The following is a 50,818-nucleotide window of genomic DNA, read 5'->3' on the forward strand; positions in this document are numbered from 1 at the left end:
ATGCACTGATTGATATAGTTTCATGAAAAATAAGATTTCATGCAAGAAAAATTAAAAGAGGAAAATTAAAAAAGAGCGCTTCTAAAAAATAAACTTTTATAATTTCTAATGGTTGCTTGCTGAAAAGACGGTATTCCGTCTGCAGGGTATTTTACGTGTTGGTTGGAAGCGTTTTTTTATGTTCTAGAACGTGTTTTAGCTATTGAGTGTCATCATCTTTACGCTTTATGGAGAAACAAGGTGTGGCACTATCATTCACTTTGCCAGCTCGTGGGTGTTGCGGACAGTTCTTGGCACTTGAGACGATTCATAGGAGGAATTTTTAGTCCTTTCTTTCACGGTTTTTTCCATATGGGACTTTCTCCGTTTAGAATGTGCAAGCAAATAGCCTTTGATTGATTCAATATAAACAGGTTGGGAATGAGAGAATCCTGCGGTATGAGGCGCACTCGTCCAACATGCAAAACAATGAACACGCAATATGATGCGTTTTTTAGGCGTGAAGAGAATTGTGCAACACCTAGAACATATGCACTGTTTAGGAGAACTTCACGATCGTTTTTATTGTTTTTATTCACGTTCAGTTTTGTTTTTTTGTTGCATTTGTGTGCGAAGGGGATTGAGTGTTATGTTCGTGGTGTTGCTTATTATAATCGTTGAGCAAGCTTTGCCTTTAGCAATGCCGAAAAGATGCATCATAAAGAGGTTTTTTGTGTAATTTGGAAGGAGACTGTATTGAGAAAGAGTGCAGGATAAAAAATGACAAAGAAAAATATCATATTTATGCATTTAGCATGAGAATACCTCAACAGAAGGGGGTGTTGAGCTTATTCTTCTGCGCTATGAAGCATCTTTTTATATGAGTTAATGAATAAAAATTATTGTTTTAAGATAAAAGCATTTCCTCCTTAAGGTTGCCCATCAAACAGACTTCTTTCCATTCATCTTCTGTTACGGGTTGCACTGATAAGCGGCTGGCTTTGACCAGCGCCATATTTGCTAGTTTGGGATTGGCTTTAATTTGTTTTAATGAAACAGGTGTTGGCATGTCACAAAGTGCACGGATATCCACACATTCCCAGCGTGGATCAGAGCTTGTAGAATCAGGGTGCGCTTCAGTACATATTTCTACAATTCCTACAATTTCTAAACCTTTATTTGAATGATAAAAAAAACCTTTATCGCCATATTTCATAGCGCGCATATTATTACGGGCTTGATAATTGCGTACACCATCCCATTGTTCGCCATTAACTCCTTTTTTCTTTTGCATCTCCCATGACCATTTATGGGGTTCAGATTTAAAAAGCCAATAAGCCATGAGTTCTCCTTTTTCATAGACTGTTATGCATTTTTATAAGTATCTTTGTAATACCATCAACGATGATTTTTAAAATGGGGTAAAGAACGGCTATTATCTGTTTTTTCTTGTTTCAAAATAACGTGTAGTAGAGAGACGCGCTCTATTGATATTTCATGTTGTATAAAGGTATTTTGCTCTTTGCTTATCCTTTTAGCTATGGTTTGAAATGCGGTCATTATAAGAGTTTGTTGGAAAAAATGAAGAAAATTGGTTCTAAAAAGCTTTAAGATTACAATGGCAATGAAACGAATGAATGGTCAAAGATGAAGAGGTCAACGAATGGCATTCATATTTATGCTTCGTGGGAGAGAGTAGATCTTATTATGCTGTAAAATACTGTCATTTGAAATGTAATGATATAAGGCAGTTTTTTGAAACATGAAGGTTTTCAGAATATGTGGTGAATATTTAGGTTTACGTGTCGAGCTTTGGGTTAAGTGAATTGTGTGAGTGGGAAGCAGGTGGAAGCTGCTCGATAGAGAATTCGGGCTATCTATAGACCGGATTGAGTAGAAATCTTCGTTCTTTAAGGTGTGTGTGGGACGTCAATTTTATTATGCTTTTGTTCCACGGCGTCCCATCCCGATCAAGGGCGCGGCTTTTTCATCTAATGGCCAGCGTGAGCGGGGTGCAATGTCAAGAGAGCTTGTTTCTCCTCGTGCGAGTTTTTGTGCACCGGCAAAAGCAATCATTGCAGCATTATCGGTACACAAGGAAAGAGGAGGGGCTATAAATTCAAAACCATGTTGATGGGCAAGTTCTTGCAACGTAGAGCGAATGGCTTGGTTTGCGGCAACACCGCCTGCGACAACCAAAGCAGGAGAACGCTTTTCTTGATCATCAGAGAGAGGGTATTGGTGGGCAAAGTGTTGTAGGGCTAGGTGAATACGATCATGTACTGTATCGGTCACAGCGGCTTGAAAACTTGCGGCAATGTCAGCAATATCATTTTCTGTAAGAGGAGCTATGGCTGTTGCGGCTTGTCGAACAGCAGTTTTTAGTCCGGAAAAAGAAAAGTCTAACCGTTTTTCACCTTTTAAAGGTCGTGGAAGGGGAATGCGATTTTTATCACCAAATAAAGCTGCTTTTTCAAGTGCTGGTCCACCAGGATAGGGAAGACCTAAAAGTTTTGCAGTTTTATCAAAGGCTTCTCCTAATGCATCATCAATGGTGGTTCCTAAACGTTGGTAGTTGCCTACTCCATGAACAATGATTGTTTGTGTATGACCCCCTGAAACTAAAAGTAATAAATAAGGAAAGCTGACGTTGTGCGTTAACACAGCTGTTAAAGCATGTCCCTCTAAGTGATTTACCGCAATAAATGGTTTGCCAGTGGCAAGAGAGAGTGCTTTTGCGCTCATAACGCCTACCAACAATCCTCCTATCAAACCAGGCCCACTGGTGGCTGCAATGCCATCAATATCTTTTAATTTTGTGTTTGCTTCTGTTAGTGCTTGCAGAATTAAATGATCAAGAACTTCAACATGGGCACGAGCAGCAATTTCAGGAACAACACCGCCGTAAGGTGCATGGTGATCAATCTGACTCCAAACAACATTGGAAAGAATTCGGCTGTTTGATTCATTGTTATATTCAATGACAGCTGCTGCCGTTTCATCACAACTTGTTTCTATTCCCAGCAGACGCATTTTAAACAAAACCTTATATGGAAGCTTCTTTCCTGCGTGCGTACCATGAACAGAAAAAGATGCAAAGTATTTCTCTTAGAATTGATTTTTCTATGAAAAATATGTGTTTTGGCATTTTCTTTGAATTTTATGATATCATGGATTAAAAAATAAAGCTGTATTTTCGAGTATAAAATGCAAATGTTTTTTTTAAAACTTGTCTATTAAAGGCGATAATTGTAAATATTATTGAGAAAAGCTGCGTTTTTAAAACTTTTTTCATTTTATTATTTTATCATTAAAAAAAGTGTGCACGAAAAGTGACAGAGATGGTCGATTCTTCAAAACCAAAAGTTAAACCACATTATGCTGGTACGCGCCGTAAGAAACCAGTTATTGAACATGAAGCTGTTCCCCATGATTCAGAGGAAAAAATCCATAATTCTGTAGAATCTCATGCGCGAGAAAAACAGAATATGCAAGGTCAGGATAAAAGTATCTCTAGTACAACTTGGCTTTTCTTGTCCCTTTCTGGGATTTTGGGAGGATTCATTGCTTTGGGAGTTTTTATGGGGCTTCAATGGGCTGGTTTTTTTCCTTCTCCTTTTGTGGAAAATTCTGCTGGAGGAGAAAAAGCTTTGCAGATTGCTGAAGCCGCAAAAAGTCAAGGTGAAGACACAAAGGAACAATTGAGGCGGGTCTTTCAAGAAATTGATACGTTAAAAACAGAGTTTTCTTCTTTTTCATCACAACAGTTTAAAACAACGAAAAATGATGAACTATCGAAAGAAGAAAGCAAAAAAGCTTTTGCGATTTTAGAGGAAAAAGTAAAAGCTCTTGAAGAAACTGTACAAACTTTTGTTAGAAAGTCGAAAGAGATAGAGACGGCTTTGTCTGTTGGGCAGAGCAATGCAAATGATCTTGCTGCGTTAAAACAACAGTTAGAAGCACTACAGGAAGAAACTGCTGTTAAAAATAGTGAGAAAAAAGAAATAGATACCGCGCTCTTTACTGCAATTAGTTCATTAAAAAATGCTATAGAGCGTGGTGGATCTTATAATAATGAATTAAAGCTGTTACAACAATTATCGCCTTCGATTAATGGACTTGATGTGTTGCAAAAAACAGCTACTGTGGGTCTTCCAAGTTCAGCACAACTTTCAGTTGATTTTTCTCATGTTGCCGATGCAATTGTTGGTACGCAAAATCTTGTTGCGTCAGATGCTGGTTTTTTTGACCGAATTTTAGCATGGATAAAAGGGCTTATTGTTTCGCGACCGATTGGAAATGTTGAAGGGCCAACACTGGGGGCTATTGCGGCACGCATGGAAGTTGCCATTCAAGCTGGTGATTACGAAAAGGCTTTGAGCGAATGGCAATCATTGCCTCAAAGTGCAAAAGATGTTTCAATGGATTTTGTTAAGCAGCTTGAAAGACATATTGCTATTCAACAGTTGTTGCAGCAATTGTTATTGTCTGTGCAACAAGGATCTTTTAAAGCAACAAAGATGTAAATAGGCCCAAGATGATACGTGTTTTTATTTATATTTTTGTTGTTTGTATCCTCGGTTTAGCTTTCACGTGGGTAGCTAATCACAATGGTATTTTTGTTCTCACATTTTTGCATTTCAGATTTTCTGCTTCATTTCTTACAGTGTTAAGTGTGCTTATTTTATTTTTTGTAACGCTGGTGCTTTTATGGTGGTTATTGTCTTTCTTTTTTTCCATACCGAATGCTCTTTCCAATTATTTTTATAAACGCCATCAAAAGCGTGGTTACGAAGCTCTTTCAAAGGGGATTCTTGCAACTTTTGCTGGTGATAGTATGGTTGCGCAAAAAATGGAAGCACGTGTTGCTAAATATCTTGCAGGGAAACAAGAGCCATTGGTAAAACTCTTACAAGCGCAAACCTTGTCTTTACAAAATGACTCTGTTCGCGCCATCGGTCTTTATGAAGAGATGAGAAAGGAAGATCCGACAAAACTGGTTGGACTTTATGGTTTGTTTCGTGAAGCAATGAAGAGTAAAGCTTATGAGGCAGCGCAACAATATGCTGAAGAGGCACTGACTTTATCGCCAGCACTTTTATGGGCGCATCAGGCGGTGCTTGATCGGTTAAGTACTGAGGGTAAATGGGATAAGGCACTTACTATTTTTGAAAGAACGCAAAAAGCTCTCCCGCGTTCTATTCGCGCGATTCCAGAGCGGCAGCATATACAGGTTTTACTACTAAGTGGGCAGGCACTTTCTTTGTTTGATACACATCCTGTACAAGCACGTGAAGCTATTTTGAAAGCCCATAAATTGGCGCCTGATTTTGTTCCAATAATAGTTATTGCTGCTGATATTCTTTATAAATTAAACGAAACGCGTAAAGCGGATAAAATGATTATAGCGGCTTGGCAAAAGGAGCCTCATCCTGACTTGGGAGCGCTTTATCTTGAAAGAGAAGAAGGAGCCATTGGGCGATTGAAAAGGGCTAAGACACTTGCTTCTTATAATAAAGATGCATTTGAGTCGGCTTTCCTTATTGCTAAAGCAGCTTTGGATGCTGGTGAAACAGCATTAGCAAGAGAGAAGGCACAAAAAGCATTACAATGTCATCCACGGGAAAGTGTTTATTTATTGTTGGCAGATATTGAAGAGGCACAGGGAAACAATCAAGGTGCTGTGCGTCAATGGCTTTCTTTAGCACTTCGTGCTGAACGTGATCCAGTGTGGATGTGTGATGGGGCCATTTTTTCTTCTTGGTCAGTGGTTTCTCCAATCAGTGGACGTTTGGGCTGTTTTGAATGGAAGGCGCCTCCTTGTATGCCTTCTCTCACATTAGAGGCGGACAATATTGTGTCGAAAAGGCAAGACAAAGAGTATGTTATGGGAAAAAGTGATGATGTTGGAGATAAGAAGCTTGAAAAATTAACACCTATAGATGATTCTCTTTTGCATAATGTGCAGGTGGAGAAACAAGATATAAAAGAAAAAGATGTAAAAATGTTCAGTCAAACTCACTTAAATGTTGATGATCCAGGGGTTAAAACAGAAGAAGAAACATCTTTATCGAGGAAAAAATTTCGTTTATTTTAAATTGCACCAATGTGATAATACGAATGTTTTCTCAGAAGAAACAATTGACCTAGAAGAAAAAATATCGTTAGTCTTGTCCAATAAAATTATTCTCTTATGCTTTAAAAATAAAGTTTTGCTTGGTAGCAGAGGTGATTGGTTAAAAAATGTTTTTAAATCAGAGATGTCTTGATAAAAAACAAAAAAATAACAAACCAAGGATTGCTGTCGTTATTCATCGGCGCTCTACCTATACTGGTCGGTTGGGAAAATTTTTACAACAAAATGGTTTTGTTCTTGATATTTATCGTCCTATTTTTGGACAAAAACTCCCTGATACATTAGAGCATTATGCCGGCGTTGTTATTTTAGGGGGACCGATGAGTGTGAATGACAGCGAAGCCTATATTGGTGAGGAAATTGATTGGATTTCGTTATCACTAAAGGAAAATAAGCCTTTTTTGGGTATTTGTCTTGGAGCACAAATGTTAGCGCGAAATCTAGGGGGGCGCGTTGGTACAAGAAGTGATGGGACTGTTGAAGTCGGCTGGTATCCACTAGAAGCAACCCCACAAGGGAAGGAATTGATGAATTGGCCAGAGATGGTCTACCATTTCCATGATGAAGGTATTTATGATTTACCGAAAGAGGCAATGCTTTTGGCAACAGGGAATACATATCCTACACAAGCTTTTCGTTATGGAAACAATGCATGGGGCTTGCAGTTTCATGCTGAATTTACACGCGCTATGATGCGGCGTTTGGTCGTGCGTTCGGCACATAAATTGACTGAAAAAGGTGCTCAACCTGCTTGTGCACATTTGAAAGGTCGTTTAATCTATGATCGAGCTTTGAGCCAATGGTTTGAAAGCGCATTACACCAGATTTTTTGTACACCGCCCGTACTTGTGTGATTGTTGACAACGAATTGATTTATATAGGTAATTCACGGTTTTGTATATTGAATGAGAACCCCGAATATAGTAAGGTTTTTTCATTCCAAACCTGTGTATGTTGACTCAATAAAAACCTCTTGTTTGCATGTCACAAGTAGGGCTGGCGTGTGGGCAAAAACTGTATAAGAAAAGACTAAAAATGCTTCTTATGAACTGTCTTAAGTGCCAAGGGCTGTCGCAACATTTGGGGGCTAGCCAAATATAATGATGGTGCTGGCTTTGGGGTCTCCATAAGCGTAAAGATGGGGGGCTCAATGGCTTTATCGTTAAGAAACACTATTCATTATTATTTTTGTTGTGCTGTAAAACAGTATGGTTTAAGCTAGAGGTAGAAAATCTATGTAAAACTTTACACATGAGGTGTTTTTTGTTAAAGGGTGTAATGGGTTTTTTTTAAGAAAATCTTGTTTATTGAGCTTATGAGATACTGTACTTTAGAACGATGTATAGGGACTTCTTGAAGTGATCAGTAGATAAAATCCGGTCGATTAAGAAGTTGGATTGTGTATAAACTGAACGTGGTTGGGAATCTTTATCCTTTTTAGGGTGGGGAGGAAGTTAAGAGATAAAGAAAGTTTGAATATTGTCTAAATCCTTTCAAATACCATCATCACAAAAAAGTTTTTCTTTGAGTTATTTAATTTGTGGGCTCTTTTGTCTTGCTCTGATATTTATTTATAGCGCACTCTGGTTTTTTTTTCGCGTAAAATAGAAGACTATGTTTCTAATATATTCACAAAAGTATCTTCCCATAATATGGCGGCGGTATGTGAGAATGTGCACAAGGATGGTTATCCTTTACGTGTCGGTGTTGTTTGTGACAAGTTTCAATTTTCTTGGCCTTTACATGGAGTTTCTTTATCGACGGGGCGTTTGACAGCTGGTGCACCAATTTACGCACCTCATTTGGTCGAGTTTAATGTTCATTCTCCTGCATTAATTGTTTTTTCCGGAAAAACTCCCATAGTATCGCATTGGCGCAATTTGGTGATTGAAACAGAGCCTTATTGGAAAACGGGTAAAACATTGAAGTTTATAGCTGAAGGGCTTGAGATTTCATCTTTTTCCTCTTCCCCTGAAGATCAAAAGCTTCAAGAAGCATTAAGAGCACCAACGACAGATAAAAAAACGACACAAGAAAATATTGAAGATCCGGCATCTTTGCAAAATACGCATGACGTGATTATTCAGCCGTTAGAGCCACAAGACATGCCTCAAAAAATAACGGCAGAATTTTTTCGACTTGATCTTAAACATGAAAAGAATGATTTATCGGGACATATAACTTTTGACGGTTTTGATGCTTCTCCCTTTTTAAAATCTTCTTTTGTTGATATTCCTAAAATTGATGGCAATTTGAAATGGATTTTAAATGATGCCTCTCTTCTGTTTGAACATGAAGAAAAAAATTGGCAACAGAGACTGTATGGAAAAAGTGGACTTTTAAAGCAAGGTGAATTGACTTTTCATACAGGTGGTGCAGTGCGTATTAGTGGACCTTTTTCTTTTGATGATGAAGGATATTTGACAGCAAAATTTGAACTTGTCCTTATTCAGTCCATGAAGCTTCTTGACACTCTGCAGCGCTTATTTCCCGCGCAAGCCAATAATCTTCAAGCGTTATTTTTTATTTTGGGTGCTTTGCCTAAAAATGCGGACGGCGCTCCCGTTCTTTCCTTGCTCATTAACAATGGGTGGGTAAAACTGGGATTTTTAAAACTTGGTCGTCTTGCTCCACTCTAGGTGTTGTACCAAAGCCTTTTTTCATTTTTACTACCAAATTTCAACTTTTTCTGATTTTCACACTTTTTTGCAATTTTAGAGTGTCAAAATCTATTTTAACAAAATGCGTATTTAATGGTAAAAAAAATAGCTATAAAAATAAAAAATTATCACCTACTCCTAACTCGTCCAACTTCTTTTCACTTAGTACAAAATCTTATGTCAAACTACATATAGCAACAGTGTTTCTATGGAAAAAGTGGCATTTTAAAGTATGCTGAATTGCCTTTTTATACAGGTGGTGTGGTACTTGTTAGGAACCTTTTTCTTTATATATGGAATGAGCATATTGCATATATCTGTTTGGGTGTAACCTCTTAAAACAAGTAAATAGCCTAGTTGGAGGAAGATATGAAGTTGTAAAGGGGAAAATCAACATCCATCTTTACTGTCATTTTTTATTCGATTTTACGCATTTCAAAAGCAGTTACAGTTATATCTTTTAAATAATGGATTAAGCTTATCCTTTTATTTCTGATATTTTTTAATGAAGCTATATGTCTTCCACGTAAAACAGAATATATTTGTATTGCATATTTACGCATTTATTAAAAAAAATATTTCTCAGTGCTTGCTATTTCACGATGTCGCCTATGAATGGTATAACGATAAAGCCATTAAGCACCACCATCTTTTCGGTTATGGACTAACAAGCTAGGGGGAATAACCATCATATTATATTTGCTAATTCTCAATCTTACTGTAGTTTTTAGCACTTGAGGCGGTTTATGAGGGGCATTTTTAGTCCTTTCTTTACTGTTTTTATCTATTCGGCTTTCGCATTTGCAATATGCAAGGGGAAATGGGGTTAATTGATTGAATATAAACAGATTTTAAATGAGACAAATTTAGAATATCGAATTATCAGTCATCATAAAAATGATAAAATTATAACTGTAAATCAATATATTATATTTTTATGATGAAGGATATTTGACAGTAAAATTTGAGTTTATTTTTAGTGCTCTGTCTAAAAATGCGGGATAGCGCCTCCGTTCTTTCCTTGCTGCTTCGTCATGGATGGATAGAACGGAGCAAAAGCTTAGCTGTTTTGTACTGCTTTTAAGTCTGAAAGTTTATGTTTTTAGGGTGAGAAATCAATCCTGTTGTTTTTTTGAAATTGTTGCAAACAATTCTATTGTGATAAATAGCGAGATTTTTATTTTTGGTGTTATGTCTAAAATGCAAACTTCTGCTCTGTCTTAGTTGGTTTGTTGTGGTGGTGGGATAGAACGGGAGATTGAGAGGGTCGTTTTGTATTTTCTTTAGGTTTGAAAGCCAATATTTTGAAGTTGAGAAATCAATCCTGCTGCAAAAGTAAAACGAGAAATATTGAGATCATTTTCAATAAGGGCGCTAATGCGGTTTGTAATGTTGTGAATATGATCTTCTTCTGTTTTTTTCCAAGTGTCAAAAGGATCTTTTTTCTTTCCATAATTTTTGAGGATTTTCATAACGATTTGCCGAAAGCTTTCAGAAACATTTTCTTTGGCTTGGCTTAAAGCCATACTATCATAATAATCTACTACAGGAATTATACGACTTGCTTCGTTAATGCGGTTTATACGAATGATTTGCGCAAGTGAAAAGTAGATCTCTGCAGTTTTAATAAGATCACTGTTGCTTTTTTTTGCAATTAAAGAAATATCACAGATTGTTGAAGCAGCTTCCAAGAGGGCTAATTGTTTCGCTAATGCTTTTGGTGCTCCCTCTTCGCTGTAGTGTAATGCTTTTTCTTCAATCTTTTGCTTAATATCGTTGTCGTGAGAATGCATAAGCTCTTTTTCAATAACGCTACGGGCTTGCTTTATTGTTTTTACAATTTCTTCTAGTGGACGTGAGAGATCTATGTTGTGCAAACCCCAATTGGTTGTTTCAAAGAGCATTGGGGTCATTGTTGCGTAGAATTTATTTTGGACAAGACCGGGTATTTTATTATCAAGCTTATCAATTTGCTCAGACAATTGAGGAATTTCGAAACCATCGCGGATGGCAATAAAAACGCGAATAATATTTTCAGTCTTTTGTTCTGTTGCATCGTGTAGTCTATTAACAAAAGTGGGGCCTCCACGATTTACAATATCGTTGGCAATCAGCGTTGCGATAATATTACGACGCAATTGATGGTTAATAACTTCCTTCTTAAAATTTTCTTGAATTTGGGTTGGAAAATAGTTCAGCAGGGCTGTATTGAAATAGTGATCATCAACAATGGGGCTATTAGCAATTTCTTCTTTTAAGGTCAATTTAGCATAGGCAAAAATAACGGCGAGTTCTGGACGGAGAAGACCTTTGCCTTGGGTTGTTCTTTGTCGTAAAATTTGCTCATCAGGGAGTATTTCAACTCTGCGATCTAGAAGCTTTTTTTGTTCCAAATCGTGCATAAAGCGTATTTGATAGGGCAAATCAGTAGTGCTTTGGTTTTCCGCCAAAGAAAGCGCAAGAGGTTGTAGATAATTGTTACGCAAGACGAGTTGCTCGACTTGAGGCGTCATTTTTTTCAAGAGCTTATTGCGATCTTCGCGGGTTAACGTTTTGGCACGTAGTGCTGATGCAAGAACAATTTTGAGATTGACCTCAATATCAGAACAATTCACACCAGCAGAATTGTCAATGGCATCCGTGTTGCATCGACCACCATTTAAGACATATTCAATCCGTCCACGTTGTGTAACACCAAGATTAGCTCCTTCACCAATAATTTTTGCACGCACTTGTTCTCCGGTAATGCGTATTGCATCATTTGCGCGATCACCTACTTGGGCATCATTTTCTGTTGCAGCACGGATATAAGTACCAATGCCACCGAACCATAAAAGATCAACAGGGGCTTTGAGAAGAGCAGAGATAATTTCAAAGGGTGTTCCTGTTTGTTTTTCGAAATCAATGGCTTGTGCTGCTTCAGGTGAGAGAGTAATGGTTTTTTCTTTTCGTGAGAAGATACCACCGCCCTTTGATAATTTGCTTTGGTCGTAATCCTGCCAGCTTGAGCGAGGTAGTCTGAAGAGACGCGTACGCTCTACATAGCTTTCGTCTATGTTCGGATCTGGATCAATAAAGATATCGCGGTGATCAAAAGCGGCAATCAATTTTGTTTGTTTGGAAAGCAGCATTCCATTGCCAAAGACATCACCAGACATATCGCCAACACCGACACAGGTGAAGGGCGTTGTTTGAATATCGTGATTAAATGATTCTCTAAAATGTCTTTTGACGGCTTCCCATGCACCTTTAGCTGTAATACCAATGTCTTTGTGGTCGTAACCTGCTGAACCTCCAGAGGCAAAAGCATCATCAAGCCAAAAGTGGTTTGCTTGGCTGATGGCGTTGGCTGTATCAGAAAAAGTTGCTGTTCCTTTGTCCGCCGCAACAACAAAATAGGGGTCAGGGTCATCATGACAGATGACATTGTGGGGAGAACTTATTTTGCCGTTAATCAGATTGTCTGTAATGGAGAGCAAAGCTGTTATAAAGTCTGTATAAGCTTGTCGTGCTGCTTCTATGATGACAGCACGGTCATTTGTTTGGGGAAGCCGATGGGGATAGAATCCACCTTTTGCACCTGCAGGAACGATAACCGCATTTTTAACTTGTTGGGCTTTGACTAAGCTAAGCACTTCGGTGCGGTAATCTAATGCACGGTCAGACCAACGAATGCCGCCACGAGCGATAGGTCCAAAACGCAAATGGACCCCTTCAACTTCTGGTCCATAAACAAAAATTTCTCGGTAAGGGCGCGGTTCAGGCAAACCTTCAATCTGGCGTGGATTTAATTTGGTGGCTAAAATACGCCGTGGACTTCCATCAGGAAGAGTCGTAAAGGCATTCGTTCGTAAACTCGCCTCGATAAGGTTACAATAACGGCGTAAAATGAGATCATCATCTAAACCAGAGACTTTCCGTAATTTTTCTTCAATGCGCTTTTGAATGACTTGTTGGTTTTTTTCTCGTTCTTTTTCTGTATGGCTTTGATGAAATTTTAAATGAAATAAAGCATAAAGATCTTGGGTAATGTCAGGATAAGCATTTAAAGTTTGGGCAACGCGATCTTGCGAATAAGGCATTCCAGCTTGTTGGAGATAGCGCCCATAATGGCGCAAAATAACAATTTCATGCCAATCAAGCTCAGCTGTTTGGGTGAGAGCATTAAAGCCGTCATTATCAGCATTTTGTGCCCAAATGGCTTCAAAGGTTTCGGCGTGTTTTTGACCGTCTTTTTCAAAATCGATACAGCGTTGGAAAGTACTTTCTAGCTGCATATCATGAAGATACACAGAGCGCCCATTGCCATCTGGTAATTCAAGGGTTTGTTCAGCAATAACGCGAAACCCCATATTTTCAAGGAGTGGTACACGTTTGGAAAGGGCAAGTGCTTCATGGCGGTGAAAAAGCCGAAGAGAAATGCACTGTTTTTCTTTGTTTTGTGCGTGATAAAAGATCACGAAAAGGGGCTTTTCATCATGAAGACTTAGAATATGTCCGGCATCGTTAATAGCGTCTTCAGCTGAAAATAAATCACGATAGCTGTTGGGGAATTCACTGGCTAGACGTGTTTGTTGCTCTGTTATTTTCTTGTTAAGAGCGATGGCTTGAACCCTGTCTTCCCAACTTCGTGCAATCGAACGTACATGTTGTTCAAGTGTGGAGCGCTCGTGAAGGGGAACAGTTTCGTTTCCTTTGCGATGGATGATATAATAGACACGTATAAGGGTGCTTTCCAAAAATAGCGGATAAGATTCAAAAAAGTCACCTTTATAAAGCTCTACAAAATGTTCGCCAACTTTTTCACGCAGGCTGCTGCTATATTGGTCACGCGGTACGTAGACAAGGATAGAAACAAAGCGTCCAAAAGAATCAGTGTGGGCAAGAACCCGTAAACGTGGGCGCTCATCTAATTGTAGAATAAGCTTAGTGTTTTCTGTCAATGTATCAACATCAGAGCGAAACATTTCATCTCTTGGATAGGTTTCTAAAGCACTGATGAGTGCTTTTCCTGAATAATCGGCGTGATTGTGTCCAAGACGTTGAATAATAGTTCGGGCTTTTTCTTTTAAGAAAGGAATTTGCAAAATAGAACGTGTATAAGCTGAGGAGGTAAAAAGCCCTACAATGCGTAATTCTCCACAGAGTTGGTTTTCTTTATCAAAGATTTTAAGACCAATATAATCGAGCCAAACAGAACGGTGAATTTTGGAGCGGCTGTTCGCTTTTGTCACGATAAACAGATTATCGCTTTCCATGAAGGATAAAACTTCTTGAGGAGGTTCTTTCATACTTTTATCGTCAACAATATGAATAGAAGCATCCGTGAGTATACCAAGCTCAATATTACTCGCTGTAAAGGATTTTAGGGGTTTTTGGTCTTTGATGAAGTTGTAAGTGCGCATACCAAGGAAAATGAAATTATCATCCATTAGCCAGTGAAGAAACTCAATGGCCTTTTCGCCTTCTTGTTTGTAGTGCGGGGGAAGACTTATTTGGTAGGCATGAATATGCTTTTCAACTTCTTCAAGCATAGGTTTCCAGTCTTGTACAGCAGCATTAACCTGTTCAAGAACTAAGGTGAGTTCATTTTCAAGTTTTTGTATTTGCTGTTTGTTTAATGACTCGATGTGAATTTGCATCAGACTGATGCGTTTTCCAGAAGCACAATCAATAATGGGGTGTGCAATCAAATAGATATGGTTTTTGTGTTGATTAAAAACATTTAAAATAGAATCCAGAAGGAAGGGTTTGTTATCATTGACAAGCGTGATAACGGTTATAGGTTTGTTACTGCGGGTTAAATTTTGCTCAAAGCAGATGGTATTTTTTCCCGTCTGATGGAGATTAAAAGCTTTTACCGCGATGGCTGTGGCTTTTTGAAGTTCTTCATTTTCATAATAAGCAATATCTTCTTTATCGGTTTGGGCAAAAAGGATTTGTTCTATTTTATCTTGGGTGTTTTTTGTCTCTGTTTTTTTTTGTTGCAACACATTCACTCTCCCTTTTTGCTCTTAAGGGGTCTTTTCTTCTCTTTTTAAAAGCAGACCATTATATTTTTTATATACTGTAACACCTTCTTTCTAAAGAAAATAGCTCTTTATTTGGAAAGAATGAGTTTGTTTTTGCTATTTTTTAGTAATATTTTGTACTTTAAAGAAATATTTTGCTTCAAGGAAAGGGCGCTTTTAGTATTTTTGTATGTTAATAGTTTGTTTTTTAAAATATACAAAATGAAAGTAAAAAAAGAAGCAAAAGTAAAGAGAGAATGGCGCATTTACCAGAAAGACTTTTAAGTGGTTACCAAAACTTTATAAACAATCATTTTTTATATAAAATAGCAGATTATCAGCAATTGGCGATTGAGGGGCAGAAACCTGAAGTTTTGGTCATTGCTTGTTGTGATTCGCGTGCAGTACCAGAAATGATTTTTGATGCTAAGCCAGGGGAAATTTTCACCCTGCGCAACGTGGCGAATGTGGTTCCTCCTTTTTCTCCTGATGACCAATATCACGCAACATCAGCAGCTCTTGAATATGCTGTGCAATTGCTTGAGGTGAGACATATTGTCGTTTTTGGTCATGCCCATTGTGGAGGCATTCGTACTGCTCTTAATGAGACATATAAATCTTTATTATCAAATGATTTTATCGGTCAATGGATAAGTCTTTTAGCACCAGCAGCAGAAATCGTTTTGAATAATAAGTCGTTGTCTTGGCCAGAAAAACAGACGGCATTAGAGCAGCTTTCTATTCGCCATTCGTTGAGAAATTTAGAGACGTTTCCGTGGATAAAGCTTCGCAAAGATCAAGGTTTTTTGACATTGCATGGGGTTTGGTTTGATATCTCTAGCGGAAAATTATGGAGCATGGAACAGGAAACAGGTTGTTTTATGCGTGTTGAAGTTGAAAGTTTTGAAGTATAGTATTTGTTGTTTTTATTTCTTCGTATAAAAAGATATTTTATGATAAAACTTGACAAAGCTGGGGTTTTATTGTTTGAAGGAGCAAGCTTTCAGTGACAAAATTAACTTGGAGCCACCGACTGAGACCCCAGTTTAAGGGTATAAAGAGATCTCAGAGGTCAACATCCGACGGCGCGATGCGTTCTCGGATGCTATTTTGGTTTGTTTGTTATGCAACAATGAGGTAAATGATGTTTGAATCCTTGCAAGAGCGACTTGGTTCTATCCTGTCTCATTTGACGGGACGTGGCGCTTTATCGGATCAGGATGTTGTAGAGGCGCTGCGTGAAATTCGTCGCGCTTTATTGGAAGCTGATGTTGCTCTTGATGTTGTGCGCTCTTTTACCGATAGAGTTCGGGAAAAAGCTGTTGGGGCCGAAATCGTTAAATCAATTAAACCAGGCCAAATGGTGGTTAAAATTGTTCATGATGAATTGGTTCATATTCTTGGAAATGAAACCGTTCTGAGTGATTTAAATGCACCAGCTCCTGTTGTTATCATGATGACTGGTTTGCAAGGTTCGGGAAAAACAACCACAACAGCAAAGCTTGCAAAACGTTTTACTGATAAGCACAATAAAAAAGTTCTCATGGCGTCATTAGATACACGCCGTCCCGCTGCACAGGAGCAATTGCGCCAATTGGGAGAACAGGCAAAACTTGCAAGCTTGCCTATTATTGCGGGTCAGCTGCCCGTTGATATTGCATCACGTGCCGTACAGGCTGCTAAATTGGGTGGTTATGACGTGCTTCTTCTTGATACAGCAGGACGTAATCATATTGATGAAGCTTTGATGCTCGAATTGGCTGAAATTAAAGCATGTTCCCTTCCTCATGAGATTATGTTGGTGGCTGATAGTTTGACGGGGCAAGATGCCGTTCATCTTGCTCGTTCTTTTGATGAGCGTGTAGGGATTACGGGGATTATTTTAACACGGATGGATAGTGATGGGCGTGGTGGCGCTGCTCTTTCTATGCGTGCTGTTACAGGTAAACCAATTAAAGCAATTGGAACTGGTGAAAAAATAGATGCTTTAGAAGAATTTCATCCCAGTCGTATTGCTGATCGTATTCTCGGAATGGGGGATATTGTTTCTTTGGTTGAAAAAGCTGCTGAAACAATGGATCACGAGAAAGCTGCTGCTTTTACAAAAAAAATGCAAGCTGGAAAATTTGATCTGAATGATCTTGCAGAACAGTTGCAGAAAATGAAAAAACTGGGTGGAATGGGCGGTATTATGGGCATGTTGCCAGGAATGGGGAAGGTCAAAGAGCAGATTGCGGCTGCGGGGTTTGATGATCGTTTGTTTGATCGTCAATTGGCCATTATTTCATCTATGACACCCAAAGAGCGGGCGAATCCAGAGCTTTTAAAACATAGCCGCAAACAACGAATTGCTAAGGGGTCTGGTACGACAGCGGCTGATATTAATAAACTTTTGAAGATGTATCGCCAAATGGCTGATATGATGAAAGCCATGGGTGGTAAAGGAAAAAGTGGTTTTATGGGAAAAATGTTGGGAGGCCTTGGTTCCAAAATGGGTTTGGGTGGTATGGGAAACTTGGGAGGGGATTCTCCAGCTATGCCGGATTTGTCGGGATTGGATCCAAAGAAATTCTCAATGCTTCAAAAGCAAATTGAAAATGGTAATGGAGGGAAGCTCTTGCCCGGACTTCCTAAGCGTGGACCTACATTTCCTGGTCTTTCCAATGGCATTGTCGATGGGGGAAATTTTCCTCAGCATCCTAAGAAAAAATAAGATGTAAAGAGGGAGAGGAATATAATGCAGGAAACAGTATTAAACGAATTGGCACATTTACGAGCATCCATTGATAATTTTGATGCAACCTTGATTCATATCTTAGCAGAGCGGTTTCGTTGTACGAAAGCTGTTGGGCGCTTAAAAGCCCGTTATGATTTGCCTAAAGTAGATCCTCTGCGTGAGCAATATCAGGTAGCGCGTTTGCGGCAATTGGCTATGGATAGTGATCTTGATCCTGATTTTGCTGAAAGATTTTTAAAATTTATTATTAAAGAAGTTGTGAGTCATCATGAAGTTATTGCTGAAGAGCAAAAAACAAAAAAGTCAATTTAAACGAAAGCCAGAGCTGACAATAGGAGATAAAATATGGCATTGAAAATTCGTTTGTCCCGTGGAGGTTCAAAAAAACGTCCTTACTATCATATCGTCGTTGCAGATGTTCGTAGTCCGCGCGATGGGCGGTTTCTTGAACGTGTTGGTGCATGGGATCCAATGTTGCCTAAAGATGGACCGAGGGTGAAACTTAATGAAGAACGTATCCAATATTGGCTTGGGCAAGGGGCTCAACCAACAGATCGCGTTTTACGGTTTTTAGATGCAGCTGGCTTGAAAAAGCGTCCAACTCGTAATAATCCACATAAAGGTGAACCGGGTAAAAAAGCACAAGAACGTATAGCAGCAGCAAAGCAAGCGGCAGAAGAAGCAGCGGCAGCGGCTGAAGCAGAATCTGCTACAGCATAAGAAGCATGATTGTTTAATCAACGTGTTTTTAAAAGCTTTAGAAAAATAAATATTATCCGTTTTTGTCTATCAAAAACGGATTTTCTTTAAAAAGCTGCTTGTTTAAACCGCGCTGGTTTTTTTAATCAATGGTTTTAAAAATCAATGGCGCGGCCTTTAATTTCCCAGTCTCCATAGCGGGAAGGGTCTTTGCCGCCGCGTCCGCCGTTTTCTAAAGGTTGTTCTTTTTTTGTTGCGCGTTTTCGTCTTTCTTCAGCTTCTTTAAGGGCGCGTTGTGCTGCGGGAGAAAGAGATTGCTGTTTAATGACAGTTGCATTTTTTTTGCTTGTTTTCTCATCTTTTTTATTCATTTTACACCTATTCCATTGAAGAAGCAGAAAGAAAACACCATCATATAGTATTGATTGACTTTTATCATGGAGTTTTTTGAGTAATGAATATAATGCGTACAGCTATGCTTTTGGCTTTTTTAACTGCTCTCTTTATGGGAGTTGGTTATCTTGTTGGAGGGGGTGGTGGCATGGTCATTGCTCTTTTAATGGCAAGTGGTTTAAACTTTTTTTCTTATTGGAATTCAGATAAAATCGTTTTACGCATGTACGGGGCGCGTGAAGTTGATCAGCATTCAGCACCAGTTTATTATAAGATTGTAAGCGATTTAGCTAAAAAAGCTTCTCTTCCTCAACCAAAAATTTATGTTATTGAGAATGCACAGCCAAATGCTTTTGCAACGGGACGTAATCCGCAAAATGCAGCTGTTGCTGCAAGTACTGGGTTGTTAGAGCGGTTAAGCGCTGAGGAAATTGCCGGCGTTATGGCGCATGAGCTCGCACATATTGAGCATCGCGATACGTTAACAATGACTCTAACCGCAACGATTGCAGGGGCAATTTCAATGCTTGGTAATTTTGCTTTCTTTATGGGAGGACAGCGTAATTCTTCAGAAGATTCTCATGGCGCTGGGGCAATTGGAGGATTTATTGCATTGCTCGTGGCGCCTTTTGCAGCGATGCTGGTGCAAATGGCGATTAGCCGTACACGGGAATATGCTGCGGATCGTAGAGGGGCTGAAATATGTGGTAATCCTTTATGGTTGGCTTCGGCATTGTATAAGATTGCTGATGGGGGACGTGGGGTATATAATGAAGAAGCAGAGCATAATCCAGCAACCGCGCATCTGTTTATTATTAATCCTTTGAGCGGTGAGGGAGCGGATAGTCTTTTTTCGACACATCCAGCAACTGCAAATCGTATCGCTGCTCTTTATCGGCAAGCAGAAGAGTTGAAAGGGGCTCTTGCCAAAAGTGTGGGATGGAATAAAGAAGACGCTATACATGAAAAAAGCAGCGGGATGAACTATGGAGATTTTCATAGTGGTCAGGCTCATGCATTAGGTGAGCAAGAAAACAGTTCTTTTCAGCGTGTTACAAAACGTCCTTCTTGGCTTCGTTATGAAAATTCAAAAAGATCTCGTTCATAGAATTATTGAGAGAGCTCTTGAGAAAACTGTGATATAAAGGTGGTGTTTTGAAACACAAAAAAGCGGGGCATGTGTCTGAAAAAAATGTTCCAGGATTAGCTGTTCGGCAGGTGTGTGTACGTCTTTTGGGGGCGGTAGTTGATAAGTACACGCCTCTGTCTGGTTTGACGGATAATGAACACGGACATCCACAATATTTGAAGCTTTCACAACGAGATCGTTTGTTATGTCGGGCTATTTTAACAGCTTCATTGCGTCATCGAGGGCAGATTATGGCGGCTCTCTCACGCTTTTTGGCGCGTCCTTTGCCTTCACAAGCACTTTCACTTCAGCATCTTTTGCATATCAGTGTTGCACAAATTCTTTATCTTGATATTCCCGATCATGCGGCTATTGATTTAGCTGTGCGTGTGGCGAAACTTGATCCTCGAATGCGCCGTTTTTCAGGGATGGTGAATGCTCTTTTGCGCAATGTTGCACGTGAGGCAGAGCCTTTACGTCAACAAGTTCCTACCATTGAAGGTGTGCCAGCGTGGTTTGGACAGCTTTTAATATCAGCTTATGGAACAGAAAAGGCATATCAGATTATCGCAATTCAAAGTGTGGAACCTCCTTTCGATTTGACAGTGAAATCTGATAGTGGTGGATGGGCTGAAAGGCTTGGCGGTGTGGTATTGCCCAATGGTTCTGTTCGATTGAAGCGTCTGGAGTGTTCTGTTGCTGATTTACCAGGCTATCGTGAAGGGTCTTGGTGGGTTCAAGATTTTGCAGCAGCTTTGCCTGCTTGTTTACTTGGGAGTATTGAGGGTAAACGCGTTGCTGATCTTTGTGCGAGCCCTGGAGGAAAAACAGCACAATTGGCTTTGCAAGGGGCTGAGGTGACTGCAATTGAGCTTTCTGCTAACCGCATAAAGCGTTTAAAAGAAAATATGGAACGGCTTCATTTTTTAGTTCACATTTGGAAGGGCGATGTGAGAAATTTCCATTCAACACAGCTTTTTGATGCGGTTCTTCTTGATGCTCCTTGTTCTTCTACAGGAACAATCCGTCGTCATCCAGATATTTTATGGACGAAATCGAGGGAAGATATCGTCAAGTTAGCGGCGTTGCAATATGATTTGCTTGTCGCAGCAATTTCTTTGGTAAAGGAGGGGGGACGGATTGTTTTTTCCAATTGTTCATTGGCAAGAGAAGAAGGTGAAGATCTTATTGAGAAAATTTTATCGATACGCAATGACATTGTTTTAGACCCTATTTATCCAGAGGAAATGGGAGCACTGGAACATTTGCTTTGTGGGGGGATGTTACGGACAACGCCTGCGGATTTTTGTCATAAAAATTTTGATGCTGAGAAAACCGTATTTTTAGGAATGGATGGTTTTTTCGCTGCGCGCTTACGAAAAATTGCTTAATTAACGCTTCATTTACAAAAATGGTCGAAATTGTATTTGATTCAGCATAAATGGAGATGAAATTTTGGCGGTTGCGGTAAAAGCTCCTCAGGTAAAAGTGGCAGCCTGTATCGATATGATACAGAATGTTATGCGGCGTTTATGGGTTGGACCATTGTTTCGTTGGCGATTTTCAGGGTTTCGTCCTCATAAAATTTTAGCGCATCCCATGGATTTGCATGTAGCTGATCCGATGATGGCGCATGAATTTTATCATGGTCGTTTTGCTTTTGCTGGTCATATTGTTCATTCTGGTGCTGTTTCGCCGTTTTCATTGGTTCCACCAACGCTAGAATGGGAAGCGGCTCTACATGATTTTCATTGGTTGCGCCATATGGAGGCAGCAGGAAGTGATTTAGCTTCTGCACATGCACGCTCTCTTTTAGAAGATTGGTTTGACCATGCTGGCAAGAAGGTAAAAGGACTTGCTTGGAGTGGTCCTGTTGTGGCGCGGCGCTTGATTTCATGGATTTGTCATTCGAAAATGTTGTTAGAAGGGGCAAGTGAGCGGTTTGAAAAACGCTTTTTGCGTGCACTTGGTTTGCAATTTCGTTATTTGCGCGTAACAATTTGTAGTATGGAGCACAATGATCAACGTTTACAAGCAGCAGTAGCTTTGACATTCGCATCTCTTGCTTTGCCTGTTTCTGCGGCAGTGAAAAAAAAGGTACAAACCACACTTATAGAGGAGCTTTCCCGTCAAATCCTAGTTGATGGTGGGCATATTTCCCGTAGTCCTGTTATTTTGCTGAATTTGTTATCGGATTTATTGTCGTTACGGCATCTTTTTATGCGTAGCAATGAAACAGCACCCCGTATTTTAATTGATTCTGTTGAGCGTATGTTACCAGCTTTACGATTCTTTATCCATGAGGATCAAACGTTGGCCCATTTTAATGGGGTTGGTCCCCTTGTGTCGGAACGATTATCATCGCTTTTGGAGCTTGATGAAACAGGAGGGCATCCTTTTAGTTATGCCCGTTATTCAGGATTTCAGCGCTTAAAAGCCAATCAAACAACAGTGCTTGCAGATACAGGAAAGTTTCCACCCCGCTCTGTAGCACAGCAGGCTTGTTCGGGGTGTTTGTCTTTTGAAATGTCTTCACAAGGGCACCGTTTTATTATCAATGCCGGTGTTAATCCTGATGGGCGGGAAGAGTATCGACATTTAGGGCGTGTTACTGCAGCACATTCAACAGCTACGCTTAATGATTGTTCAGTGGGTGCTTTTTATCATAAAAAGAAAAATGGCGCGCCATTTTTGTTTGATGGACCAACAGATGTTCAAGTGTGCCGTATAGAGGATTCAGAGAAGACAGGTTTTATTGCGAGTCATAATGGTTATGTGCGACCCTTTAATCTTATTCATGAGCGTGGTCTTATTTTGGCCACAAATGGAGATACGATCGAAGGTTTTGATCGCTTTTTTATGCCAAATAAAGGGGGAAAGAGACACAAGAGTGTGCAAAATGAACAAAATCATGTTGCTGTTCGGTTTCATCTTCATCCACAAGTTGAAGTTAACTATGATGGCAAACGTGTGTGTTTAGCCGTAAAGAACGAGAACGTGAAGAGCGAACAAGTATGGTATTTTATATCGCCTGACGCAGATATTTGTCTTGAAGATTCGATTGATTTTGCAGAATTAACAGGTCCACAACGGACACAACAGATTGTTTTATATTTTCGTCCTGCATTTCAGGAAAAAGTTCGTTGGCGTTTTATCCGTAAAGCATTTGATAAAAAATTAGAACATTGTTCCAACCCATAGTATATTGCGTTTTATCTTGTGTGTCGCAAAACATTATTGTTTATTGTGGTAATATTCTCAAAATTTGAAGATCATATCAATTTTATACACGAAGCATTTTTTGGGAGTATGGGTTGGATGTTTTTAGGCAAGGTTTGCTCATAGAATCTCATGAGGTGATGCTAAAGGGATTGGCTTCAGAAAAAAGGTTTTTGAAAGACCATTGTTGACAGATGAGTACTAGTTAAGGATTTTGATCCTTTAAAGATATGGAGAGAAAATTAAGCCGTTGCTTATCTTCGATAAGTTTTTAAGTGTGCTGTTGGGATCAATATTTCTCTCTGAGAGAGTTGCATTAATAGGATTACGCTCTTCACGAAAAACAGAGCGCTATTGTATTGTATATTCACGGACTTATTTTAAAGAAAAATCCCTTAACGCTTCCAAGCCTATTTTGCGACGATGCCCGTGATGGGTATAACGGTAAATCCATTAAGCACCCCCATCTTTACGCTTATGAAGGAGCAGCTCGGCACTATCACACTATTTATCAGTGCCCAATGTTTGTAACAAGCTCTTGGCACTAGAGATGGTTCATAAGAGGCATTTTTAGCCTTTTCTTAATAGCTTTTATCCATACAGCTCTCCCCGCTTGTAACGTGCAGGCGAATGGTTTTTGTTGATTCAACATACACAGATTTGAAATGAGAGAATCTTACGGTATTCGGGGTTCTAATTTAATATGAATAACGCTAAATTATTATTACAAATCAAATGTTGTACATCACAGAAGCATTGAAAATTCGAGAAACAATACATAACAATGGCCGAGAAAAATAACTCTTCTGCTCTTTGTTATTATACTAAAAATGAAGTTATAATAACAAACCACAAAATGCGCGCTTTTTCATAGCAAAGCATTCTCTCAAATATCTCAAACAACTTTCATAAAGATCTACGCGAATAACGTCGTGCAATTGAATCAATATCACCTCGACAAATTCCAAGATCGTTGAGTTCATATGTTGAAAGACGACTTAACGCATTAACGGTTCGACGATAACGGCGCCAATTACTATAAAAACGTAGAATATTCATATCCTCTACTCAAACTTTTCATTACACTCTCTAGTTTAAGAATAGAGTATATTACTAAAAAGAGTTGTGTTATAATATCATAGCAGGTATGCATCTAATACAAGATAATGTCCCTTTAACATTTTTCTCATGCGAAAGGGTAACCATTAAAAATATCAACAAGAACATCTTATCCCTAACCAATGGCTAAATTATGTGCATTGGCTAAATTATGTGCATTTTCTGCGGTGATAAACTTCTTCACGTGTAGCTTCTTTGGATTGAATAACTGCTTCCATTTCAACAGTTATCAATAGTCATACGATAATTATGAAAAATTCCTTGAAACATTTGTCTCATACGAAAAGAAAAGCAGCAAAATTATTAATGGCGGAAGTGACGTGTTCCTGTAAAAACCATCGCTAACCCCTGTGCATCAGCAGCGGCGATAACTTCTTCATCACGCATGGAGCCTCCTGGTTGAATAACTGCTGTTGCTCCTGCTTCAGCTGCTGCTAATAAACCATCAGCAAAAGGAAAAAATGCATCTGATGCAACAACAGATCCTTTTGTGAGAGTTTCTGTTAAGCCTGCTCTTTGCGCACTTTCTGCTGCTTTACTTGCAGCAATTTTTGCTGAATCGATGCGGCTCATTTGTCCGGCTCCAATTCCAACTGTTGCGCTATTTTTCGCGTACACAATAGCATTTGATTTAACGTGCTTTGCTACACGAAAAGCAAATTGAAGATCACGCATTTCATCTTGAGTTGGTGCCCGCTTTGTCACTACTTGCAATTTAAGATCATCGACTACCACGTTATCACGTGATTGTACTAAAATGCCTCCTGCAAGTGTTTTCGCAAGAAGTCCTCCACAGCGTGGATCAGGAACTCCACCTGTAATGAGCAAACGAAGATTTTTTTTCTTGGCAATAATTTCACGTGCCGCCATTGTGGCATCAGGAGCAATAATCACTTCTGTAAAAATTTTAACAATCTCTTCAGCACATTCCTCATCAAGGGTTTGATTTAAAGCAACAATTCCACCAAATGCCGATACATTATCACACATAAGAGCTTTCAAATAAGCTTCTTTCAAATTTTCTCCTTCCGCAACACCACAAGGATTGGCATGTTTAATAAGAGCGACAGCAGCGGTTTTTTGCGGATCAAATTCTGCCACAAGTTCAAAGGCTGCATCTGTATCATTCAGATTGTTATAAGAAAGTGCTTTGCCTTGTAAAAGTTTTGCTGTTGCAATACCAAAACGTTTTTCATTATTGCGATAAAATGCTGCCTGTTGATGTGGATTTTCTCCATAGCGCATAACACTTTCAAGATGACCAGAAAAACTCTGCCACGATGGAGTTTCAATTTCTAAATCCCTTGCAAACCACGATGCTATTGCCGTATCATAAGCAGCGGTGTGTGCATAAGCGCGCATTGCTAGCTGATGACGCATAGATAAGCTTAAACATCCATTATGCTGCTTTAATTCAGCTAAAATCGAATCATAATCTTTTATCGCTGTTACAACACCGGTATAAGCATAATTTTTTGCCGCGGCGCGAATCATCGCCGGTCCACCGATATCAATATTTTCAAGAATCGTTTGCCCATCAGCTCCCGAAAGGATCGTCTCTTCAAAAGGGTAAAGATTCACCACCAAAAGATCAATTCCATAAATGCTGTTCTTTTCCATAGCTTCCCTATGGTTAGGATCTTCTCTTACCCCTAACAAAGCACCATGAATCAAAGGATGGAGTGTTTTTACACGCCCATCCATTATTTCAGGAAATCCGGTAACTTCAGCAACATCTTTTACGGGTAAACCAGCCGCTATGAGGGTTTTTGCTGTTCCTCCTGTTGAAATCAATTCAACATTGTAAGTAGCATGAAGGGCTTGTGCAAAAGCAACCACACCCGTTTTATCAGACACAGAAAAGAGAACACGACGAACCCGATGAAGATCAGGTATGGGAAAATTTTTGGCAACAACACCCATAACAGCAGCCTTAAAAATGAAAGAGTTAAAATTCTAGTAAAACACGCTTATACGTTTATAGCATAAGCCTTTAGCAAAATACACTGAAAGGATAAACTGTCTTTTTAGAATATAGGATGATTCACCTTTTTCTATTATCCTGTAAAAACCTCTCATTTGAGGTGTGGTGATAGGTATAAAAGTCTCATTGAGACATTAAATATTTTTTTGTTGCTTATAACTCAATATCTCATCTTCATAGCAGTTTTGAAACAAAAAATGCATCCGTATGTTCTCTGCTATATTAGCCTTTATACTAGATGAAGGCGAAAGTATTGCGTATATCAATTGGAGTAATCTCTGAAATGGGAAATAATCTAATGAAGCAAGAATATAAAATTATAAAGGCAAAAATGAGTGCTCATCTTTCCTATCATTTTTAAATTTAACTTTATATTTTTCAAAAGCGTTTATGACAATTCTTTTTAAGAGTGAAGATAATGCATTTCTTCACATTTTAGGGCATTACATCTTTAATGAATCAACCCTATTTTATGACGATTTTTTGAAAAGTGTCGCGTAAATCTTTTGTGGATGGTATAAAGATCTATTGTATGCCTATGATCTTTATTTAACAAAGGCGCAAGTTGGTAGATTTTATTCTTTTTATCAGTTTTCAAGATTCTAAAAATTTTTGTTACTTGAGATGGAAGAGGTATTTTTTAGTTTTTTTGCCGTAGCAGAAAAAGAAAACCTCCTAACACACCAGCAGCTAAAATAAACCACGTGATTGCATAAACGAGATGATTATTTCGAAAATGGATAATCGTAAGACCAACGACGGGAAGTTTTGCTTGTGGAGATGTTTTTCTGGCATCAATGAAATAAGGGGCAACAGTGGACAAACCAAGTTTTTGTGCCATAGCGGGGAGATCGCGCGTATACCATAAATTTTTGTCAGGATTATTTTTACGCGGGAAAAATCCATTTTTTTCACTCATGCGTAATAAACCTATAATCGTTGTTTGTTCTGTGTCTGTGGTAGAATTTTGCTGAGATAAGGCATTTGTATGCGATTGCTCTGTGTTTTGAAAATTGTTACGTTCATCCATGGGGATAAAGCCACGGTTGATAAAGATCAGTATATTATCAGCAGTTTGTAAGGGAGTCAAAACCCAATAGCCTGTAGTATTTTGAGCGGCAGCAGTGACTAAAATATTTTTATCTGTTAAAAATTTTCCTGTGATAATAACAGGTTGATATTCATATTTTTCAAAAGTAACATCTGACCATTGATTTTTTGGAGGGGCTTTTATGGGGGGTAAATGAATGCGCTGATTGGTACTGGTGATAAGATTTGTTTTCCAGTTTAACCGTTGTACTTGCCATATACCTAATGCACTGAAGAGAAGAAAAAAACAAATACATAAAGTTCCAAATAAAAAAGAAGAAAAACGGCAAGAATTTCCCTGAAGCTTTGTCATGGGGGGGTCTTTTTTGCTCATGATTTGTGCTTCCTTTCGGGACAATAGGCTTTTATTCTAACATGGTATATATTAAAAAAAACATTTTGTACGCGTTTTGGTGGAATTTGCACGCCTTATTGAGGAAAAAGATGAAAAATGAGCCAACAAGAGATGAAAAAGGTTTTATAAAAGACTTGACCTTTTGTTGTCGACCCCCTATTAGAAAGAAACTTCCCAATGATGCCCGTTCAAGGTTGCATTGCGCGTGTTTTGCGTTCATTGTGTCCTTTGGGTATGGGGATTTGAAAGTTTCTTAGAGTTTAAGGGTGAAGTTTATGTCTCGTGCATGTGAATTGACAGGGAAGACGGTTCTGTATGGTAATAATGTTAGCCATGCGAATAATAAGACTCGGCGTCGTTTTTTACCAAATCTTTGCAATGTGACATTGATTTCAGAGGTGTTACAGCAAAGTTATCGCTTGCGTATTTCAGCAAATGCATTGCGTTCTGTTGAGCACCGCGGTGGTCTTGATGGTTTTTTGATTAAAGCAGACGATAAAGAGTTGTCACAACGTGCGCGTTTGTTAAAACGCCAAATCGTTAAGAAAAAAGCTGAGCAAGAAGGTGAGCAGAAGGCTGAACAAGCAGCGTAATTTTCAGCGTTATTGTTTTTGGCTTTTTTCTTTTTGATCGCTCTGTTTTATTGGTTCCATATCCCAGGTTAAAAAAATGTCTTCAAGCGGTCCTTTATTAAAACAGCAAAAGAAAAGGTATGTTGTTTTTTCTATTTTTGCAATGTGCCTTGCTGTCACGGCTTCTAATATTTTAGTTCAATATCCTGTCTATTGGTTTGATTTGAATGAGCTGTTGACTTATGGGGCTTTTACCTATCCATTTGCTTTTCTAATCAATGATTTGACCAATCGTTTTTATGGTCCATCTGCTGCGCGGCGTGTGGTTTATGCTGGTTTTTTTACGGGTGTCTTTGTTTCTTGGATATTGGCGACACCACGGCTTGCACTTGCTTCTAGTTTTGCATTTTTATTTGGGCAACTCCTTGATATTGTTGTTTTTACTCCTTTGCGACGTAAAACATGGTGGAAAGCACCTTTAGCAGCAGCGTTGGTTGGTTCAGCTTTGGATACAGTGCTGTTTTTTGCTCTTGCTTTTTCTAGCTCGTTTGCTGTTCTTGATAAGATAACAGGCTATGCTGATAGTTCACTAGTGGAGAGTACTGTTTTGGGAGGGATAGGCATGCCAGTTTGGCTATCGCTTGCTTTTGGTGATTTTTCGGTAAAAATTATTATGAGCCTGTTTATGTTGATTCCTTATGGAACAATTCTTAATATTGTAAAGCTTCCTCTTTATCAAAGTCCTTCAAAGGATGATTCTTCTTTTGTTTGTAACAAATAATGGTCTTTGTTCTTTTGTTTTGCTAAAGAAGAGGGGAGGGGAGTTCTGTCCTCTAAGGGCAGAATTTAAGCGGATTTATAAGAGGTATTTTGATTCTTTTCTCAAGTTGTATTTATCCATACATCATCTATGCTTACGATGTGTAAGGAAATGGTTTTGACTGATTCAGTATGGGATAAGAGCATCTTATCAGCATTAAAAACAGATAATAAAGCTCTTATAAAGGATCAAAAATGTTTTGTTAAGAGTTGTGATGTCTTACTTATGATTATTTGAGCTATAAGAAACTTGGTTCTTATAAAGGAAAAAACATTTCGATATACATTTGGGTAGTATATAAATAGAAAAATAAATACCAATGGTATCAAGTCTTTTTTGACAGTTTTAAAATTTGGTTATACTGATATTTATCATTATTTTAGTAACAAATGTTTGTGCAGATATGTTAATGAATTTACAATTTGTTATAATGCGATCTCTGTAGAATTTGGCAAACGCTTCGAGTGTTTATTTTAGATAATTGTAGGTTAGAAATGCGATACTTGGAGCTGATAGTATGAATAAAATGATAAATCAAACAGATCATACAGAGGCTTTATTTGATAATTTTGTATTAACTTCCTTGAAAAAACAGAGAGAGACTAGGGAGTTGCCTATTGTAAAATCACCTCTTCGTTATCCGGGAGGGAAAAGTCGTGCTGTTCCTATGATTATTAATAACTATATAAGGAAACAGAAAACTTTATGTTCTCCTTTTGTGGGAGGCGGTTCAATTGAATTAACCTTAGCAAAAAGAGGAACAAGGGTTTATGCTTATGATGCTTTTAAGCCGCTTGTTATTTTTTGGCAGATGCTTTTGAAAGATGCTTCAGCTCTTGCAGAAAAAGTGAGAGAATATGAAGATATGACTCCCGTAATGTTTTATAATCTCCAAAAAACTTTTGGGAATATTAAAAATCAATTAGAGATTGCTGCCGTTTTTTTTGTTCTTAATCGTTCTTCTTTTTCCGGAACGACACTTTCTGGTGGTATGTCTCCAGGACATCCCCGATTCAATTATCGTTCTATTGAACGGCTTAAAGATTTTAAGATTGAAAACTTCATAGTGGAACACAGAGATTTTACAGAAAGTATTCCTAAACACTCTAACGATTTTCTTTATTGTGATCCTCCGTACCTTATTAATCAAAAACTTTACGGTCACAAAGGCGATAAACATAATTCTTTTGATCATCAAGCTCTTGCTGAACTTTTGAGAAAGCGTCAAGGATGGGTTTTATCTTATAATGATTGTGTGGAAGTTAGAGAACTTTATAAAGGACATACAATACTTAATCCTGAATGGACTTACGGTATGGGAAACAATAAAAAATCAAATGAACTCGTAATTTTGAGTAAGGATCTTTAGGAAATTGCATGAATCAGGTAGAAAATGGAAAAGCCTTTGAATATGCTTTGGCTATGGGTTTTAAAAAAGCAACAAAGGCTTCTATAGAGTTTAATTCGTCTTTTCAAATAGCGGAGTCTTTTTATAATTTATTTAATGATACTGAAAAAAGGCTTTTAAATCTTGCTTCTATTGAAGCAGCCGTTTTTTTACAGTTACATGATAAAAATATTAGAAACACGAAAACTATTGTTCTTCAGGAAGATTTTGTTGGGATCAAAGGAGATGTCCGTGATATTATTTTAAAAGTTCCTGAAAATCCTATTGGTATTTCTGCAAAACATAATCATAGCGCTATCAAACATCCTCGCCTTTCCAGTAAAATAGATTTTGGTAAAGAATGGACAGGTTATTCTTGTAGCAGCGTTTATTTCAATGAGGTTAGGCCTATTTTTGATTATTTAGCAGAGCTTAGAGATAAGAAGATGTTCTTTAGAGATATAGAGGATAAAGACAGCAGAGTTTATCTTCCAATCCTAGAAGCTTTTTCTAAAGAACTTCAAAGGCTTTGTTTAGATTATCAAGATAAATTTGTGAAGCTATTGTTTCAGTATGTTATAGGTTCTTATGATTTTTATAAGATTATGATAGATACAAGATCTAAACAAAAACGGGTTATTATTCAGTCTTTTAATTTGAATGGCACTCTAGGATATGGTCGTAAATGGAAAATTCCAAGCAAAATTTTATCCGTTTCACTAAAACCAGAAAGTAAAAACAAACTCATTATAATTTTTGAAGGTGGTTGGAGCATTTCTTTTAGGATTCATAATGCATCCAGTAAAGTAGAAGCTTCCTTAAAGTTCGATATTCAATTTGTGGGATTATCTTCTCAGGTTGTTAGTCATCAAATTCCGATGGTTTAATGATAGAGATAATTTTTTAAAATGTAATCGTTGCTGATTCAAGGCAGGTTTATTTCTTATGAATATGAGTTCTTTTATCACTAAAAAGTATTTCTAATTGTTTTGTTATGGCGTCGGCGAGTTCTTCAGCATTCATAATTGTTACAGCACGTTGATAATAACGTGTGACGTCATGACCAATTCCAATGGCAATGAGTTCGATAGGGGAGTGTGTTTGGATTTCTTGAATCACTGCGCGTAAGTGTTTTTCTAAATAATTGCTGGAGTTGACCGATAGTGTCGAATCGTCAACAGGAGCACCATCAGAAATGACCATGAGGATGCGACGTTGTTCACGCCGTGATAAAAGGCGTTGATGAGCCCAAATCAAAGCTTCTCCGTCGATATTTTCTTTTAATAATCCTTCTTGCATCATTAAACCTAAATTGCGTCGTGCGCGACGCCATGGGGTATCAGCACTTTTATAGATGATATGGCATAAATCATTGAGGCGTCCAGGATTATGGAGTTTGTTTTGGGTAAGCCATTGTTCGCGCGATTTTCCCCCTTTCCAAGTTTTGGTGGTAAAACCTAAAATTTCAACTTTGACACCACAACGTTCAAGAGTTTGTGCCAAAATATCAGCACAACTTGCAGCAACGCTAATGGGGCGTCCGCGCATTGAGCCAGAATTATCAATGAGGAGTGAAACAACTGTGTCCCGAAATTGGGTGTTGCTTTCCATTTTAAAAGAAAGGGGTTGCATGGGGTCAATAATTAGACGTGGAAGCCGTGTTGTATCAAGATATCCTTCTTCAAGGTCAAAGTTCCAGTTGCGATTTTGTTGCGCCATCAAGCGGCGCTGGAGACGGTTTGCTAAACGTCCAACGATGTTTTGGAGATGATTGATTTGCTTATCAAGATAACGGCGTAAGTGATCTAACTCGTTTTCAGAACAAAAATCTGTTGCTTCCAAAATTTCATCAAATTGACGGGTGAAGATTTTATAATTGCCAAGTTTTTGCATTTGTTCCGAATCAGAAAAAAGGTGTTTGGGTTTGCTCGGCTTTTCTTGCCAAGGTCCATTTTTTTGCTCGCCGTCAGCTTGATCATTGTTGTTTGATTGTGTCGCTTGTATTTTTCCATCATCTTGCACATCACTTTCTTGTTCAGTGCTGGTTTGTTCTTCACTTTGAGCGTGTTTTTTGTTTTTACTCTCTTCTTCTCCTTGGTCTTGAGGTTCACACGCATTTTTTAATTTTTTATTGTTTTCACTGTTAGAAGCTTCAGTTTGTTGCACTGTCATTTTGAGTGTAACAAGCATTTGGCGAACAATCTGTGCAAAAGCTTGTTGGTTGTAAATATGATGTGGGAGTTCATTGAGTTCTGCTGCTGCTTTTTGTTCGAGTTCTTTACGCCACAATTCTAAGACAGAACCCGCTTCTCTTGGAGCTGCGCGCTTTGTTATTTTTTCACGCAATAAAAGTGCAATCGCTTCTTGGATGGGGGCTTCACTTTGGTTGCTAATTTTATGATAATGGGCTCTTTTGTATTTATCGGCGAGCATGACATCAAGATTTTTTGCAAGTCCCTCCATGGTTAAAGTACCAATTGCTTCAACACGTGTTTGTTCGAGGGCATCAAAGATAGCACGTGCTTCTGATTCTGGTGGAGAAAATTGCATGTGAATGCGGTTGTCATGCCATGCTTTGCGCAGAGCCATGGAATCACCTAGTCCGCGGGTAATAGTGATGTCTTTATTCGTTGCGTATTGAGGTAATTCTGGTAAACGCGCGCAACTTTCGCTTAAAGATGGTCGGTTATGACTAAAGGAAACTTCAAGGTTGTTTGTGCCTGCAATTGCACGCATACAGGTGGAAAGTGCTTTTTTAAAAGCTTCAGCATTAAGAGTGTTGTTGGAAGAATCTTTTGCCGGATTTTTGTTGTCGCCAATATCGGTAGCCATGAGTGACAGATTCCTTAAGGCGAAACACCATGAATGAGTGATTCGGGAAGCTCTTGTCCAAAGGCGCGTTGATAAAATTCTGCAACAGTGGCACGTTCGAGTTCATCACATTTATTGAGAAAGGTTAATCGGAAGGCAAAGCCGACATCTTGAAAAATTGTTGTATTTTCTGCCCAAGTAATGACGGTACGTGGACTCATGACAGTTGAAAGATCTCCATTGATAAAAGATTGGCGTACCATATCAGCAACATGAACCATTTGTGAAATTGTCTTTTTTCCCTCAGCCGTTTGAAAAGATTTGACCTTTGAACAAATGATATTAACCTCTTTATCATGGGGTAAATAATTGAGTATCGTAACAATAGACCAGCGGTCCATTTGAGCTTGATTGATCTGTTGGGTACCATGATAGAGACCGGTTGTATCACCAAGACCAATGGTGTTTGCCGTTGCAAAAAGACGAAATGCTGGGTGTGGAGAGATGACACGGCTTTGATCAAGTAAGCTTAGTTTTCCAGAGGTTTCAAGAACGCGTTGGATGACAAACATAACATCGGGACGCCCCGCATCATATTCGTCGAAAACAAGAGCAATATTATTTTGATAAGCCCATGGCAAAATGCCCTCTTTAAATTCAGTGATTTGTAAGCCATCTTTTAAAACGATAGCATCTTTTCCTACAAGATCGATACGACTTACATGACTATCGAGATTAATTCGAAGACAAGGCCAGTTAAGACGTGCAGCAACTTGTTCAATATGCGTTGATTTCCCTGTACCGTGATAGCCAGAAACCATTACACGGCGGTTAAAGGTAAAACCTGCGAGAATCGCTAAAGTTGTTTGCTGATCAAAAAGATAATCAGGATCGATATCAGGAACATGGGGACTTTTTGTGCTAAAAGCAGGGACTTTCAGATCTGTTTCAATATGAAATAGATCGCGAGCACAAAGTGTAATATCGGGCAAATTTTCAACGGTAAGATTTGTCATTATGTTTCTGGAAGGGAGAGGACGCTATTTATTCATTAGAAACGATACAAGAGTTAAAGTATTTATGCAATGCTCTATAATGAGAGCCTTAGATATTGAAGAAAGATTTTTTTACGTATTCTATAATGTTTTGCAAAAAAAGTAACATTTTGCGCAAATAATGATGGTCTAAATGAAAATAGACTCATATAAGCGCATGTTTTCAGCACAAACCAGACTTTTTTAGCAAATTGTAAGCATGTAAAACATCACGAAAGCGCTCTTCTGAAGCACGATTACCACCATTGGAATCAGGATGGTGCTTTTTTACCAACTCTTTATATTTCATTTTGATGTCTTCTGCTGAAGCGTTTGCCTGTAGTCCCAGTGTATCAAAAGCTTTTGCTTCTAAGGGCTTTAATTTTCGTGAGAACTTATTGCTTGAATGCTGCCCAGTAAAAAGCGTGAAGGGATCGCGCATGCGATTTTGATAGGCAGCTGTGCCAGAGCGAATCTTTGCATAATTCGCGGCTGTTTTTTTCGATGTACCATTGCTCAGATCTGTAGGCCATGTCGGACGATGTCCTGTGAGAGCATCCTTTTGAAATTTTGCGATATCTTTATTGCTAAGACCAGAGAAGTAATTAAAATTTTTATTATAGGCGCGTACGTGTTCAATACAAAAATATAAATATTGTCCTTCGTGATTTCGACCTGCTGGTGCTTTATGGGACCCTGTTTTTTCACAACCTTCCCACTGACACTGTTGTGCTTCTGGCTCAGCTTTTTGTTTTTTATTTGAGCTTATGCGAATTGAATCGAATAATTTAGATGTTATTGTCATATTATTGGTTTATGCAAAATTGATTAATTTTACAAGAATTGACTTTTGAAAAATTTGTTTTCACACTTATTCTATTATGAAAAAGGTGTATTTTTGCACGTTCATTTTGTTTGAGGAATGAAAAATGTTTATAGAAACAATAATTCAGAGAAAGCTTCAGGATGCTTTTCATCCGCAAAAGCTTGAAGTGATTAACGAAAGTCATCTTCATGAGGGGCATCCTCATAATGAACATGCTTTTGATGGTAAAGGAGAAACACATTTTCGAGTGAAAATTTTATCTTCTTCTTTTTCTAATATGACACGCGTAGAAATACATCGAGCGATTTATAAAGTTTTACAAGAAGAGTTAGCTACTTGTGTTCATGCTTTGGCACTTGAGGTTGAAACACTCTAATTTTTTGATGAGACGTTTTTGGAACGGGGATGGGCCTTTTGATAGATTTTTAACAAATGGTCTGTATCGACGTGGGTATAGATTTGTGTGGTGGAAAGACTAGCGTGCCCAAGAAGTTCTTGAATCGTGCGCAAATCTCCCCCCCGTGATAAAAGATGGGTGGCAAAAGAATGGCGCAGTGTATGAGGCGTTGCAGTTTCTGGTAAACCAAGGCTTGCTCGTAAGTTGCGTACAGTTTTCTGAATAATGGCGGGCTGTAGGGGACCGCCTCGCGCCCCACGAAATATGGGTTGGTTATCCACTAAAGGATATGGGCAACATTTGAGATAATTTTGTACAGCTTCGTAAACAATTTTGATGAGAGGAACAAGGCGTGTTTTGCCGCCTTTTCCTGTTATAAATAAACTTGTTTTTTCAGGATCAGAAAATTGTTCTGGTGTGAGGCTTAAGGCTTCTGATATTCGCATTCCACAGCCATAGAGAAGCATGAGGACAGCAGCATTACGAGCGCTAATCCAAGGTTCATTTTCCAGTTGATTTTCTTGTTTGACTATGTGAAGTGCTGATTTTATCGCTAAAGGTTTTGGGAGCAATTTGGGGTGTTTGGGGCTTCGGATAAGTTGAGCCGCGGGAACATTGACGATTCCTTCACGTGATAAGTATTTGAAAAAAGAACGGATGCCTGCCACCCCTCGGCTTAAAGAGCGCGCACTTACATTGTTTGTACGCCGATAAGCAAGATAAGCACGCAAGTCACTGATGCGTAAATGAGCAAGATCTGTAAGGGTTGGTGTATGGCTTAAGTGTTGACAGAGAAAAGACAAAAATTGCCGCGTATCACGTTCATAGGCTTGCACTGTTTGTGCTGACATACGACGTGTTTGGGTAAGACACTCTAACCAATTTTTCCTTGCGTTTAAAATTGCATGGTCTGCTGGAATGAGAGGAATATTTTCATCTTTTCTCTTGTCGTTTTTGATGGGCATTATCTAGTTGAGAGTTTCTTTCTTTTTAGCTTTTTCATCGTTAGAATGACCATTCTTGTTTTGGGGTTGCTCTTCACGATTGATAAGTTGCTTTTCACCTTTGAGAGAGAGTATTTTCACAAGATTGTGTGTTGACATCAAATGCGCAAAAATTAATCCTAAAAAGCCATTTTTATGAAGTTTGGCAAGTTGGCTTGCTGATAATTTATTCAATTTTTCTTCATCAACAACCCAAAAATGTTCCAATTGCGCTGAGAGACCTTTATCGTTTTTCACATTGATGGATTTTTGGCTTAGAAGATCCATTTCTACAAGAGCATCAATAAACTCAGAGGTTTTCTCCATAGCGATTTTAAAACTTTCAAGAAAGCGAATACGTTCTTCCATAAAAGGAGAAATAGAGCCATCGGAATTAAAAAGTTCTGTTCCTGCAACTTCATTAAACATACCGGACTGTTGATCAAAGCAGACAGAAAGTTCTTTTTCATTGCTAATTTGTGCCAAAACAAAAGGATAGCGACGGACAAAAGCTGGAACATAAGTATTGTTTTTCCAACTTTTATCAGAAGCGATATAGTCATTTTCGTCATTAGAAAGACCGACAAGAGCTGCGGATGTGTAGTGCCGTTTTTTTTGTTCATCTTCGGCGCACATAAATAAAATAGGATAGTCTAGCGCTGCTTGAAAATATTCAGTACTTGCTAAAGGAACCCAATGAGTATCCTTGGCAAAAGACATATCAGTTGGAGGAGCAAATTTTAGATTTTTATGGGAAATTTTGTTGATTGGTGTGATATCTTTGTAAAATAGCATAATATTTGCCATAAGACTTTCTCCTTTATTAATTTGTTTTTTGTTACCAAGAAAGGTCTTTTAGAAGATTGTCTCATATGGCAACAAGATTGAATAGAAAACTATAAGATTGAAGGGTTCATTTTTGAGAGATAATATTTTTGCATGAAGTATAATAAAGAAAAGCTTAAAAATAAAGTCTATCTTGCCATTATTGGTATGCCTCATGGTATAAAAGGAGATGTTTTTGTTAAAATTCTAAGTGCTGAGCCACAGCGTTTCAAGTTTTACAGCACTCTTTATGATGATATGGGGCGTTCTTATGAAATTGTAACTCTTCGCATACAAAAAAATAAGGCGATTGTACGTTTTAAAGGGGTAGAAAATCGTAATGCGGCTGAGTCTTTAAAAGGTATTCGCCTTTATGTGACGCGTGATCAATTAATTGATGATTTGATGGAGGATGAGTTTTATCAAGTCGATTTAATAGGCTTGTGTGTCCAAGATTGTGGGGGGAAAATCTTAGGTGAAGTGTGTGGTTTTTTTAATTTCGGGGCTGGTGATTTGCTTGAAATACGTTTGAATACAGGTAAAAGAGTTCTTATTCCCTTTAGTAAGGCGGCGGTACCAGAAATTTGTATGGATTCTGGTTTTCTTGTTGTTGATCCCATGGCCGCTGGTTTAATTGATGGGGGAGACAATGATAAAAAGGAAATAGCTTGAATCTAAAAATAAAGATGAAGGTAAAAAACAACAGATGAATTTCGTCAATAAAAAGTGGAATGTGTGAAAATATTAAAAATGCTCTTTTGAGCAGATATTGTAAGCGCTTTATCTCGAAATAGTCCTGAATTTTTAGAGTCTTTTTTAGTGCAAGTATTTAGAAGGATCGTATTGAATATGGCGCAGATCAAGAAGACTCAGATTAACGCTATAGCGTTAAAAGTCTTGTTTGTGCTATTTTTGCTATTAAGAGTCTGTTTAAGAAAATAAGGATAAGAAATAAAATGAAATTTCAGGCGCGCGTTTTAACCCTTTATCCTGAAATGTTTCCTGGTTTTTTAGGGTATTCTTTAGCAGGGCAAGCTTTAGAGCGTGGAATTTGGTCACTGGAGACGGTACAGATTAGGGATTTTGCTTTAGACAAACACCATAGCGTTGATGATAAACCTGCTGGTGGGGGAGCTGGTATGGTAATGCGGGCGGATGTATTGGCGGCTGCTCTTGATTGCTGTCCACAGGATTCGCCAAGATTGTTGATGAGTCCACGTGGGCGTCCTTTTGACCAAGCTTACGCGCATAGCTTGGCTCGTGATACGGGTGTAACGTTAGTTTGTGGACGTTTTGAAGGGGTTGATGAGCGAGTCATAGAAGCACGAGAATTAGAAGAAGTTTCTATTGGTGATTATATTCTTTCAGGGGGTGAAACAGCTGCATTGGTTATCTTAGATGCTATTATACGTCTTCTGCCTGGAGTGATGGGGAATGCAGCTTCTGCAAGGTGTGAAAGTTTTGAAAATGACTTGCTGGAACATCCGCAATATACCCGCCCTTCTCTTTTCGAAGGGCGGGGTATTCCGCCTGTATTGCTCTCAGGTCATCACAAAGCGATCGCAGATTGGCGTCAAAGCCAAGCCGAATTGTTAACACGTCAACGTCGCCCTGATCTTTATGCGCGTTATAATAAAAATCATCAGAAAACTTGATTCATATGATAAGGTGGTGTATTGCATGGCTCTCTTTTTAGAGAGTTTTTTATAAAAGGTTTTCTGTAGTTCCAAAATTAAAATGAAGGAATGGTGTATTCGCTCCTGTGTAAGACATAGCCTAAAGAGCTCCTTATTCTTAATAAAGGCTTTTTTGGTAAGAGTTGAGCGCTCTGACTGTTCGATAAAGAACATGAAGGATAAAAGAAATGAATATTATCGCACAGCTTGAAGCTGAACAATGTGCAAAAATTGAAGAAAAGCGCCAATTTCCAGCATTTCAGCCAGGAGATACAGTCCGTGTTATGGTGCGTGTGACAGAAGGTACACGGACGCGTGTTCAGGCTTATGAAGGTGTCTGTATTGCGCGTTCAGGCGGTGGGTTGAATGAGACCTTTACAGTACGCAAGATTTCTTATGGCGAAGGGGTGGAGAGGGTATTTCCTGTTTATTCTCCTTTGATTGAAGGTGTTGAGCTGGTGCGCCGTGGTAAAGTGCGCCGTGCAAAACTCTATTATCTACGTGGCTTGAGAGGTAAAGCTGCACGTATCGCTGAAAAGAGAGATTATCGGAAAAAAGCTGAAAAGGTTGTTGAGAAAGTAGAAGCAGCATCTGTCAGCACAGATGTTGAAAAGCAAGTTTCTGAGTAAAGATTATATCGGCTAAACTTTATGCAAAAGCGGCTTTTATGCCGCTTATTTGTGTCTTTCTTGATTCGTTTTGCCTTTTAAAAGGCTTGGAGGGGACATAAAAATGTTTAATCTATCAATTTTTCCTCTTTTTATTCTTAATCATGGGTGCAATTTAAGAGACCATTGCATATATCGTGGATACTCAAAAGGATAAGTTTAATCTGAAAAAATGTCTGTTTATATTTGGAAAAGATTTTAGACCTTTGACGTGAAGATAAAAGTGTATTAGATTAAGGCGAGTTTTGCGGATCATATCCGGGGAGTAATCGGTTTTTTTATGCGTGACCTTTAATCCGTTATTTGAGACAACCGACCTGTAATATCGGTATCTTGAGATGCCAAACAAGTAAAAACGAGAGAGTATGTTTAGTCGTTTTGCGCGAACTTTCTCGTTCATTGCGGTTGCAAAAACCAGGTCAGGATATTTTATGATAAACCAGGTCAGGATATTTTATGATAGAGACAACTAGGATAAAAGAGCGCCCTCGTTCCCCTCATATAAGTATTTATCGTTGGACAATTACTATGGCCATGTCCATTGCACACCGCATTACGGGTATGGCACTTTATGTTGGAACGGTTTTTCTTGCTGTTTGGTTAATTGCTATTGCGTGTGGCGAGGAGACATTTAGAACAGTTTACGAAATTTATAGTTCTTGGTTTGGATTGTGTATTTTGTTTCTTTATACTTTGGCAGGGGTTCATCACATGGTTGGTGGTGTTCGCCACATTGTTTGGGATCTGAAGCCTTGCCTTTTGGCAAAAGAAAAGGCAACAGTCACTGCTTGGGCGACAGTGTTTATTTCTCTTATTGTTACTTTTGCGATTTGGATTATTGGATATACCGTTGTTTAGCTGGGGGTGAAAAGAGACATGAAAAAAGATTTTCGAACGGAACTTGGAAAAGTACGGGGGCGTGGCAGTGCTCATGAAGGAACAGAGCATTTTTGGCTAGAACGTTTGACGGGGTTTATCAATCTACCACTTTTGATATTTTTTATTGTTCTTATTCTTTCGCTTGTGGGAAAGGACTATAGTATTGTGCGTGCAAGACTTGCACATCCTATTGTTGCTATTTTGATGGGATTGATGACTTTTTCGGTCCTTTATCATATGAAACTTGGTATGCAGGTAGTGATTGAAGATTATATTCCACGTGAAGGTTTTCGGATATTCTTTTTGACGTTAAATATTTTATTTTGTTTTCTCATAGGTGGTATCATTATTTTTTCTCTTTTGAAAATTGCATTAGGGGGTTAAACAAGTATGGCGGGTACAGGATCATCTCTGGGTGCTAAAGCAGGTAACGCCCCTTATCGCACTGTAGATCATAAATTTGATGTTGTTGTTGTTGGGGCAGGTGGTGCAGGATTACGTGCGACACTGGGTATGGCAGAACAAGGATTAAAGACAGCTTGTATTACGAAGGTTTTTCCAACGCGCTCACATACGGTTGCAGCACAAGGGGGAATTGCTGCATCGCTTTCAAATATGGGACCTGACAATTGGCAGTGGCATTTATATGATACCGTGAAAGGTTCTGATTGGTTGGGCGATACCGATGCAATGGAATATTTGGTGCGTAATGCTCCTGCTGCTGTGTATGAATTAGAACATTATGGCGTTCCTTTTTCGCGAACGCAAGAAGGCAAAATTTATCAGCGTCCTTTTGGTGGACATACGACACAATTTGGTGAAGGTCCGCCTGTTCAGCGTACTTGCGCAGCAGCTGACCGTACAGGCCATGCCATTTTGCATACGCTTTATGGACAAAGCTTAAAGCATAATGCGCAATTTTTTATTGAATATTTTGCACTCGATCTCATCATGACGGATGGGGTTTGTACGGGGGTTGTGGCATGGAATCTCGATGATGGTACAATACATCGTTTTTCTGCCAAAATGGTTGTTCTTGCAACCGGTGGTTATGGACGGGCTTATTTTTCTGCGACATCGGCGCATACCTGTACGGGTGATGGTGGTGGAATGATCGCACGCGCTGGATTGCCACTTCAGGATATGGAGTTTGTGCAATTCCATCCGACAGGGATTTACGGTTCTGGCTGCTTAATTACAGAAGGAGCTCGTGGTGAAGGAGGCTATTTAATCAATTCTGAAGGTGAACGCTTTATGGAGCGTTATGCACCTTCCTTTAAGGATTTGGCTTCACGTGACTTGGTTTCGCGTTGTATCACACTTGAAATTCGTGAAGGGCGTGGCGTTGGACCTAAGAAGGATCATATTCATTTGGTTCTCAATCATATTGATCCTGCAATCTTGCATGAGCGTTTACCAGGGATTTCAGAATCAGCACGGATATTTGCAGGGGTGGATGTAACAAAAGAGCCTATCCCCATCTTGCCAACGGTTCATTATAATATGGGTGGGATTCCTACCAATTACTACGGGGAAGTTCTCAATCCAACGGCTGATTCGCCTGATCGTATTCAACCAGGGCTGATGGCGGTAGGAGAAGCAGGATGTGCTTCTGTTCATGGTGCTAACCGCTTGGGGTCAAATTCATTAATTGATCTTGTGGTGTTTGGTCGTGCTGCTGCCATTCGCGCGGGTGAAGTTATTGATCGGAATGCAGAAATTCCACCCATCAATGAAGAAGCTGTTGACGAAATTATAGCGCGTTTTGATCGTTTACGTTTTGCACAAGGGGCAATACCAACAGCTGTATTGCGTGAAAAAATGCAACGCACGATGCAAGAAGACGCAGCAGTCTTCCGTACAGAAGATTCTTTGAAACAGGGATGTCAACGGATGAATAAAATCTGGGGGGAATTGTCGGATCTCAAAGTCACAGATCGTTCTCTGATATGGAATTCTGATTTGGTTGAAACATTAGAGCTTGAAAATCTTATGGCGAATGCAATCATGACTGTTTATTCTGCCGAAGCACGTTCAGAAAGCCGTGGCGCTCACGCTCGTGAAGATTATCCAGAGCGTGATGATAAAAACTGGCGTAAACATACGATTTCACATTTGTCAAAAGAGGGTAAGGTGACATTATCATATCGACCTGTCCATGTGGACCCGTTAACATCTGAAGCTGATGGTGGGATCGATTTAAAGCGCATTGCACCTAAAAAACGGGTTTATTAAGGGGAGAATAAAATATGGTACAAATTAAGCTTCCCAAAAATTCTCAAGTAAAACCGGGAAAGGTTTGGCCTAAACCTGAAGGTGCTACAAAGCTGACGGAATTTCACGTGTATCGTTGGTCGCCTGATGATGAGGAAAATCCTCATTTAGATACTTATTATGTGGATCGTTCTGCTTGTGGTCCTATGATTCTTGATGGGCTTTTGTTTATTAAAAACCATATTGATCCAACTTTGACACTTCGTCGATCATGCCGTGAAGGCATCTGTGGTTCATGTGCGATGAATATTGATGGAACCAATACATTAGCTTGTACCAAAGGGATGGATGATGTAAAACATCCCATTAAGGTCTATCCGTTGCCTTCCATGCCGGTTGTTAAAGATTTGGTTCCTGATTTAAAGCGTTTTTATGCACAACACCGAGTCATTGAGCCTTGGTTGCAAACAGTTTCTCCTGAACCTGCAAAAGAATGGTTACAAAGTCACTCCGATCGCCAAAAAATCGATGGCCTTTATGAATGTATTTTGTGTGCGTGTTGTCAGACTTCATGTCCAAGTTATTGGTGGAACGGTGATCGTTATTTGGGGCCCGCTGTTTTGCTTCAAGCTTATCGCTGGATTGCGGATTCACGTGATGAGATGTGTGGTGAACGTCTTGATAATTTAGAAGATCCTTTCCGCCTTTATCGTTGCCATACGATTATGAATTGTGCGCAAACTTGTCCAAAGGGATTAAATCCAGCGAAAGCGATTGCTGAAATTAAAAAACTCATGGTTGAACGCCGCCTTTGAAAATTTACTGATTGATCAAAATAAAGCGCAAGGTGGGAAATTGTATCTCCTTTTAGCAATTAAATCTCTAAAAGAAGATCGGCTGCTTATGGGGGCGCAGTAGCTATAATCATTCTAAAAGCGAAGTAATCTCTAAAAATTAAGCAATCCTTGTAGAAGCAATCCTTGCAATGGCTGAGCAGAAAACTCATAGTTGAATATTATCTTTGAAATTTGACCGATTAACGAACAGTAAAAAGAAAAATAGAAAATTGTGCGTGTTTTTGTGCCTCTTTGAGGCTTAATCTCTAAAAATTTATTGGCTTCTATGAGGCGGTTAGTATAGTTATTATTGCCTTTAAAAAGGCATTAGTCTTTCGAGTAAACTATACTTTAAATAGCGTTCTATGTAAGAACAATAAAATCAATATGCCATGTGTTTTTATTTTTATTAAATTCGCATCATAATTTATACTTTGATGCAGATTCAAGTAATCATTTTTTATAAAAAATGATTACTCTGTATAAATAGAGCACAAAAATAAATGCTGATACAAATATTAAACGCATTTAAATTATCTAAATGAAATACAAAGGAGTGATCATTATGACAATTCGTCATTTTACGACACATTTATTGTAATATCGAAAACATTGCTAGTATTCAAGGATTAGGAATTTTTGATAATATCATTATATATATAAAGGTCATATTTTTTATTTTAAAGATTGGATTGTTAATCGCATTAAAAAACAAAATTTATAGTTCTCAAAAAATGGAGAACGTAAAATCCCTCTCTATTGTAGAGATAGATTATATAGTTAAGGGGGTAGTAATTTAAAAATATTGTAACATCATAGATTTAAATTCATTAAAGAGCAGATAAGACGTTTGAAAAATAGCAAATTTATAGGTTTCTCTAAAAATTTAGAAAAGGCTAGTGAGAATTTTAAGAACACGTGTTGCGAATGTGGAATAAGCGGTGTTTGTAGGTTCGTTTGAGTTGAATAAATTCAATCATCAAAGAAAATATGTTGTATTTTGACGAGTTTCGGAGGTTTTGATTTTATATGTTTTTATCTATAAAAAATAGAGATTTCTAGGTTTAGATCTTATTTATTATGTTAGGGTATTTCATTGTTCTTGTATGTATGCTTAAGAAAGTTATTTAAGCAGTAAAAGTGTTTTTTATTTTTCAGCATAAAAGATATTTCTTAACATGAAAAAGAGGTGTCCAAGTATTAACGGTATAATCAGTCATTGTTTTGGTATTTATTCTGTTGTGCCATAAAATACTATCGTGTTTAGGATGTGGTAATTAGAGTGGTTAGAAGGTGAAATCTGCTAGGCGAGGGGGCGGATTGTTTGCAGATTAGTTTGCGTGTTAAGAGGCTTCGTCCTTTGAGGTGTGGTAGGTGGAGTCTGTTAGCCAATTACGTAAATGAGAGCGAAATCTACGTGGACAGGTTTTTAGTCTAATCTCTCTTATATATTGTGATGGGAAATTCACCTTAATAAGGACTACGACCGGTTACAGAAAACAGAAATCATTGCGAAAAAACAAGCGTGCTTATTTTAAAATTTTTAATATTTGTGATCATAATGGCATGCGAAATCTCCTGTAGTATCACGCAGACCGTTCGTATTCTCGAGCCAAGAATTGTTCATATATCCTCTTCAATCTGATCTTCACGAATTGATGCAAGAGATGGGTACGAACACCTGTAAAAATAAGCAGATGCAAAGCCAGTTGTATCATTATTGTTGCTTTGCAGAGTGTTTGATAAAAATCTGGAACATTTCTCCAATTCATTGCCGGTTTATTAATGACTTTATGGCGTTGTTTTTCTAAAAGAGCTTTTGCTGTTGCAGCTTTCACTTATCAGATGGGAGTTAAGAGTATTATGTATCTCTGTTGGCGTAATCTTTGAAAGTCGCTATACAGCCTCCTAATTTGAGGAGAATATGAAGCTGTAAAGGTGCAAACCAGTTTCCATTTTAGCATCATTTTTAATTCTGCTTTACGACTTTCAAAAGCATCTAGAGTAATGTCTTTTAAATAATAGAGATTACGCATTGCTTCACGCTTTTGTTTCTCTCGTTCTTTAATAAGATCAAAACCCTTATGTAAAACAGAACGTCCCGAGCCAAATACACTTTGCTTGTCAATTTGCACGCTTGTTTTTAAGAAACCTTTCTTTAAGGTGCCTAAGCTTATTTCATTACAGAGCTCGTGGATGGTATAATGGTAAAGCCCCGATGAACAATATAAAATTTATAGAGCATCTCCATTTTTACACTTCATAAAAGAGCAAGTTGGGTGCCATTAGACACTTTGCAAACTCCCAATATTGTGACAATTTGGGGCATTTTGGATGGTTTATAAAAGGCATTTTTAGTGCTTTTTGTACAGTTTCATTCTATACGGCTTTATTTACTTATAATGTGCAAGAGACATGGTTTTGGTTAATAAACAGCTTTGAAATGAGAGAATCCTACGGTACTAAGATCTTTTATCCAACACGCAAAATAATGAAAACTCTTTATAAGTCAATGTGACGTGGCTTAAGAAGAGTGATTGTAGATCTGTTCTTTTAGGAATTTTTGCTTTTTGTGGTGCAGAGAAGAGAGCAGGAATATTCAGAGTAGAGCTTACCTTATGGAATCTATGGATATCGTCTTTAGGAGAGGGACATAAGCCACGTGATATGGTTAGCAAAGCTTGCCTAAGAGAAATTTGGTTGTTTACGAACAACTGGAGGTTAAGAATCTTTCTTCGTCCGAAGAAGACGTCTATATACCACTATACTTTTTATTACCAAATAGAACGTGGTTTATGGATGCTAAATCGAAATGATAATTTATTTCGTATGAGGTTTTCCGTATTTGGAGATTGTTTGGTTAAAAAACATATTTATTAATCACTTGAAAATAGTGCTTAGAATTTTTAAACGATAAGTTTTGGTCTTGATGACGATAATTATTTGTGATGATCGAAAGTACCTATTTTACGAAGCTTTCATTGATAGGCGAATCAAAATTTATTCTTTTCTTTTGTTTAAATATTTATTTTGCAACTATTTTTTCTTTTTTGCATCAAAGATACTTTTTCAAAAGGTAAATGGAAAGAATGATCAAAGGCAAGAGAATAAAGAGAGCCTTATGTATAATTTGGTTTTCTCGTAGAGTTGTTGTCTATTAACTTTTTTCTTTTTTTCTTCATGAAGAGTGTAGAAAATCCATCGGAGAAGCAAAGAGAATAGGAAAAGTTAAATAAATAGCCGTAACAATTAGTTACGGCTATTTTTGTTTGCTTCATATTACCGAGAGAGGAAGCTCACCTTAAGCGATTTTTGATTTAGCAAAAATCGGGTCGTAAAAGACTTCAGAGAGTTTTCTATCTTTAAAGAACAACACTACGTCAACTGTTGTATAGAGAACGATTTTTATCATTTCTAACTCGAGTTGCCGGCCAATTTCTGATCTTTTAATCAAGGTGGCACATCGCTCAAATGTTTGCAAAGCGCTGTTGGCATGCGTTGTTGTAATCGATCCGGGATGACCAGTGTTGAGCGAATTGAGATATTCCCATGCTTCATTGCCTCGCAATTCAGCGAGAAAAATTCTGTCAGGCGACTGACGCATACACGCATCTAGGCATTCTTCAGCTGAAACACGGCCTACATTGTTACCATAAATCATATGTACATGATTGGGATGATTGGGTAGAAAAAGCTCATGAACATCTTCAATTGTGATAATACGCTCCTCTACAGGGACCTTTTCAATTAAAGAGCGCGCAAATGTTGTTTTACCAGATCCTGTTTTGCCTGCAATAATAATGTTGCGTTTGTGAAGGACGCATTCTTCCAAAAATTCAAGAATTTTTCCCTCACGTTTACTTTGTAAGAGTTGAACTTCAAATGGTTCCAACCGTGTGAAGTCCTGCCTCGATAACAAGTTATTGGCTTCTTTTGCTGAAGGCTTATTAAAACTTACATCAGAAAAATCGTCAAATGCCCCTTCTTCTTTGAGTTCTTCTAACGTTTTAACTATGAGAGAATGTTTACGAATTACAAAGGAAAGAGCACCATCAACAACAGCTGGTGTTTGTATAATTGTACCACGTTGTCCACCAGGCAAGAGCACATAATTAATACTTCTGGGAGCCATACCGTTATAAACGATAATAGCTGTAATAAGCGTTTGCAAAAAAGTGGTTGTTAACTCTGGTACGCTATGTACTTGCCAACCCTTAAAGCTTTTCGTCCATACTTCACAGGGGCGGCAAATCGATAATTCAGTGATCGTGGGATCTTCTAAAAAACAATCAAGCGGTTGCAGAAGCTGAAAAACTGCTTGATCTTTTTGTATCGGGTTAACGTGTGACGAGACTGTAGACATCGCTGAAATCCAGATCACGAGCAACAAAAATATTTACTCGTTCGCCTTGGTTTTTGTAAAGTGTTGGTGTGATATTGATGGAATTTTGAAGAACATCGATTGCTATAGATTCAGCATTCTGAGCTCCTTTATTTTGTGAGTTATCTTTATTTTCTTTGCTGCTTTTACCAACTTTTCCTCTTACCCATTCTCCTAAATCACCGATAATGCTTACCATAATTGCACTACCAAATCGTTCCCAAAAATGTCTGTCAACCCAGCCACCAATACCCGCTTCACCCAGAGGACCTGTGCCTGGTGAGTCAAGATTGACAACAACACCAGAAGGCGTTTCAATGCGTAACCATTGCACAAACACGCGCGTTTGTCCTTGTTGTATGCCACTTTGGTAAAAACCAACAACTTTAGAACCACGGTCAAGCAAAACAACACGTCCACTCGTGGAATAAATATCGCGTGTTAAATGACACGTCGTCATTCCGGGTTGTGATGTAATGATTTTTGTTTCTAACGTACAATCTATTTGCGTTCCTTGTGTAATCAAAAAGTCACGGTTACGAAGTTGCATCGCATGTGATTGACCTAAACGCACGGGCTGAAGGTTATCAAATAATACGCCATTACCTCTATCATTATTCGATGCTTTATTATTTGTATCTGTAGATCCTTCGCTACCACCGTTGTTAAGGCTAGAACTGAGCATACGTTTGCGTGCTAATTCTTCAGAATCTTGGAGCATATGTGGAGGAATGGCTGTTTGAAGAAGTTTACTCAATGCCGGTGGAATATCCAAGTTTGAATCTTCTGTTTGTGTTGATTTTTCTGCTTCTTCTACAATCTTTGGCTCTTCTATAATCCGAGGGACATAGTTTGGTATAATTTGCTGTACTATTTGTTGTGGTTTTTCTTCCTCAACCTCCACGGTATTACGCATTTTAAAAGCTTTCCAAGTCAAGGCAATCGGTATCGCTACTATGACAATAAGTCCTACCATTAACAATGCACGGGTACCTGGAATTGTTGGACGACGTTCAGAACCTAGTTCGGACCCTCCATAGGTACCTTCAATATGTTTTTGTTCGACGTTGTCCAGTTTTGTACCTTTTCCCTCTCCTTCCTTATTGTCAAACATCATTTTCCTCCTTTATTGATACGATAAACCACCGAAGATACTGTCCCTGTTGTGTTTGGTACGCCATTGGGGTCATAGGCTTCATTAAAAACAGCTAGAGCGCGTTTACCAAGCCGTATAAGCCATTTAGGATTGACCTTATGAACGGCGATAATATCATTAGAACTGCCGATAACGGTGCGTGGTATTAAGCTTTCATTACCTTCAGCATCTACGACATAAATCGATGGCATATCCATGTTAGCGGGAAATTTAAAGTAAGTAATACGCCCATTGTCCCAAGCATTTATCGGAGCAATATCTTGGTGACCACTCATGGTATAACTGAGATTATAGCCGTTGACGCTTTGGTGAAAACCACGTTCAATCGCAAGGCGTCGATTGTTTTCTTCTGACTTTTCATCGTTTGAATCGGGATAATGGAAAGCCAATTCATATGTTGATCCCGCACGGTCATTCCGAAATTGTAGTCGGAATTTATAACTCCGTTTGTCGGTTACAACGATGAGATTGGTATTGGCAAGTTCTGCTTTTGGTTTAATAAAAATATGCCGCCCTTTATGAGCAAAGGCATAGGCTTCAGAATCACCAAAGGCATGAGTTATGTACTGTTCACCTTCTTCAAGAATAATATGTGTTGCCACACCAAGAACTGTTTCAATTTGAACCACATCGGCTTCGTTATATGTTATATAGCGAATGCGGTGATCATATTGTGAATTTGATGGACTTTTGAGCGCCTGCACAGGTACCGTATAAAGAGAAGAAAACGAAGACAATAGAACAACAAACGCAAGTTTTTTCATAACAATCAATTCCTTAATCATTCAACAGTATTTCTGGGTCAGAACGGTAACTTGTTACTTGAAAACCAAGGGGGTTAAGCAATCGATCAGATGATTTCATGGGTGCACCAACATAGGTGTAACCAATTGTTGCAATTTGGTGCTGTTTTGGTCCAGTAGCAGCACCGTTGCTGTCAAGTTGCTGAGTCGTAAAACGTACAGTTGCTTGACCGAGTCCATTAGGCTGGATTGATCGTACTTTAACTGTGATACGTGCATTGTTGGAAAGCACTTTGTCCCGTGCATTTTCTCCATCATAGATTTTATAATATTCTTGTTGAACAGATGCCGCACTTAAAAGTGCTGTTGTGTCATAGTTCAGTTGAATAGTATCGTAGTCGTAAGTTTCGCGGTTAAGCACATATTGGTTTAGCCAATATCTATCTACAACTTCACCATAGCTTTCTTCGTGTTCACGCATGATTGAGATAACATCAACTGCACCCGTCGTATTATCAACGCGCAATACTAAGGGAGTTGGAGCTGGTTGAGAAAATCCAACAACTCCACATATCATACCGAATAAGCCAAAAAGACCCACAGTACTCGCGACACGCCATGCCGTTCTGCGCGACCTTATAAATTCATTGATAAGATCACGTTCTAAGCCACGGCTTTCTTCATAATAACTTCTAAGTTGTTCGGCTTTCACTGGTTTTGCTTGTTTTGTTTTCATCTGTCTCCTCGCTTGATTTCGGCAGGGATTGTTTTATTAATAGGCACACGGTTCCTATCATTAGGCTGTTTTAGCTTTGGTGCTAATGCACAAGCCGATAAAAGGTTTGCAATCAAAATTACAAGAATGATCGACTTCATTTTAATATTACTCTTTTTTACTATTATATACATCCTGATATTTATTGTCATTATTCCTATTTTGAACATAAAGTAAAGTGCATGGTGTGTAATTATTTTACTTTTTTATTCCATTTTAATTTATGAAAATAGCTCAATTTCAGTGCGAATATTTTTTACTTTAGGATTGGATATCCTCGTTATTTTGTCATATGGATATTAAGGGCGTCTGTTACGGGAACCAT

39 protein-coding genes and 1 pseudogene are annotated in these 50,818 nt (G+C 38.5%); 23 read left to right on the forward strand and 17 right to left on the reverse strand.

Annotation, left to right across the window (positions count from 1 at the left end):
• Positions 1–886: 886 nt before the first annotated feature.
• Both ACFILO_RS01070 and tsaD read right to left on the reverse strand, forming a co-directional pair.
• Positions 887–1,321, reverse strand: a complete 435-nt coding sequence (locus tag ACFILO_RS01070; RefSeq protein ID WP_375677712.1) for an EVE domain-containing protein — start codon at positions 1,319–1,321, stop codon at positions 887–889.
• A 596-nt stretch (positions 1,322–1,917) separates the two neighbouring features.
• On the reverse strand, positions 1,918–3,012 hold the full coding sequence (tsaD, locus tag ACFILO_RS01075) for a tRNA (adenosine(37)-N6)-threonylcarbamoyltransferase complex transferase subunit TsaD (RefSeq protein WP_375677722.1): 1,095 nt from the start codon (positions 3,010–3,012) through the stop codon (positions 1,918–1,920).
• Positions 3,013–3,320: 308 nt separating this feature from the next.
• Between tsaD and ACFILO_RS01080 the strand changes: the two genes are divergently transcribed.
• The 4 genes from ACFILO_RS01080 to ACFILO_RS01095 all read left to right on the forward strand — a co-directional run bounded on the left by ACFILO_RS01080 (position 3,321) and on the right by ACFILO_RS01095 (position 8,754).
• Complete coding sequence (locus ACFILO_RS01080; RefSeq protein WP_375632427.1) at positions 3,321–4,505, forward strand: COG4223 family protein; 1,185 nt, start codon at positions 3,321–3,323, stop codon at positions 4,503–4,505.
• An 11-nt stretch (positions 4,506–4,516) separates the two neighbouring features.
• Entirely contained in the window at positions 4,517–6,076 is a 1,560-nt protein-coding gene (locus ACFILO_RS01085) for a heme biosynthesis protein HemY (protein ID WP_375632428.1), read from the forward strand.
• Positions 6,077–6,222: 146 nt separating this feature from the next.
• Positions 6,223–6,969, forward strand: coding sequence for a glutamine amidotransferase (locus ACFILO_RS01090; RefSeq protein ID WP_375606037.1), 747 nt, complete (start codon positions 6,223–6,225; stop codon positions 6,967–6,969).
• Positions 6,970–7,767: 798 nt separating this feature from the next.
• Positions 7,768–8,754, forward strand: coding sequence for a DUF2125 domain-containing protein (locus ACFILO_RS01095; RefSeq protein ID WP_375632429.1), 987 nt, complete (start codon positions 7,768–7,770; stop codon positions 8,752–8,754).
• A gap of 1,304 nt (positions 8,755–10,058) precedes the next feature.
• Here ACFILO_RS01095 and ACFILO_RS01100 read toward each other — a convergent pair.
• Complete coding sequence (locus ACFILO_RS01100; RefSeq protein ID WP_375677713.1) at positions 10,059–14,768, reverse strand: NAD-glutamate dehydrogenase; 4,710 nt, start codon at positions 14,766–14,768, stop codon at positions 10,059–10,061.
• A gap of 275 nt (positions 14,769–15,043) precedes the next feature.
• On the opposite strand from ACFILO_RS01100, the gene ACFILO_RS01105 reads away from it, so the two are divergent.
• From ACFILO_RS01105 to rpsP, 4 genes and pseudogenes are all read left to right on the forward strand, one after another.
• A complete protein-coding gene (locus ACFILO_RS01105) occupies positions 15,044–15,700 on the forward strand; it encodes a carbonic anhydrase (RefSeq protein WP_375612226.1) in 657 nt (218 codons plus the stop codon).
• Between the two features lie 230 nt (positions 15,701–15,930).
• Positions 15,931–17,499, forward strand: coding sequence for a signal recognition particle protein (ffh, locus tag ACFILO_RS01110; RefSeq protein WP_375677723.1), 1,569 nt, complete (start codon positions 15,931–15,933; stop codon positions 17,497–17,499).
• Positions 17,500–17,523: 24 nt separating this feature from the next.
• Positions 17,524–17,852 (forward strand): annotated as a pseudogene (locus tag ACFILO_RS01115) (chorismate mutase).
• A 16-nt stretch (positions 17,853–17,868) separates the two neighbouring features.
• Complete coding sequence (rpsP, locus tag ACFILO_RS01120; RefSeq protein ID WP_375612227.1) at positions 17,869–18,243, forward strand: 30S ribosomal protein S16; 375 nt, start codon at positions 17,869–17,871, stop codon at positions 18,241–18,243.
• Between the two features lie 134 nt (positions 18,244–18,377).
• Here the strand turns inward: rpsP and ACFILO_RS01125 are convergent, their stop codons facing one another.
• Positions 18,378–18,593, reverse strand: coding sequence for a DUF1674 domain-containing protein (locus ACFILO_RS01125; RefSeq protein WP_375606032.1), 216 nt, complete (start codon positions 18,591–18,593; stop codon positions 18,378–18,380).
• 83 nt (positions 18,594–18,676) lie between these two features.
• Here ACFILO_RS01125 and htpX point away from each other — a divergent pair, with 83 nt between their 5' ends.
• The 3 genes from htpX (at position 18,677) to ACFILO_RS01140 (ending at position 22,945) form a co-directional block, all read left to right on the forward strand.
• Complete coding sequence (htpX, locus tag ACFILO_RS01130; protein WP_375677714.1) at positions 18,677–19,723, forward strand: zinc metalloprotease HtpX; 1,047 nt, start codon at positions 18,677–18,679, stop codon at positions 19,721–19,723.
• Positions 19,724–19,770: 47 nt separating this feature from the next.
• Positions 19,771–21,135: an RsmB/NOP family class I SAM-dependent RNA methyltransferase gene (locus tag ACFILO_RS01135; RefSeq protein WP_375677715.1), complete on the forward strand. Its 1,365-nt coding sequence runs from the start codon at positions 19,771–19,773 to the stop codon at positions 21,133–21,135.
• A 64-nt stretch (positions 21,136–21,199) separates the two neighbouring features.
• Complete coding sequence (locus ACFILO_RS01140; RefSeq protein ID WP_375677716.1) at positions 21,200–22,945, forward strand: heparinase II/III family protein; 1,746 nt, start codon at positions 21,200–21,202, stop codon at positions 22,943–22,945.
• 924 nt (positions 22,946–23,869) lie between these two features.
• Here ACFILO_RS01140 and ACFILO_RS01145 read toward each other — a convergent pair.
• The 3 genes from ACFILO_RS01145 to ACFILO_RS01155 all read right to left on the reverse strand — a co-directional run bounded on the left by ACFILO_RS01145 (position 23,870) and on the right by ACFILO_RS01155 (position 27,489).
• Positions 23,870–24,022 carry a DUF1127 domain-containing protein gene (locus ACFILO_RS01145; RefSeq protein ID WP_375612232.1) on the reverse strand — a complete coding sequence of 51 codons (153 nt, stop codon included), beginning with the start codon at positions 24,020–24,022 and terminating at the stop codon, positions 23,870–23,872.
• A 363-nt stretch (positions 24,023–24,385) separates the two neighbouring features.
• Positions 24,386–26,005: a bifunctional phosphoribosylaminoimidazolecarboxamide formyltransferase/IMP cyclohydrolase gene (purH, locus tag ACFILO_RS01150; protein ID WP_375677717.1), complete on the reverse strand. Its 1,620-nt coding sequence runs from the start codon at positions 26,003–26,005 to the stop codon at positions 24,386–24,388.
• Between the two features lie 701 nt (positions 26,006–26,706).
• Positions 26,707–27,489: an SURF1 family protein gene (locus ACFILO_RS01155; protein WP_375612234.1), complete on the reverse strand. Its 783-nt coding sequence runs from the start codon at positions 27,487–27,489 to the stop codon at positions 26,707–26,709.
• 296 nt (positions 27,490–27,785) lie between these two features.
• On the opposite strand from ACFILO_RS01155, the gene rpmB reads away from it, so the two are divergent.
• From rpmB to ACFILO_RS01175, 4 genes are all read left to right on the forward strand, one after another.
• Positions 27,786–28,103: a 50S ribosomal protein L28 gene (gene rpmB, locus ACFILO_RS01160; RefSeq protein WP_375633587.1), complete on the forward strand. Its 318-nt coding sequence runs from the start codon at positions 27,786–27,788 to the stop codon at positions 28,101–28,103.
• 76 nt (positions 28,104–28,179) lie between these two features.
• The gene (locus ACFILO_RS01165; RefSeq protein WP_375677718.1) at positions 28,180–28,863 is read left to right on the forward strand and encodes a VUT family protein; all 684 of its coding nucleotides are present in this window, start codon (positions 28,180–28,182) and stop codon (positions 28,861–28,863) included.
• A 556-nt stretch (positions 28,864–29,419) separates the two neighbouring features.
• A complete protein-coding gene (locus ACFILO_RS01170) occupies positions 29,420–30,271 on the forward strand; it encodes a DNA adenine methylase (protein ID WP_375620949.1) in 852 nt (283 codons plus the stop codon).
• A gap of 8 nt (positions 30,272–30,279) precedes the next feature.
• Positions 30,280–31,176: a HaeIII family restriction endonuclease gene (locus ACFILO_RS01175; protein WP_375632434.1), complete on the forward strand. Its 897-nt coding sequence runs from the start codon at positions 30,280–30,282 to the stop codon at positions 31,174–31,176.
• Positions 31,177–31,225: 49 nt separating this feature from the next.
• Here ACFILO_RS01175 and cobT read toward each other — a convergent pair whose 3' ends face one another.
• The 3 genes from cobT to ACFILO_RS01190 form a co-directional block, all read right to left on the reverse strand.
• Positions 31,226–33,121: a cobaltochelatase subunit CobT gene (cobT, locus tag ACFILO_RS01180; protein WP_375677719.1), complete on the reverse strand. Its 1,896-nt coding sequence runs from the start codon at positions 33,119–33,121 to the stop codon at positions 31,226–31,228.
• 14 nt (positions 33,122–33,135) lie between these two features.
• Positions 33,136–34,116 (reverse strand): cobaltochelatase subunit CobS, encoded by a 981-nt coding sequence (cobS, locus tag ACFILO_RS01185; RefSeq protein ID WP_375612717.1) that lies wholly within the window; start codon positions 34,114–34,116, stop codon positions 33,136–33,138.
• Positions 34,117–34,318: 202 nt separating this feature from the next.
• The gene (locus ACFILO_RS01190) at positions 34,319–34,939 is read right to left on the reverse strand and encodes a J domain-containing protein (protein ID WP_375606021.1); all 621 of its coding nucleotides are present in this window, start codon (positions 34,937–34,939) and stop codon (positions 34,319–34,321) included.
• A 124-nt stretch (positions 34,940–35,063) separates the two neighbouring features.
• On the opposite strand from ACFILO_RS01190, the gene ACFILO_RS01195 reads away from it, so the two are divergent.
• A complete protein-coding gene (locus ACFILO_RS01195) occupies positions 35,064–35,336 on the forward strand; it encodes a BolA family protein (RefSeq protein WP_375612716.1) in 273 nt (90 codons plus the stop codon).
• Here ACFILO_RS01195 and ACFILO_RS01200 read toward each other — a convergent pair.
• Positions 35,333–36,322, reverse strand: a complete 990-nt coding sequence (locus tag ACFILO_RS01200) for a tyrosine recombinase XerC (RefSeq protein WP_375632436.1) — start codon at positions 36,320–36,322, stop codon at positions 35,333–35,335. The two genes, ACFILO_RS01195 and ACFILO_RS01200, sit on opposite strands and share 4 nt — an antisense overlap.
• 3 nt (positions 36,323–36,325) lie before the next feature.
• On the reverse strand, positions 36,326–37,147 hold the full coding sequence (locus ACFILO_RS01205) for a SapC family protein (RefSeq protein WP_375632437.1): 822 nt from the start codon (positions 37,145–37,147) through the stop codon (positions 36,326–36,328).
• 132 nt (positions 37,148–37,279) lie between these two features.
• On the opposite strand from ACFILO_RS01205, the gene rimM reads away from it, so the two are divergent.
• The 7 genes from rimM (at position 37,280) to ACFILO_RS01240 (ending at position 43,417) form a co-directional block, all read left to right on the forward strand.
• Positions 37,280–37,837 carry a ribosome maturation factor RimM gene (gene rimM, locus ACFILO_RS01210; protein ID WP_375618306.1) on the forward strand — a complete coding sequence of 186 codons (558 nt, stop codon included), beginning with the start codon at positions 37,280–37,282 and terminating at the stop codon, positions 37,835–37,837.
• A gap of 284 nt (positions 37,838–38,121) precedes the next feature.
• Positions 38,122–38,820, forward strand: coding sequence for a tRNA (guanosine(37)-N1)-methyltransferase TrmD (gene trmD / locus ACFILO_RS01215; protein ID WP_375612244.1), 699 nt, complete (start codon positions 38,122–38,124; stop codon positions 38,818–38,820).
• A gap of 209 nt (positions 38,821–39,029) precedes the next feature.
• Positions 39,030–39,470, forward strand: coding sequence for a 50S ribosomal protein L19 (gene rplS / locus ACFILO_RS01220; RefSeq protein WP_375612245.1), 441 nt, complete (start codon positions 39,030–39,032; stop codon positions 39,468–39,470).
• A 495-nt stretch (positions 39,471–39,965) separates the two neighbouring features.
• Entirely contained in the window at positions 39,966–40,367 is a 402-nt protein-coding gene (gene sdhC, locus ACFILO_RS01225) for a succinate dehydrogenase, cytochrome b556 subunit (protein WP_375606014.1), read from the forward strand.
• Between the two features lie 18 nt (positions 40,368–40,385).
• Positions 40,386–40,772: a succinate dehydrogenase, hydrophobic membrane anchor protein gene (gene sdhD / locus ACFILO_RS01230; RefSeq protein WP_375612246.1), complete on the forward strand. Its 387-nt coding sequence runs from the start codon at positions 40,386–40,388 to the stop codon at positions 40,770–40,772.
• Positions 40,773–40,778: 6 nt separating this feature from the next.
• Positions 40,779–42,623 carry a succinate dehydrogenase flavoprotein subunit gene (sdhA, locus tag ACFILO_RS01235; protein ID WP_375677720.1) on the forward strand — a complete coding sequence of 615 codons (1,845 nt, stop codon included), beginning with the start codon at positions 40,779–40,781 and terminating at the stop codon, positions 42,621–42,623.
• Between the two features lie 14 nt (positions 42,624–42,637).
• Positions 42,638–43,417 (forward strand): succinate dehydrogenase iron-sulfur subunit, encoded by a 780-nt coding sequence (locus ACFILO_RS01240; RefSeq protein WP_005774220.1) that lies wholly within the window; start codon positions 42,638–42,640, stop codon positions 43,415–43,417.
• 3,322 nt (positions 43,418–46,739) lie between these two features.
• On the opposite strand, the gene virB11 is transcribed toward ACFILO_RS01240, so the two are convergent.
• Genes virB11 through ACFILO_RS01265 form a run of 5 tightly spaced genes read right to left on the reverse strand, consistent with a single transcriptional unit; the run spans position 46,740 to position 50,594 of the window.
• On the reverse strand, positions 46,740–47,801 hold the full coding sequence (gene virB11 / locus ACFILO_RS01245; RefSeq protein ID WP_375618302.1) for a P-type DNA transfer ATPase VirB11: 1,062 nt from the start codon (positions 47,799–47,801) through the stop codon (positions 46,740–46,742).
• The gene (virB10, locus tag ACFILO_RS01250) at positions 47,776–48,933 is read right to left on the reverse strand and encodes a type IV secretion system protein VirB10 (RefSeq protein ID WP_375606219.1); all 1,158 of its coding nucleotides are present in this window, start codon (positions 48,931–48,933) and stop codon (positions 47,776–47,778) included. Before virB10 ends, virB11 begins: the two co-directional genes overlap by 26 nt.
• Positions 48,933–49,739, reverse strand: coding sequence for a P-type conjugative transfer protein VirB9 (gene virB9 / locus ACFILO_RS01255; protein WP_375606008.1), 807 nt, complete (start codon positions 49,737–49,739; stop codon positions 48,933–48,935). Before virB9 ends, virB10 begins: the two co-directional genes overlap by 1 nt.
• 13 nt (positions 49,740–49,752) lie before the next feature.
• Positions 49,753–50,454 carry a virB8 family protein gene (locus tag ACFILO_RS01260; RefSeq protein WP_375653398.1) on the reverse strand — a complete coding sequence of 234 codons (702 nt, stop codon included), beginning with the start codon at positions 50,452–50,454 and terminating at the stop codon, positions 49,753–49,755.
• Positions 50,451–50,594, reverse strand: a complete 144-nt coding sequence (locus ACFILO_RS01265; protein ID WP_273791747.1) for a TrwH protein — start codon at positions 50,592–50,594, stop codon at positions 50,451–50,453. Before ACFILO_RS01265 ends, ACFILO_RS01260 begins: the two co-directional genes overlap by 4 nt.
• Between the last annotated feature and the right edge of the window lie 224 nt (positions 50,595–50,818).

Origin of the sequence: Bartonella sp. AP72JLCBS, from assembly GCF_042195705.1 — a bacterium.
GTDB lineage: Bacteria > Pseudomonadota > Alphaproteobacteria > Rhizobiales > Rhizobiaceae > Bartonella.

Bases quoted from the DNA above. Each gene is read 5' to 3' on its own strand.
- ACFILO_RS01260 (WP_375653398.1), bottom strand. From the start codon at position 50,454: ATGAAAACAAAACAAGCAAAACCAGTGAAAGCCGAACAACTTAGAAGT.
- sdhC (WP_375606014.1), top strand. From the start codon at position 39,966: ATGATAGAGACAACTAGGATAAAAGAGCGCCCTCGTTCCCCTCATATA.
- ACFILO_RS01095 (WP_375632429.1), top strand. From the start codon at position 7,768: ATGGCGGCGGTATGTGAGAATGTGCACAAGGATGGTTATCCTTTACGT.
- sdhD (WP_375612246.1), top strand. From the start codon at position 40,386: ATGAAAAAAGATTTTCGAACGGAACTTGGAAAAGTACGGGGGCGTGGC.
- ACFILO_RS01145 (WP_375612232.1), bottom strand. From the start codon at position 24,022: ATGAATATTCTACGTTTTTATAGTAATTGGCGCCGTTATCGTCGAACC.
- ACFILO_RS01240 (WP_005774220.1), top strand. From the start codon at position 42,638: ATGGTACAAATTAAGCTTCCCAAAAATTCTCAAGTAAAACCGGGAAAG.
- ACFILO_RS01085 (WP_375632428.1), top strand. From the start codon at position 4,517: ATGATACGTGTTTTTATTTATATTTTTGTTGTTTGTATCCTCGGTTTA.
- purH (WP_375677717.1), bottom strand. From the start codon at position 26,005: ATGGGTGTTGTTGCCAAAAATTTTCCCATACCTGATCTTCATCGGGTT.
- ACFILO_RS01200 (WP_375632436.1), bottom strand. From the start codon at position 36,322: ATGCCCATCAAAAACGACAAGAGAAAAGATGAAAATATTCCTCTCATT.
- rplS (WP_375612245.1), top strand. From the start codon at position 39,030: ATGAATATTATCGCACAGCTTGAAGCTGAACAATGTGCAAAAATTGAA.
- cobT (WP_375677719.1), bottom strand. From the start codon at position 33,121: ATGGCTACCGATATTGGCGACAACAAAAATCCGGCAAAAGATTCTTCC.
- ACFILO_RS01265 (WP_273791747.1), bottom strand. From the start codon at position 50,594: ATGAAGTCGATCATTCTTGTAATTTTGATTGCAAACCTTTTATCGGCT.
- cobS (WP_375612717.1), bottom strand. From the start codon at position 34,116: ATGACAAATCTTACCGTTGAAAATTTGCCCGATATTACACTTTGTGCT.
- ACFILO_RS01205 (WP_375632437.1), bottom strand. From the start codon at position 37,147: ATGGCAAATATTATGCTATTTTACAAAGATATCACACCAATCAACAAA.
- ACFILO_RS01125 (WP_375606032.1), bottom strand. From the start codon at position 18,593: ATGAATAAAAAAGATGAGAAAACAAGCAAAAAAAATGCAACTGTCATT.
- ACFILO_RS01165 (WP_375677718.1), top strand. From the start codon at position 28,180: ATGTCTTCAAGCGGTCCTTTATTAAAACAGCAAAAGAAAAGGTATGTT.
- ACFILO_RS01090 (WP_375606037.1), top strand. From the start codon at position 6,223: ATGTTTTTAAATCAGAGATGTCTTGATAAAAAACAAAAAAATAACAAA.
- trmD (WP_375612244.1), top strand. From the start codon at position 38,122: ATGAAATTTCAGGCGCGCGTTTTAACCCTTTATCCTGAAATGTTTCCT.
- virB11 (WP_375618302.1), bottom strand. From the start codon at position 47,801: ATGTCTACAGTCTCGTCACACGTTAACCCGATACAAAAAGATCAAGCA.
- virB10 (WP_375606219.1), bottom strand. From the start codon at position 48,933: ATGTTTGACAATAAGGAAGGAGAGGGAAAAGGTACAAAACTGGACAAC.
- ACFILO_RS01195 (WP_375612716.1), top strand. From the start codon at position 35,064: ATGTTTATAGAAACAATAATTCAGAGAAAGCTTCAGGATGCTTTTCAT.
- sdhA (WP_375677720.1), top strand. From the start codon at position 40,779: ATGGCGGGTACAGGATCATCTCTGGGTGCTAAAGCAGGTAACGCCCCT.
- ACFILO_RS01190 (WP_375606021.1), bottom strand. From the start codon at position 34,939: ATGACAATAACATCTAAATTATTCGATTCAATTCGCATAAGCTCAAAT.
- ACFILO_RS01175 (WP_375632434.1), top strand. From the start codon at position 30,280: ATGAATCAGGTAGAAAATGGAAAAGCCTTTGAATATGCTTTGGCTATG.
- rpsP (WP_375612227.1), top strand. From the start codon at position 17,869: ATGGCATTGAAAATTCGTTTGTCCCGTGGAGGTTCAAAAAAACGTCCT.
- tsaD (WP_375677722.1), bottom strand. From the start codon at position 3,012: ATGCGTCTGCTGGGAATAGAAACAAGTTGTGATGAAACGGCAGCAGCT.
- htpX (WP_375677714.1), top strand. From the start codon at position 18,677: ATGAATATAATGCGTACAGCTATGCTTTTGGCTTTTTTAACTGCTCTC.
- rimM (WP_375618306.1), top strand. From the start codon at position 37,280: ATGAAGTATAATAAAGAAAAGCTTAAAAATAAAGTCTATCTTGCCATT.
- ffh (WP_375677723.1), top strand. From the start codon at position 15,931: ATGTTTGAATCCTTGCAAGAGCGACTTGGTTCTATCCTGTCTCATTTG.
- rpmB (WP_375633587.1), top strand. From the start codon at position 27,786: ATGTCTCGTGCATGTGAATTGACAGGGAAGACGGTTCTGTATGGTAAT.
- ACFILO_RS01170 (WP_375620949.1), top strand. From the start codon at position 29,420: ATGAATAAAATGATAAATCAAACAGATCATACAGAGGCTTTATTTGAT.
- virB9 (WP_375606008.1), bottom strand. From the start codon at position 49,739: ATGAAAAAACTTGCGTTTGTTGTTCTATTGTCTTCGTTTTCTTCTCTT.
- ACFILO_RS01155 (WP_375612234.1), bottom strand. From the start codon at position 27,489: ATGAGCAAAAAAGACCCCCCCATGACAAAGCTTCAGGGAAATTCTTGC.
- ACFILO_RS01080 (WP_375632427.1), top strand. From the start codon at position 3,321: ATGGTCGATTCTTCAAAACCAAAAGTTAAACCACATTATGCTGGTACG.
- ACFILO_RS01070 (WP_375677712.1), bottom strand. From the start codon at position 1,321: ATGGCTTATTGGCTTTTTAAATCTGAACCCCATAAATGGTCATGGGAG.
- ACFILO_RS01105 (WP_375612226.1), top strand. From the start codon at position 15,044: ATGGCGCATTTACCAGAAAGACTTTTAAGTGGTTACCAAAACTTTATA.